The organism is Bradyrhizobium shewense (genome assembly GCF_900094605.1).
Lineage (GTDB): Bacteria > Pseudomonadota > Alphaproteobacteria > Rhizobiales > Xanthobacteraceae > Bradyrhizobium > Bradyrhizobium shewense.
In genome coordinates this window covers 57,672-114,623 of record NZ_FMAI01000009.1, presented here as the reverse complement: position 1 = coordinate 114,623, position 56,952 = coordinate 57,672, and the positions used below count along the sequence as shown (strand labels likewise).

The 56,952-nt window shown below is 64.8% G+C and carries 49 protein-coding genes and 2 pseudogenes (2 of these 51 running past the window's edge); 32 read left to right on the top strand and 19 right to left on the bottom strand.

Features of this window, described 5'->3' with window-relative positions:
• A protein-coding gene (locus GA0061098_RS18810; protein ID WP_091959086.1) for a cobalamin-independent methionine synthase II family protein crosses the window boundary here: on the top strand, positions 1-246 show its final stretch. The gene continues 873 nt to the left of window position 1, outside the view; 246 of the gene's 1,119 nt are visible here — the last part of the coding sequence; the start codon falls outside the window, past its left edge; it ends in the stop codon at positions 244-246.
• Positions 247-401: 155 nt separating this feature from the next.
• Here the strand turns inward: GA0061098_RS18810 and GA0061098_RS18805 are convergent.
• Positions 402-2,010, bottom strand: a pseudogene (locus GA0061098_RS18805) (caspase family protein).
• Between the two features lie 171 nt (positions 2,011-2,181).
• On the opposite strand from GA0061098_RS18805, the gene GA0061098_RS18800 reads away from it, so the two are divergent.
• From GA0061098_RS18800 to GA0061098_RS18785, 4 genes are all read left to right on the top strand, one after another.
• On the top strand, positions 2,182-3,537 hold the full coding sequence (locus GA0061098_RS18800) for a hypothetical protein (RefSeq protein ID WP_018317408.1): 1,356 nt from the start codon (positions 2,182-2,184) through the stop codon (positions 3,535-3,537).
• Positions 3,538-3,599: 62 nt separating this feature from the next.
• A complete protein-coding gene (metK, locus tag GA0061098_RS18795) occupies positions 3,600-4,796 on the top strand; it encodes a methionine adenosyltransferase (protein WP_018317407.1) in 1,197 nt (398 codons plus the stop codon).
• A 124-nt stretch (positions 4,797-4,920) separates the two neighbouring features.
• Complete coding sequence (gene ahcY / locus GA0061098_RS18790) at positions 4,921-6,342, top strand: adenosylhomocysteinase (RefSeq protein WP_091959083.1); 1,422 nt, start codon at positions 4,921-4,923, stop codon at positions 6,340-6,342.
• 152 nt (positions 6,343-6,494) lie between these two features.
• A complete protein-coding gene (locus GA0061098_RS18785; protein ID WP_091959527.1) occupies positions 6,495-7,955 on the top strand; it encodes a flavin-containing monooxygenase in 1,461 nt (486 codons plus the stop codon).
• Between the two features lie 18 nt (positions 7,956-7,973).
• Here the strand turns inward: GA0061098_RS18785 and GA0061098_RS18780 are convergent, their stop codons facing one another.
• Genes GA0061098_RS18780 through GA0061098_RS18770 form a run of 3 tightly spaced genes read right to left on the bottom strand, consistent with a single transcriptional unit; the run spans position 7,974 to position 10,227 of the window.
• On the bottom strand, positions 7,974-9,230 hold the full coding sequence (locus tag GA0061098_RS18780) for a YbfB/YjiJ family MFS transporter (RefSeq protein WP_091959080.1): 1,257 nt from the start codon (positions 9,228-9,230) through the stop codon (positions 7,974-7,976).
• A gap of 30 nt (positions 9,231-9,260) precedes the next feature.
• Complete coding sequence (locus GA0061098_RS18775; protein WP_165637460.1) at positions 9,261-9,497, bottom strand: tautomerase family protein; 237 nt, start codon at positions 9,495-9,497, stop codon at positions 9,261-9,263.
• A gap of 19 nt (positions 9,498-9,516) precedes the next feature.
• A complete protein-coding gene (locus GA0061098_RS18770) occupies positions 9,517-10,227 on the bottom strand; it encodes an SDR family NAD(P)-dependent oxidoreductase (protein ID WP_091959074.1) in 711 nt (236 codons plus the stop codon).
• 215 nt (positions 10,228-10,442) lie between these two features.
• On the opposite strand from GA0061098_RS18770, the gene GA0061098_RS18765 reads away from it, so the two are divergent.
• Positions 10,443-11,366 carry a LysR family transcriptional regulator gene (locus tag GA0061098_RS18765; protein ID WP_091959071.1) on the top strand — a complete coding sequence of 308 codons (924 nt, stop codon included), beginning with the start codon at positions 10,443-10,445 and terminating at the stop codon, positions 11,364-11,366.
• Positions 11,367-11,508: 142 nt separating this feature from the next.
• On the top strand, positions 11,509-11,664 hold the full coding sequence (locus GA0061098_RS45070; protein ID WP_018317399.1) for a hypothetical protein: 156 nt from the start codon (positions 11,509-11,511) through the stop codon (positions 11,662-11,664).
• 136 nt (positions 11,665-11,800) lie between these two features.
• Here the strand turns inward: GA0061098_RS45070 and GA0061098_RS18760 are convergent, their stop codons facing one another.
• Positions 11,801-12,343 carry a Spy/CpxP family protein refolding chaperone gene (locus GA0061098_RS18760; RefSeq protein WP_091959067.1) on the bottom strand — a complete coding sequence of 181 codons (543 nt, stop codon included), beginning with the start codon at positions 12,341-12,343 and terminating at the stop codon, positions 11,801-11,803.
• A gap of 133 nt (positions 12,344-12,476) precedes the next feature.
• Here GA0061098_RS18760 and GA0061098_RS18755 point away from each other — a divergent pair, with 133 nt between their 5' ends.
• On the top strand, positions 12,477-12,935 hold the full coding sequence (locus GA0061098_RS18755) for a YybH family protein (protein WP_091959524.1): 459 nt from the start codon (positions 12,477-12,479) through the stop codon (positions 12,933-12,935).
• Between the two features lie 163 nt (positions 12,936-13,098).
• Here GA0061098_RS18755 and GA0061098_RS18750 read toward each other — a convergent pair whose 3' ends face one another.
• From GA0061098_RS18750 to galE, 3 genes are all read right to left on the bottom strand, one after another.
• Positions 13,099-13,800 (bottom strand): fumarylacetoacetate hydrolase family protein, encoded by a 702-nt coding sequence (locus tag GA0061098_RS18750; RefSeq protein ID WP_091959064.1) that lies wholly within the window; start codon positions 13,798-13,800, stop codon positions 13,099-13,101.
• Between the two features lie 34 nt (positions 13,801-13,834).
• Positions 13,835-15,637, bottom strand: coding sequence for an ABC transporter ATP-binding protein (locus tag GA0061098_RS18745; RefSeq protein ID WP_091959061.1), 1,803 nt, complete (start codon positions 15,635-15,637; stop codon positions 13,835-13,837).
• A 116-nt stretch (positions 15,638-15,753) separates the two neighbouring features.
• Entirely contained in the window at positions 15,754-16,767 is a 1,014-nt protein-coding gene (gene galE, locus GA0061098_RS18740; protein WP_091959059.1) for a UDP-glucose 4-epimerase GalE, read from the bottom strand.
• Positions 16,768-16,893: 126 nt separating this feature from the next.
• Between galE and GA0061098_RS18735 the strand changes: the two genes are divergently transcribed.
• The gene (locus GA0061098_RS18735) at positions 16,894-17,931 is read left to right on the top strand and encodes a glycosyltransferase family 4 protein (protein WP_091959056.1); all 1,038 of its coding nucleotides are present in this window, start codon (positions 16,894-16,896) and stop codon (positions 17,929-17,931) included.
• Positions 17,932-18,110: 179 nt separating this feature from the next.
• Here GA0061098_RS18735 and waaF read toward each other — a convergent pair whose 3' ends face one another.
• Positions 18,111-19,181, bottom strand: coding sequence for a lipopolysaccharide heptosyltransferase II (waaF, locus tag GA0061098_RS18730; RefSeq protein ID WP_091959053.1), 1,071 nt, complete (start codon positions 19,179-19,181; stop codon positions 18,111-18,113).
• A 159-nt stretch (positions 19,182-19,340) separates the two neighbouring features.
• Here waaF and rfaD point away from each other — a divergent pair, with 159 nt between their 5' ends.
• From rfaD to GA0061098_RS18700, 6 genes are all read left to right on the top strand, one after another.
• On the top strand, positions 19,341-20,321 hold the full coding sequence (gene rfaD / locus GA0061098_RS18725) for an ADP-glyceromanno-heptose 6-epimerase (protein WP_091959050.1): 981 nt from the start codon (positions 19,341-19,343) through the stop codon (positions 20,319-20,321).
• A 12-nt stretch (positions 20,322-20,333) separates the two neighbouring features.
• A complete protein-coding gene (gene rfaE1 / locus GA0061098_RS18720) occupies positions 20,334-21,818 on the top strand; it encodes a D-glycero-beta-D-manno-heptose-7-phosphate kinase (RefSeq protein ID WP_091959047.1) in 1,485 nt (494 codons plus the stop codon).
• Positions 21,815-23,101: an O-antigen ligase family protein gene (locus GA0061098_RS18715; protein ID WP_091959044.1), complete on the top strand. Its 1,287-nt coding sequence runs from the start codon at positions 21,815-21,817 to the stop codon at positions 23,099-23,101. The genes rfaE1 and GA0061098_RS18715 overlap by 4 nt, the downstream gene beginning before the upstream one ends.
• A gap of 84 nt (positions 23,102-23,185) precedes the next feature.
• Positions 23,186-25,099: an SDR family NAD(P)-dependent oxidoreductase gene (locus GA0061098_RS18710; RefSeq protein ID WP_165637459.1), complete on the top strand. Its 1,914-nt coding sequence runs from the start codon at positions 23,186-23,188 to the stop codon at positions 25,097-25,099.
• Between the two features lie 2 nt (positions 25,100-25,101).
• Entirely contained in the window at positions 25,102-26,322 is a 1,221-nt protein-coding gene (locus GA0061098_RS18705; RefSeq protein ID WP_091959038.1) for a glycosyltransferase family 4 protein, read from the top strand.
• Positions 26,319-27,266, top strand: coding sequence for an NAD-dependent epimerase/dehydratase family protein (locus GA0061098_RS18700; RefSeq protein WP_091959035.1), 948 nt, complete (start codon positions 26,319-26,321; stop codon positions 27,264-27,266). The genes GA0061098_RS18705 and GA0061098_RS18700 overlap by 4 nt, the downstream gene beginning before the upstream one ends.
• Here the strand turns inward: GA0061098_RS18700 and GA0061098_RS18695 are convergent.
• Positions 27,254-28,288: an MraY family glycosyltransferase gene (locus tag GA0061098_RS18695; protein ID WP_430649267.1), complete on the bottom strand. Its 1,035-nt coding sequence runs from the start codon at positions 28,286-28,288 to the stop codon at positions 27,254-27,256. The genes GA0061098_RS18700 and GA0061098_RS18695 overlap by 13 nt on opposite strands.
• On the bottom strand, positions 28,285-29,244 hold the full coding sequence (locus tag GA0061098_RS18690; protein WP_091959032.1) for a lysylphosphatidylglycerol synthase transmembrane domain-containing protein: 960 nt from the start codon (positions 29,242-29,244) through the stop codon (positions 28,285-28,287). Before GA0061098_RS18690 ends, GA0061098_RS18695 begins: the two co-directional genes overlap by 4 nt.
• 226 nt (positions 29,245-29,470) lie before the next feature.
• On the opposite strand from GA0061098_RS18690, the gene GA0061098_RS18685 reads away from it, so the two are divergent.
• The 6 genes from GA0061098_RS18685 to GA0061098_RS18660 all read left to right on the top strand — a co-directional run bounded on the left by GA0061098_RS18685 (position 29,471) and on the right by GA0061098_RS18660 (position 36,698).
• Complete coding sequence (locus GA0061098_RS18685; protein WP_091959029.1) at positions 29,471-30,460, top strand: NAD-dependent epimerase; 990 nt, start codon at positions 29,471-29,473, stop codon at positions 30,458-30,460.
• A gap of 7 nt (positions 30,461-30,467) precedes the next feature.
• Entirely contained in the window at positions 30,468-31,880 is a 1,413-nt protein-coding gene (locus GA0061098_RS18680) for a mannose-1-phosphate guanylyltransferase/mannose-6-phosphate isomerase (RefSeq protein ID WP_165637458.1), read from the top strand.
• Between the two features lie 181 nt (positions 31,881-32,061).
• On the top strand, positions 32,062-33,066 hold the full coding sequence (locus GA0061098_RS18675; RefSeq protein ID WP_038949052.1) for a Gfo/Idh/MocA family protein: 1,005 nt from the start codon (positions 32,062-32,064) through the stop codon (positions 33,064-33,066).
• A gap of 11 nt (positions 33,067-33,077) precedes the next feature.
• Positions 33,078-34,265 (top strand): DegT/DnrJ/EryC1/StrS family aminotransferase, encoded by a 1,188-nt coding sequence (locus GA0061098_RS18670; protein WP_283807996.1) that lies wholly within the window; start codon positions 33,078-33,080, stop codon positions 34,263-34,265.
• A 226-nt stretch (positions 34,266-34,491) separates the two neighbouring features.
• Positions 34,492-36,018: a murein biosynthesis integral membrane protein MurJ gene (gene murJ / locus GA0061098_RS18665; RefSeq protein WP_091959024.1), complete on the top strand. Its 1,527-nt coding sequence runs from the start codon at positions 34,492-34,494 to the stop codon at positions 36,016-36,018.
• A gap of 224 nt (positions 36,019-36,242) precedes the next feature.
• The gene (locus GA0061098_RS18660; protein WP_091959021.1) at positions 36,243-36,698 is read left to right on the top strand and encodes a DoxX family protein; all 456 of its coding nucleotides are present in this window, start codon (positions 36,243-36,245) and stop codon (positions 36,696-36,698) included.
• Positions 36,699-36,899: 201 nt separating this feature from the next.
• Here GA0061098_RS18660 and GA0061098_RS45065 read toward each other — a convergent pair whose 3' ends face one another.
• Positions 36,900-37,049 (bottom strand): hypothetical protein, encoded by a 150-nt coding sequence (locus GA0061098_RS45065; protein ID WP_165637449.1) that lies wholly within the window; start codon positions 37,047-37,049, stop codon positions 36,900-36,902.
• A 640-nt stretch (positions 37,050-37,689) separates the two neighbouring features.
• Between GA0061098_RS45065 and GA0061098_RS18655 the strand changes: the two genes are divergently transcribed.
• The 5 genes from GA0061098_RS18655 (at position 37,690) to GA0061098_RS18635 (ending at position 43,135) form a co-directional block, all read left to right on the top strand.
• Entirely contained in the window at positions 37,690-37,965 is a 276-nt protein-coding gene (locus GA0061098_RS18655; RefSeq protein WP_091959018.1) for a DUF1127 domain-containing protein, read from the top strand.
• 50 nt (positions 37,966-38,015) lie between these two features.
• The gene (locus GA0061098_RS18650) at positions 38,016-38,540 is read left to right on the top strand and encodes a GNAT family N-acetyltransferase (RefSeq protein WP_129590884.1); all 525 of its coding nucleotides are present in this window, start codon (positions 38,016-38,018) and stop codon (positions 38,538-38,540) included.
• 162 nt (positions 38,541-38,702) lie between these two features.
• On the top strand, positions 38,703-41,012 hold the full coding sequence (locus GA0061098_RS18645; protein ID WP_091959013.1) for a xanthine dehydrogenase family protein molybdopterin-binding subunit: 2,310 nt from the start codon (positions 38,703-38,705) through the stop codon (positions 41,010-41,012).
• Positions 41,013-41,136: 124 nt separating this feature from the next.
• A complete protein-coding gene (locus tag GA0061098_RS18640) occupies positions 41,137-41,586 on the top strand; it encodes a cytochrome c (RefSeq protein WP_091959010.1) in 450 nt (149 codons plus the stop codon).
• A 265-nt stretch (positions 41,587-41,851) separates the two neighbouring features.
• A complete protein-coding gene (locus GA0061098_RS18635) occupies positions 41,852-43,135 on the top strand; it encodes a cystathionine gamma-synthase family protein (protein ID WP_091959007.1) in 1,284 nt (427 codons plus the stop codon).
• Between the two features lie 71 nt (positions 43,136-43,206).
• Here GA0061098_RS18635 and GA0061098_RS18630 read toward each other — a convergent pair whose 3' ends face one another.
• Positions 43,207-43,623 carry a CHRD domain-containing protein gene (locus tag GA0061098_RS18630; RefSeq protein ID WP_091959004.1) on the bottom strand — a complete coding sequence of 139 codons (417 nt, stop codon included), beginning with the start codon at positions 43,621-43,623 and terminating at the stop codon, positions 43,207-43,209.
• 157 nt (positions 43,624-43,780) lie between these two features.
• On the opposite strand from GA0061098_RS18630, the gene GA0061098_RS18625 reads away from it, so the two are divergent.
• On the top strand, positions 43,781-44,707 hold the full coding sequence (locus GA0061098_RS18625; protein ID WP_091959001.1) for a c-type cytochrome: 927 nt from the start codon (positions 43,781-43,783) through the stop codon (positions 44,705-44,707).
• A gap of 1 nt (position 44,708) precedes the next feature.
• Here the strand turns inward: GA0061098_RS18625 and GA0061098_RS18620 are convergent, their stop codons facing one another.
• The gene (locus GA0061098_RS18620; RefSeq protein WP_018317369.1) at positions 44,709-44,954 is read right to left on the bottom strand and encodes an Lrp/AsnC ligand binding domain-containing protein; all 246 of its coding nucleotides are present in this window, start codon (positions 44,952-44,954) and stop codon (positions 44,709-44,711) included.
• A gap of 95 nt (positions 44,955-45,049) precedes the next feature.
• Complete coding sequence (locus GA0061098_RS18615; protein WP_091958998.1) at positions 45,050-47,032, bottom strand: hybrid sensor histidine kinase/response regulator; 1,983 nt, start codon at positions 47,030-47,032, stop codon at positions 45,050-45,052.
• Between the two features lie 313 nt (positions 47,033-47,345).
• On the opposite strand from GA0061098_RS18615, the gene thiD reads away from it, so the two are divergent.
• The 4 genes from thiD (at position 47,346) to GA0061098_RS18595 (ending at position 51,500) form a co-directional block, all read left to right on the top strand.
• The gene (thiD, locus tag GA0061098_RS18610; RefSeq protein WP_091958995.1) at positions 47,346-48,146 is read left to right on the top strand and encodes a bifunctional hydroxymethylpyrimidine kinase/phosphomethylpyrimidine kinase; all 801 of its coding nucleotides are present in this window, start codon (positions 47,346-47,348) and stop codon (positions 48,144-48,146) included.
• 342 nt (positions 48,147-48,488) lie between these two features.
• A complete protein-coding gene (locus GA0061098_RS18605; RefSeq protein ID WP_091958992.1) occupies positions 48,489-49,301 on the top strand; it encodes a UDP-2,3-diacylglucosamine diphosphatase in 813 nt (270 codons plus the stop codon).
• A 14-nt stretch (positions 49,302-49,315) separates the two neighbouring features.
• Complete coding sequence (locus GA0061098_RS18600) at positions 49,316-50,359, top strand: glycosyltransferase family 4 protein (protein ID WP_091958989.1); 1,044 nt, start codon at positions 49,316-49,318, stop codon at positions 50,357-50,359.
• A 157-nt stretch (positions 50,360-50,516) separates the two neighbouring features.
• Positions 50,517-51,500 carry a threonine/serine dehydratase family protein gene (locus GA0061098_RS18595; protein WP_091958986.1) on the top strand — a complete coding sequence of 328 codons (984 nt, stop codon included), beginning with the start codon at positions 50,517-50,519 and terminating at the stop codon, positions 51,498-51,500.
• A gap of 331 nt (positions 51,501-51,831) precedes the next feature.
• Here the strand turns inward: GA0061098_RS18595 and GA0061098_RS18590 are convergent, their stop codons facing one another.
• Positions 51,832-53,613, bottom strand: coding sequence for a caspase family protein (locus GA0061098_RS18590; protein ID WP_165637457.1), 1,782 nt, complete (start codon positions 53,611-53,613; stop codon positions 51,832-51,834).
• A 276-nt stretch (positions 53,614-53,889) separates the two neighbouring features.
• A complete protein-coding gene (locus GA0061098_RS18585) occupies positions 53,890-54,273 on the bottom strand; it encodes a VOC family protein (protein ID WP_091958981.1) in 384 nt (127 codons plus the stop codon).
• 149 nt (positions 54,274-54,422) lie between these two features.
• Between GA0061098_RS18585 and GA0061098_RS18580 the strand changes: the two genes are divergently transcribed.
• Entirely contained in the window at positions 54,423-54,782 is a 360-nt protein-coding gene (locus GA0061098_RS18580) for a hypothetical protein (RefSeq protein WP_165637456.1), read from the top strand.
• Positions 54,783-54,797: 15 nt separating this feature from the next.
• On the opposite strand, the pseudogene GA0061098_RS18575 reads toward GA0061098_RS18580, so the two are convergent.
• Together GA0061098_RS18575 and GA0061098_RS18570 are read right to left on the bottom strand one after the other, a co-directional pair.
• Positions 54,798-55,146 (bottom strand): annotated as a pseudogene (locus tag GA0061098_RS18575) (ADP-ribosylation/crystallin J1).
• Positions 55,147-55,613: 467 nt separating this feature from the next.
• Positions 55,614-56,952: the 3' portion of a hypothetical protein gene (locus GA0061098_RS18570; protein WP_165637455.1), read on the bottom strand. It continues 89 nt past the right edge of the window; the window shows 1,339 of its 1,428 coding nt (coding positions 90-1,428); its start codon lies beyond the right edge, outside the window — the gene reads right to left on this strand; its stop codon occupies positions 55,614-55,616.

The following is a 56,952-nucleotide window of genomic DNA, read 5'->3' as shown; positions in this document are numbered from 1 at the left end:
CTGCCCAAGGGCAACAAGGTCGTCGTGGTCGGTGTCATCACCTCCAAGTTCGGCGAGCTCGAGAAGAAGGACGACATCAAGCGTCGTCTGGACGAAGCCGCCAAGTTCGCCCCGCTGGAGCAGCTCGCGCTGTCACCGCAATGTGGCTTTGCCTCGACGGAAGAGGGCAACGTCCTCTCCGAGGAAGAGCAGTGGGCGAAGCTGAGCCTTGCGGTCGAGATCGCGAAGGAAGTGTGGGGTAATTGAGCCCTTTGTTTGTGTCCCGGACGCGCTGCAACGCCCTTGCGTTGCTGCGCAGAGCCGGGCCCATGCTGCTTGACTCGCTCTCAGGAGATATGGGCCCCGGCTCTGCAGCGCATCGCTGAAGAAGCGCTGCGCTGCGTCCGGGGCACGATAGCGTCTCACCTCTCCGCCAGGTAAACCTCACCCAGCAGCGACGAGTTCGACCACGGCACCTGCTTGTGCTTGGTGCTCGACACCACCTCCGCCCGCACCCGTGTCAGCATCTGCTGTACTTCCAGTCCCGGCGTGCCGAGATGGCGGGACAACGCGGCGGAGAACGGTGAGTTGGCGCCTTCGCCGTCGAGCGCGACCTGGCCCGGCGCGGTCGCGAATGCGATCAGCGTGCCGGCCCCCAATGTAGCTCCGGTGCCGAGACTCGTTGGCGCTGCGAGGCCCGAGGCGCCCTCGATGCCGCGATTGACGCCTGCGGATGCGACCTGCTGCGCCATAGGATTGTTGCGGCAGGCATCGAAGATCAAAATGTTGGTGCGAACCTGGTCGTCGAGGCCGGCCATGATCGTGTCCATGTCGATCATCGCCTCGGTCATGCCCGTGCCGGGCTTGAGCTCGACGTCGACGGGAATGAGATAATTGCGGCCGTCGACTTGCACGCCATGGCCGGCATAATAGACCACCGCGACCTGCGCCCGCGCGGCCTCGCGCAGAAAGTCGCGCGTCATCTTCTGCATCGCGGCGCGGTCGAGATCGATGCCTTCCGATACGGTGAAGCCGATCTCGCGCAGGCTCTTTGCGACCGCACGGGCATCGCTGGACGGATTGGGTAGCGCCTTGACGTGTTGATAGGCGCCGTTGCCGATAATCAGCGCCATGCGCTTGCCGCGGCCACTCGCGAGCGGAGACGGCAAGGGCGCCGGCGTTGCGGTCGCCTGCTGCTGTGACGGCGTGCTGGGCTGCTGCGCGATCGATATCGGCGCGTCGCGCGGGACCGGTGCGGGCGCTTCGGTGACGAGCGAGAGCCGCACCTTTGCGGTGGCCTGATTGGCCTTGCTGCCGGCGTCGGATGCAGTGATACCGAGCGTTGCCTTGTAGTCCTCGCGCGCGTGCGCGTAGTCGCCCTTGGCCTCATAGGCCAGCGCGCGATGGATGTAGCCCGAGATCAGGACGCTGTTCGGCGGCGTCATGATATTGACCGGCGGCTTGTCCTTGGCGAGCCGGATCGCCTCGCTGCCGTCGGCGATGGCGCGATCGAGATCGCCCTTGGCGCGCCAGATCGCGGTGCGGTTGATCAGCGGCTGCGGCAGCGAGGGGTCGAGCCGGATCGCCTGGTTGATATCGGCGAGCGCATTCTTGCCGCGCCAGGCATTGCCGCGATTGTGGAAGATGATGCCGCTGGGCGGTCCGAGCTTCAGCGCGTCGTCGAAGTCCGCGATCGCGATGTCGTAGTCGCCCTTGTCGTAATAGGCCGATCCCCGCAGGTTGTAGACCGCCTGGCTCGGCTGGAGCCGGATCGCTTCGGTGGCATCAGTGATGACATTCGAATAGTCGCCCTTCTTGTTCCAGCCTACCGCGCGCCAGAAATGGATCGTCGCAAGCTGCTCGCCCCGAAACACCTTCAACGCGATGATCTTGGTGCAGGCGTCGATCATCTTGTCCGCCGGCGTCGTGTCGGTGGTGCAGAGCGGCCCGAGCTGATTGCGCGCCTGTGCGACAGCGGGCGAACCACAGGGTTGCAGTGAGCAGGCTGAGCGCGACGAGCAGGCGGCGCATGGCGATGGCCCCACCGGAGGAGAAGCGCCCTGTTTGTTGCCCGGCAGGGCGCAGGGGTTCACGGCTTGCGGCGCCGCGAACGGTGGGGAGACGCCTCCATCCGCTATTCCCTTAGTGGGCAGATTTTGCTACGAGGCGAAGCCCAACTTTTCTGCCCACTGCGTCCCACCCATGAAAAACGACGAAATCCTGAGCCAGATCACGGAGTTCTGCCGCAAGGCGGACATGGCGGAATCGACGTTCGGCCGGCGCGCGGTGAACGATGGGAAGCTGGTGCATCGCCTGCGCGAGGGCAAGCGCATCACCATCGATACGCTGGACCGGATCCAGGCCTATATGGCGGCATCGATGGCCGGCGGCGTGCCGCCGCCGCGGGGGCTTCAGGTGCCGCCCGAAAAGCGCGATCCACGCGGCAATTTCCGTTTCTTCGAGAACCGCCAGAAATACCTGCTGTTCGTCCACACCTGCAGCGAAAAGCGGGTGATCGCCGACAGGGTCGCGCTGGAGCTTTCCTCCATCCATCCGCGCCCACCGGCCCTGCGTGTGTTCGACGCTGGCGTCGGCGACGGTACGGTGCTGGCGCGGGTGCTGCGCGCGACGCACCAGCGCTACCCGCACATGCCGTTCTATGTCGCCGGCAAGGAGCTCAGTCTGGAAGACCTGCGTCTGACGCTGGAGAAGGTGCCGGACCGCATTTTTGAGCATCCGGCGTCGGTGTTCGTCTTCACCAACATGTTCTATTCGGAGGCGCCCTGGCTGACGCCGGCATCGCCGGCGGCCGCGGCTGCGACTGTCTGGCACGAGGTGCCGCTACGGGGCGCCTCGTCAGGCGAGTTCGAGCAGCAGATCGCGGAGCTGAGGCCGTTTTTGGAGCAGAACTGGCGCGCCGCGATCAGCCCACGCACCGCCATGCCGCTGTACGAGCGGCCGGTCGTCCTGGTGCTGTATCGCGAGGACCACAGGTTCTTGCTGGATTCGACCATTCCGCGACCGGGCCAGACCGAGGCCAATTTCGACCTCGTCATCGCGTCCCAGCCCTACCGCGCCCTGTCCTCGGTCAATTTCCGGGCCAAGCGGATCATCGCGCCCCTGGCGCGGGCGCTTCGGCCGGGAGGGCGGCTGATCGGAATCCACTCCCACGGCCAGGATCCCGGCATGGAAATGATCCAGGCGATCTGGCCCGGAGAAAATCCTTTCGCTGTGAGCCGTCATGAGCTATTGCGCGCGGTTAAGTATGAACTTGGTTCGTTGGGCCGCGACTTAAACTTTAATGCATATGCGGATAACCGCTCGATCTTCAGGTATGATATGGAAGCGCTGCCCAACGAGGTGACCGGGACGATCGGAACCTCGACAGCCTTTGCAGCGTGGAATGCGGCGGTGTATGTCGCTCAGATTGAGGACGACCGGTTGACAGAAATGACTCAAAACGGCCGCACTCTGGATGCCGCCAGGGACGTGCTGCGGAAGTACAATGGGCTCTGGTTTCTCGACGAATCCTACGTCATCTCGCGCCGGCGTGATTGACATCATCCACAGGTAAACATCGCAAACGCCCGCCGGTTTAGCGGCGGAACAAGGGGTTACTGATGCGCGCGTCCTATCTCTTCACCAGCGAGTCCGTGTCCGAGGGCCATCCGGACAAGGTGTGCGACCGGATCTCCGACGAGATCGTCGATCTGTTCTACCGCGAAGGGCCGAAGGCCGGCATCGACCCCTGGCAGATCCGCGCCGCCTGCGAGACGCTGGCGACCACCAACAAGGTGGTGATCGCCGGTGAGACCCGCGGTCCGAAGTCGGTGACCAACGAGCAGATCGAGGGCGTCGTCCGCGGTGCGATCAAGGACATTGGCTACGAGCAGGAAGGCTTCCACTGGAAGACCTGCGACATCGAGATCCTCCTGCATCCGCAGTCGGCCGACATCGCCCAGGGCGTCGATGCGCTTCAGCCGGGCGAGGTCAAGGAAGAGGGCGCGGGCGACCAGGGCATCATGTTCGGTTACGCCACCAACGAGACGCCCGATCTGATGCCGGCGCCGATCTTCTACGCCCACAAGATCCTGCGCCTGATCTCCGAAGCCCGTCACTCCGGCAAGGAGAAGGTGCTCGGTCCGGACTCCAAGAGCCAGGTCACCGTGCAGTACGAGAACGGCAAGCCCGTCGGCGTGCGCGAGATCGTGGTCTCGCATCAGCACCTGGTCGAGGACATCTCGTCCAAGCAGATCCGCGACATCGTCGAGCCCTATGTGCGCGAGGCGCTGCCGAAGGATTGGATCACGCCGAAGACGATCTGGCACATCAACCCGACCGGCAAATTCTACATCGGCGGTCCCGACGGCGACTCCGGCCTGACCGGCCGCAAGATCATCGTCGACACCTATGGCGGTGCGGCCCCGCATGGCGGCGGCGCGTTCTCCGGCAAGGATCCGACCAAGGTCGACCGCTCGGCGGCTTACGCTGCGCGCTACGTCGCCAAGAACATCGTTGCCGCCGGCCTTGCCGACCGCTGCACGCTCCAGCTCGCCTACGCCATCGGCGTGGCGCGTCCGCTGTCGATCTACATCGACACCCACGGCACCGGTAAGGTGCCGGAGGAGCAGCTCGAGAAGGCGGCGGCGCAGGCGATGGATCTGACGCCCCGCGGCATCCGCAGCCATCTCGACCTCAACCGCCCGATCTACGCGCGCACCTCGGCCTACGGCCATTTCGGCCGCACGCCCGACAACGAGGGCGGCTTCTCCTGGGAGAAGACCGACCTCGTCGAGCAGCTCAAGCGCGCGCTCTGATTCACTTGCGTCATTCCGGGGCGCCGCAACAGCGGCGAACCCGGAATCTCGAACTGCTTGATTCCGGGTTCGCTCGTCTCGCGAGCGGGTCCGGAATGACGAGCCAAACAAACAGGAACCTCCAATGAACGCGAAGCCCGGCTTCACCGATTACATCGTCAAGGACATTTCGCTCGCCGATTTCGGCCGCAAGGAGCTCTCGCTCGCCGAAACCGAGATGCCCGGCCTGATGGCCACCCGCGAAGAATATGGCCCGAAGCAGCCGCTGAAGGGCGCGCGCATCGCCGGCTCCTTGCACATGACGATCCAGACCGGCGTGCTGATCGAGACGCTGGCCGCCCTCGGCGCCGACATTCGCTGGGTCTCCTGCAACATCTATTCGACCCAGGATCACGCCGCCGCCGCGATCGCAGCCGCCGGCATCCCGGTGTTCGCGGTCAAGGGCGAGAGCCTGACCGAATATTGGGACTACACCGCAAAGCTGTTCGACTGGCACGGCGGCGGTCACCCGAATATGATCCTCGACGACGGTGGTGATGCCACCATGTATGTCCATCTCGGCCTGCGCGCCGAGAACGGCGACGCTGCGTTCCTGGACAAGCCGGGTTCGGAAGAAGAGGAAGTCTTCTTCGCGCTGCTGAAGAAGCAGCTCAAGGAAAAGCCCAAGGGCTACTTCGCCGAGATCGCCAAGAGCATCAAGGGCGTGTCCGAAGAGACCACCACGGGCGTGCATCGTCTCTACGACATGCAGAAGGCCGGCACGCTGCTGTGGCCCGCCATCAACGTCAACGACAGCGTCACCAAGTCGAAGTTCGACAATCTCTATGGCTGCCGTGAATCGCTGGTCGACGGCATCCGCCGCGGCACCGACGTGATGATGTCGGGCAAGGTCGCGATGGTCGCCGGCTTTGGCGACGTCGGCAAGGGTTCGGCCGCCTCGCTGCGCCAGGCCGGTTGCCGCGTGATGGTGTCGGAAGTCGATCCGATCTGCGCGCTGCAGGCCGCGATGGAAGGCTACGAAGTCGTAACCATGGAAGACGCAGCTCCCCGCGCCGACATCTTTGTCACCGCGACCGGCAACAAGGACATCATCACCATCGAACACATGCGCGCGATGAAGGATCGCGCCATCGTCTGCAACATCGGCCACTTCGACAACGAGATCCAGATCGCGGGTCTGCGTAACCTGAAGTGGACCAACATCAAGCCGCAGGTCGACGAGATCGAATTCCCGGACAAGCACCGCATCATCATGCTGTCGGAAGGCCGCCTCGTGAACCTCGGCAACGCGATGGGCCATCCGTCCTTCGTGATGTCGGCGTCCTTCACCAACCAGACGCTGGCGCAGATCGAGCTGTTCGCCAACAACAAGGATGGCAAGTACAAGAAGGAAGTCTACGTGCTGCCGAAGTCGCTCGACGAGAAGGTCGCGCGCCTGCATCTCGCCAAGATCGGCGTCAAGCTCACCGAGCTGCGCAAGGACCAGGCCGATTACATCGGCGTCAAGCAGGAAGGTCCGTACAAATCGAATCATTATCGGTACTGATCCGATCGCCTCGAAACACCAAAAGCCCCGGAGCGATCCGGGGCTTTTTTGTATGGGGACAGGAAACGGAGCGTTCTCCTTGGTTGTAGCGGGCCGATTGATGATTGACGGGCGCCGTCGCCGGCCTGACAATCCTCGTGGCGGAGGAAACCATGCAACAAGAGCATTTCAACGTTCTCATCGTCGGTGCCGGCCTGTCAGGCATCGGCGCGGGCTATCACTTGCAGACCAAGTGCCCGACCAAGAGCTACGTCATCCTGGAGGGGCGCGACTGCATCGGCGGCACGTGGGACCTGTTCCGCTATCCCGGCATCCGCTCCGACAGCGACATGTTCACGCTCGGCTATTCGTTCAAACCGTGGACCGATCCGAAGGCGATCGCCGACGGGCCGCAGATCCTGAACTATGTGCGCGAGACCGCGACCGAGAACGGCATCGAGAAGCACATCCGCTTCCGCCATCGCGTCAAGCGTGCTTCGTGGTCGACGCCGGACGCACGTTGGACCATCGAGGCCGAGCGCATCAAGGGCGAGGGCGCGACCGAGTTGGTGCGCTTCACCTGCAATTTCCTGTTCATGTGCTCGGGCTATTACAAATACGAGGCGGGCTACACGCCGGAGTTCAAGGGCACCGCTGATTTCGCCGGCCGCATCGTCCATCCGCAGAAATGGACCGAGGACATCGACTACGCGGGCAAGCGCGTCGTGGTGATCGGCTCGGGCGCGACCGCGGTGACGCTGGTTCCGGAGCTCGCCAGGAAGGCGGCGCAGGTCACCATGCTGCAGCGCTCGCCGACCTATGTGGTGTCGCGCCCGGCGCAGGATCCCGTCGCCAACAAGATCCGCCGTAATCTGCCGACGCGGCTTGCCTATCATGTCATCCGCTGGCGCAACGTGATGTGGGGGATGTTCTTCTTCCAGCTCAGCCGGCGGCGGCCTGCGAAGGTCAAGGAGCTCGTCCTCAAGGGCGTGCAGATGGCGCTTGGCCCCGACTACGACGTCGCCACCCATTTCACGCCGCGCTACAATCCCTGGGACCAGCGGCTGTGCCTCGTGCCTGATGGCGATCTGTTCAAGGCGATCCGCGAGCAGCGCGCCTCCGTCGTCACGAGCGAGATCGACACGTTCACGCGCGCTGGCATTCAACTGAAGGATGGCAGCGAACTTGCGGCCGACATCATCGTGACGGCGACCGGGCTGGTGCTCCAGGTCGTCGGCGGTCTCGACGTCAGTGTCGACGGCCGTGCCGTGGATTTCGCGAATACGCTGACCTACAAGGGCATGATGTATGCCGACGTGCCGAACATGGCCTCGGCCTTCGGCTACACCAATGCGTCCTGGACGCTGAAATGCGACCTCACCTGCGAATATGTCTGCCGGCTCATCAACTACATGGACCGGCACAATTTCCGCCAGTGCGTACCGCATAATGACGACCCCGAGATCACCGCGCAGGCGTCGCTGGACTTCACCTCGGGCTATGTGCAGCGCTCGGTGGCCAAGATGCCGAAGCAGGGCTCGAAGCAGCCGTGGCGGCTGTACCAGAACTACGCGCTCGACATCGTCTCCCTGCGCTTCGGCCGGATCGACGACGGCGTGATGCGATATTCCTGAACGCGCCGCCGCCTGTGGTTATGCCTTGCGTGTGGCAAGTGCCAGTGCAAGGTCGATCGCGAGCGCCAGTACCACCGCGCCGCCGCCGAGTCCGAACAGCACCAGATAATCGCCGCCGGTCTGCGCGTAGATCCAGGAGAAGCCGTAAGCGGCCGCGGCCTGGAACAGTGCAAAGCTGGTGGTGGCATGGCTCCAGGTCGCGCGCTGCTGCTCGGCAGAGTGCGGAACGAGTTCATGGATACGTCCGAGCACCAGTGGCACGATGCCGGGTGTGAAGCCGCCGACCACGAAGCTCGATACGATCAGCGAAAGAGGTGTGGTGCTGACGGTCGGCAGCAGCACGGCGGCCGCCTCGATCAGAAAGGCCGCGCGCAACGCCGGACCGAACCCGGCGCGGTCACCGAGATGGCCGGTGACGAGCGGACCGACGATGGCGCCGAGACCGTACAGCACCCAATAGCGCGATCCCGCGGCAATGCCCTGGCCGAGGCCGCGCGCCACGAAATCGACGATGAAGACCATGTGCGGCACCAATGCCACCGCGTTGAGGCCGTACTGGATCAGCAGCGCGCGGGCGGTGGCCGAGGTTTGACGGGGCTTGGTTTGAGAAAGCGGAGTGTCGCTGTTCGCTTCGGCGGGCCAGTTCCACCAGCTCGCGAGCGTGAGCAGGGCGGAGAGCACGCCGAGACCATGCCAGCTCTGCTGCAATCCCTGTTGCAGCAGCAGCGGCACCAGCGTGCCCGATGCGGCGACGCCGAGGCCGACGCCGGCGAAGATCACGCCGCCGACGATGCCACGCCTTACGGCTGAGGTGTGCGGCAGAATGACGGAGGCCGCCAGCACCATGATGATTCCGCCGCTGAGGCCGGAGAGGAAGCGCCAGGCGAAGAACCACGTGAACGACACCGGCGATGAGCTGGCGAAGAAGGAGAGGGTGGCAAGCAGCATCATCGCCCGCAACGTGCAAACCGCGCCGATGCGGCTGGCGACACTCTGTGCCGCGAGCGCGCCGGCGAGATAACCGGCGAGGTTCGCGGCACCGAGATAGACGACGTCCGATGCGCTGAACCATTTTGCCGCGATCAGGGCCGGGATCAGCGGCGTGTAGGAAAAGCGGGCGAGGCCGAGTCCGACCAGCGAAGCGGACAATCCCGCCGCCGCATATTGCCAGGTCCGCTGCGAGGAATGTTGCTTTGACGAGGTCTCTTGTGAGGCCGATGCCGCCTTCGGATGCCGCCGAGCCCCGGCGTGTGGTTTCAGATCTGCGTTGGTCATGTCACCCTCGTGCGCGCGCTCGCGCGCGGATCATTTTGTCTGGGCGGGTCGGCGGCGCCGGAACTCCGGCACGGGCAGGCCGCCCCAGCCCCAATTATCGGTGTCGACTTCCTCGATCACGACGAAGGTCGAATCGAGCGGCTTGCCGAGCACGTCGAGCAGCAGCTGGCTCGATCCCTTGATCAGCGCGGCTTTCTCCGCCGCGGTGAGCGACGCCGCTCCCGGCGTCGTTCCTTCGCGGGTCACTTGAATGGTTACGATGGGCATTGTGACTCTCCTCTCACGCTCAGTGGCCGGCGCTCTGGCCGCCGTCGACATGCAGGATCTCGCCGGTGACGAAGGAGGCGCCCTCGAGATAAAGGACGGCACCGACGATGTCGGACATCTCGCCCATGTGACCGACCGGGTGCAGCGCGCTGAGCTGGGCATGGGTCGCGGCCGGGTGCATCGGCGACTTGATGATCCCTGGCGAGACCGCGTTCACGCGAATGCCGCGCCTGGCATATTCGATCGCGAGCGACTTGGTCGCGGCGTTGAGGCCGCCCTTGCTCAGCGAGGCCAGCACTGAGGGGACGTTCGAATTGGCATGATCGGTCAGCGTGGTCGTGATCTGGACGACGTGGCCCGAACCCTGCTTCTCCATCTCGGCGATGGCGAGCTGCGTGATGTGGAAGAAGCCCGCGACGTTGGTGCCCATCACCGCCGCGTAATCCTCGGTCGTGTATTGCGTGAACGGCTTTGCGACGAAGATGCCGGCATTGTTGACCAGCGTGTCGACGCGCCCGAAGCGGGCGACGGCCTGCGAAACCACACGCTCGGCGGTGCTCCGCTCAGTGATGTCGCCCGCCACGGCGAGGACGTCGTCGTCACCCGACGGCTTGATGGAGCGTGCGGTTGCGACGACGCGGTAGTTCCGATCGCGAAAACCCTGGACCAGGGCGGCGCCGATGCCCTGCGAAGCACCGGTGATGATGGCGACTTTCTGCTCGATACCCATAACGGGCTCCTGTTGTTGGCCTTGAGAACCTGCGCCAGCACTCGGCTGGCTTGGGTGCTGAGGTACGCCGGGGCAGGCCGGCTGCGAATACCCGCCGTCCGGCAGACACTCTTTCGCGGCGCGTACGAATGCCGGGTCGGCGCCCGGCGACGGTTGTCGCCGCGGAGGGGAGCGCCTAGCCTGCGGCTGGAATCTGAGAGGGGCGGCGGGAAGGCATGGATCGTCTGGATGCGATGAAAGTGTTCGTCCTTGCGGTGGACGACGGCAGCCTGGCTGCCGCCGGCCGCAAGCTCGGCCGCTCGCCGGCGGCGGTGAGCCGCGCCATCGCTTTTCTAGAGGAGCGGGTTGGCGCCGAGCTGCTGCACCGGACGACACGCTCGATCAAGCTCAGCGAGGAGGGCGAACGCTATGTCGCGATCTGCCGCCGCGTGCTCACCGAGCTGGAGGAGGCCGACGACATCGCGGCCGGACCGCGCTCGGCGCCGCGCGGCCTGCTCACGATTACCGCTCCGGTGGTGTCGGGCGAGATGGTGCTGCGGCCGATTCTGGATGCGTTTCTCGATGCCTGTCCGACGGTGTCGGCCAGGCTGTTGCTGTTCGATCGCGCGGTCAATCTGATCGAGGAGGGTATCGATATCGCACTTCGCATTGGCCCCCTCGCGGATTCGGCGATGGTGGCAATGCGGGTCGGCGAGATCAGCCGCGTGGTCGTGGCAGCCCCACGCTATCTGAAGCAGCATCCCCGCATCACCGAGCCCGGCGATCTCGTCAAGCATCAGATCGTGGCGATGGCGCATCTGCCCAATTCCTGGACCTTCGCGCCGCAGGCCGGTGGGTCGGTGCCGCGTACGGTCCAGTTCACGCCGCGTCTCATCGTCAACAGCACCTACGCGGCCGTAGCCTCCGCCGTTGCCGGCCGCGGCGTCGCGCGGATGTATTCGTACCAGGTGGCCGAGCAGGTTGCGCGCGGCGAGCTCGAGATCGTGCTGGCCGCCGAGAAGGATCCGGAGATGCCGGCGCACCTGATCTGCCCGCAGGGCCGGCTCTCAGTGCCGAAGGTGCGGGCCTTCACCGACTTTGCCGTGCCGCGGCTGAAAAAGCACTTTGCGCAGCTCAAGAAGAGCGTCGCTGCATGCTGAGCATCGCTGCCGCCAATGCGTTGTTTTGCGTATTCGGTCGTCGGGGTGAATCGGCCACTCTGTCCAAACGGTTAACGCCGGATTAACCGCGGACTCCTAGCCTGTCTCGGCCGGGGTTACTCGCAAGGCCGAGGTGAGCCTAATGGAAGCCCAGAAGATCGCGGTCGACGCCGTCGTCGCGCTGACCGATTGCGACCGCAGCGCTGTCGTTGCCTTTATCCGCCAGCTCTATCTTGCCGGGGTGACCGACCCCAAACGCTTGACCTTCAAGGGTCTGCAGGCGTTGTCGCGGGCGTAGCCGGCTGGTTTCGGCGTAGCGGCGCTGATCCTCGGCCTCATCGTGTTTTCGGTACTACGTCAAGCGTGGCACGATGCGTTGGCGGATTACGCTACGCCAATCCGACCTACGATTTCTGCGGTGATCCCGCGCGTGTCTAGTGATGGTGTCTGTGCCCTGCGGAGCTGTCAGGATGCTGATAGCCTCGCAGCTCTGCGTATCTTTGCAATTGGCTCTGATTGAGCAAGGCCGCGGTCGACAGGTGATATTTGAGGTGGCTCTCGCGGAGCCGTCCCTGGATTTCCGAAATGGCAACGACGGTCGCCTTGAGCGACTCCGGCGTCACGGCACGGGCAGAGAACAGATTGTCCAACTCCCTCTCTTGCTCGACGAGCTTGTTGCCCAGCGGCACCGTCTCTTGCTTCATCGAATCGAAGAGGTGCTGAATCTCGGCGCGCTGGTTCGCGGTCAGCTCGAGGCGATCACCGAGCTCGAGAACGTGACTGGGACCGGGATATCCATTCAGTTCAGCGGCAAGCGCCAGGCCCATACCGCGTCCGCTCTGGAGATCGTCGACCTGCTGGTGGGACAGCGCCTTGATGGGACGCTGCTCGAGGCCGGCATAGGGCTTGCTGGACTGCGCGCCGGCAGCGTTGCAGATAACGACAAGCGTGGCCGCAAGCAGGAGAAGGTGTCTCATGAGTCTGGCTCCATGAAATCAGGCCGGCCGGTCGATCTCCGCCGGGATGCTCTCGAAGTCCATATCTTGCTGGAAGGTCTCTCCCATGGCAACAAAGCTTGCCGTGATCGCGTAGCCGAAGATGGAGCAGGTGATGGCCCTCTTGCCGACCGCCGACAGCGAGACGAAGCAGTTCTTCCTGGCGTGGCTGGACACCTTCGCGGGCTACGTCCGCGAGGTCGACTATGCCTCGGCACGGCCGCTCTTCCATCCGGATGTGCTTGCCTTCGGCACGCATAGCGACGTCATCCCCGGCCTCGATCAGTGGGTCTCGACGCAATGGGACAACGTCTGGCCGAAGACGACGGACTTCCGTTTCGTGCTCGAGCAGACCTCGGTCCTGGCATCCCGCGACGGTACGATAGCGACGGTGATCGCGCCGTGGACGAGTACGGGATATCATCCCGACGGAAGCGCCTTTCCGCGCCCGGGCCGTGCGACCATGATCTTTGCGAAGAATGCCGATGGCTGGCTGTGCGTGCATTCGCACATGTCGCTCAATCGCGGTGTGCCGCAGGTGAGCCACGCCAATCGGCCGGTGAAGGCCTGGTAGAAAACGCGAAAGGCCCCGGATGCCACCCGGGCCTTGATTTTGATACGAACGGCGGATGAGCGAAGCGTAATCCGCCGTTCGGCAATAACGGCAATCGACAGTGGTGATGGCCGCGCGAAGGTGGCGGATTACGCTTTCGCTAATCCGCCCTGCGCTTCGAACTTTATTCAGGCTGGCCGATGCTCACCTTCAGCGTGCCGACGCCGTCGACGCCGCATTCGAGCTTGTCGCAGGGTTGGAGCTGCGAGACGCCGGCGGGAGTGCCCGTCATGATGATATCGCCGGCGGCGAGCTTCACCTGCTGCGAGAGCTGCCAGATGATCTCGGGCACGTTCCAGATCAGCTCGGTGAGATCACCCTTCTGGGCCTCCTTGCCGTTGACCGTGAGCCAGATCTTGCCCTTGGCGGGATGGCCGATCTTGGAGGCCGGCTGAATCGCGGAGCACGGCGCGGAGCCGTCGAACGACTTGCCGATCTCCCAGGGACGCTCCTTCTTGCGCGAGGCGATCTGGAGGTCGCGGCGGGTGAGATCGATGCCGACGGCGTAGCCATAGACGTGATCCAGCGCCTTGGCGGCGGGAATGTTCAGGCCGCCGCTCTTCATCGCGACGATCAGCTCGACCTCGTGATGCAGATCCTTGGTCAGCGGCGGATAGGGAATGGTGGCGCCATCAGGCACCAGCATGTCGGCGTGCTTGGCGAAGAAGAACGGCGGGGCGCGCTCGTCATTGCCCATCTCGCGGATGTGCTCGAGATAGTTGCGGCCGACGCACCAGATGCGACGCACCGGATAGCGGCCGCTTTCGCCGACGACGGGAAGCGAAGCCTGCGGCGGAAGCGGGATGACGTAGGAGGCGGCGTTCATGCGGGTCTCGCTGCTCTTGAGGTGAAGTGGAACTCTATGCGGTTGCGCTGATCGGCGCCAGAGCGCCGGCATCGTAGTGTTGCAGGCGGAAGAACGAGGCATAGCGGCCGCCGCGGCGGAGCAACTCGTCATGCCGCCCCTGCTCGACGATCTCGCCGCCCTCGATCACCAGGATCGCATCGGCATGCATGATGGTGTGCAGGCGATGCGCGATCACGATGGTGGTGCGGTTCTGGCAGAGATGCTCGATCGCCTCCTGCACCTGCCGCTCGGATTCGGAATCGAGCGCGGCGGTGGCTTCGTCCAGCAGGATGATCGGTGCGTTCTTGATCAGCGCGCGCGCCACGGCGATGCGCTGGCGCTGGCCGCCTGAAAGCTGCGTGCCGTGCTCGCCGACCGGTGTGTCGTAGCCAAGCGGGAAGCCCATGATGAAATCATGCGCGCAAGCCGCTTTCGCCGCCTCGGTGATCTCCTCCTCGCTCGCGCCGGGCCGGCCGAAAGCGATGTTGTTGCGGATGGTGTCGCGGAACAGATAGACGTCCTGCCCGACATAGGCGGTCTGCGCCCGCAGCGATTTGCGAGAGATTGCGCCGATCGACTGGCCGTCGATCACGATGTCGCCTTGCGTCACCTCATAGAAGCGCAGCAGCAGCGCCAGCACGGTCGACTTGCCGCCGCCGGAGGGCCCGACCAGCGCGGTGACCTTGCCGGGCTCCGCCACGAAGCTCATCCGGTTGAGCACGGTCTCATTGGCGCGATAGGAGAAGCTGACATCGCGCAGCTCGATCCGGGCGTCGGACAGCTTCAGCGTCGGCTTGTCGTCGTCGGAGTGCTCGCTCGCCGGGCTGTCGACCACTTCGAGCAGCATGCGCGCGCCGACGAGCTGGCTGTTCAAATCGATGTTGAGCCGCGCCAGCCGCTTGGCCGGCTCGGTCGCCATCAGGAACGCGGTCATGAAGGAGAAGAACGCGCCCGGCGTGGCGTTGAGGGCGACCACGCTGTAGCCGCCATAGAGCAGGCAGCCGGCGACCGCGAAGCCGCCGAGCATCTCCATCAGCGGGTTGGAGCGGTTGGCGACGCGTGCCATCTTGTTGGCGTTGCGCTCGACGATGGCGATGTTCTCGTCGATGCGGCTCTGCATCGTGTCTTCGAGCGTGAACGCCTTCACCGTGCGGATGCCTTGCAGCGATTCCTGCATGGTCTCCATGATGTCGGCGGTGCCGGTGAACTGGTTGTAGGCGAGGCCCTTGATGCGCTTGACCAGCTTGCGCAGCACCAGCATCGCCGGCGGCACCACGACGAGGCCGATGAACGACATCACCGGGTCCTGCCACACCATCACGCCGATCATGGCGAGCAGCATCATGAGGTCGCGCCCGACGGCGTTGACCAGCATGTTGAGCACGTCGGTGATCGATTTTGCGCCGGCCGTCAGCCGCGCCAGGAATTCAGACGAATGCCGCTCGGAGAAGAAGCCGACGCTCTCGCGCATCAGTTTTGCAAACAGCTGGCGCTGGTTGGTAGCGAGGATGGCGTTGCTGATCTTGGTCAGGATCACCATGTGGCCGTAGGTCGCGACGCCCTTGATGAAGAGCAGGATCACTGTGATCCCGGAAAACATCGCGATGCCCGGGATGTTCTTGTCGACATAGGCCTGGTTGATGACCTGGCCGAGCACATAGGTCGCGCCTGCCGTTGCACCCGCGGCGACCGCCATCAGCGCGAAGGCGACGAGGTAGCGCCGCCAATAGACGACCCCCTGTTCCGTGACCAGGCGGCGAATCAGGACCGCTGCCGCATAGGGATCGTCGGTGATTTTCTTTGGAAACTGAGCCATCCGGTGTCCATTGACGGCGCAGGAAAGCCTGCCCGCACGTCAGGGATCGAATGGCCTCTGTGCCCGCTCAAGCGGGGTTTTTCAAGCCCAATTAAGGGCTTGCACTCAGATGGAATCTAGGCGGAGGCGGCGTGGCGAAGCTCGCCATGGCGCTCATGGAACAGCTTGTCCTCCCACGCCAAGGCGTGGGCCGCGATGGTCTCGAGGTCCTCGTATTGCGGCTTCCAGTCGAGCAGGCCGCGGATCCGGCTGGTGTCGGCGACCATGGTCATGATGTCGCCCGGCCGGCGCGGGGCGTATTGCACGGCGAAGCTGCGGCCCGACACCCGGCGCACGGCGTCGATGGTCTCCAGCACCGAATAGCCGCGTCCATAGCCGCAATTGAGCGTCGTCGAGGCGCCGCCGTTGCGCAAATAGGCGAGGGCCGAGCGATGCGCCTGCGAGAGGTCCGTGACGTGGATGAAATCGCGGATGCAGCTGCCGTCGGGGGTCGGATAGTCGGTGCCGAACACGTCGATCTTGGCGCGCTGGCCGGTCGCGGCCTCGACAGCGATCTTGAGCAGATGTGTGGCGCCGACGGTGGCAAGCCCGATGCGCGCCTGCGGATCGGCGCCGGCGACGTTGAAATAGCGCAAGGTGACGTATTGCATGCCGTAGGCGGCGGCGACGTCGTGCAGCATGATCTCGGTCATCAGCTTCGACGAGCCGTAAGGCGACAGCGGCCGCGTCGGCGCGTGCTCGGGCACCGGCACCTGGTCTGGATTGCCGTAGACGGCGGCGGTCGAGGAGAAGATGAAACGGCCGATGCCGCGCTTGACGGCGACATTGAGCAGGTTGCGCGCGGTCGTGAAATTATTGCGGTAGTAGCCGAGCGGATCGCGCATCGAATCCGGCACGACGACGGAGCCCGCGAAATGGATGATGCTCTCGATGTTGTGCTGCGCGATCACGCCTTCGAGCAGGTTCTCGTCGCCGGCATCGCCGATGAACAGCGGCACGCCCTCAGGCAGATAGGCGGAGAAACCGGTCGAGAGATCGTCGATCACGACGACGTCCTCGCCGGCTTCCGCCAGCGCGAGGACCGTGTGACTTCCGATATAGCCGGCGCCGCCGGTGACTAGCACAGTCATGATCTCACCCGTCTTCGATCAACGCGCAAAGCTAGCGCTTGCGTGGTGAAGAGGGGGTATCGGCACGGCTGAACTGGTCACTATGCTTAATGTTGCGTATAGGGACTTTGCGAAACGGAGCATGACGTGGCCAGTTCCCCCGGCGATCTCGAAGTGATCGTGCCAAATCTGCACAGGCGCTATTCCGGGGTCACCGCGACCAACCGGATGGTGGCGCCGCGGCTGGCGAAACTGTACCGCGCCGCCTGGTTCGGCTCGCACGCGCCGGCGGGGATTGCGCGGCTGAGCGTTGCCGATTTCCTGAAGCTATGGCGCCGCAAGCAGCCATTGATCTGGCACGCGCGGCGCAACAACGAGATGATCGCGGGCGTCGCGCTGCGCGCGTTCGGCTGGCCGTTGAAACTCGTGTTCACCTCGGCGGCGCAGCGGCACCATAGCTGGATCACGCGCTGGCTGATCCGGCGCATGGACGCGATCATCGCGACGTCAGATCTCTCAGCCTCGTTCCTGAAGGTGCAGGCGACGGTGATCCCGCATGGCGTCGATACCGACATCTATGCGCCGCCGACCGACCGCGCTGCTGCGTTCACGGAGGCCGCGCTGCCGGGCCGTTACGCCATCGGCTGCTTCGGACGCGTGCGCGCGCAGAAGGGCACCGACGTGTTCGTCGACGCGATGTGCCGCCTGTTGCCGCGCTATCCAGATTTCACCGCCGTCATTGTCGGTCAGGTCACGGCCGAGCAGACGCCCTTTGCGAACGAGCTGAAAAAGCAGATCGAAGCAGCCGGCCTGCCATCGCGCATCGTCATCACCGGCGAGCTGCCGATCGAAGCGGTGCAGCGCTGGTACCAGCGGCTGACGATCTACGCTTTCACCTCGCGCAACGAGGGTTTTGGACTGACGCTGATCGAGGCGATGGCGGCCGGCAGCGCGCTCGTCGCCGCACGCGCCGGCGCGGCCGAGCTGGTGGTCGAGGATGGCGTGAGCGGCGTGCTGATCCCAACCGGCGATGCCGATGCGTTGGCTGCGGCACTGGAGCCGCTGATGCGCGATGCGGACGCCGCGACCGCGATGGGCGAGAGGGGCCGAGCGCGGGTGCTCGAAAAATTCAGCCTCGATGCGGAAGCGGCGCGGATCGGCGAGGTCTATCGGCCGCTGCTCTGAGCGGTCAGTGTCGCACCGGCAAACAAAAACCGCGAAAACAACCCCATGCACAGTAGCCGCGGCCAGCAAAATCAACGGCTTGGCGGACGGCGCGAGCTGTTACGGATTTCGCAAAATCAATTTGACGCATCCGGGCAAAACACCGGCGCTGATTGTCAGCGGGGCAGCGTCGCTGACGCTCACGTCTGCGCTCTTGCCCCAGCCTCGCCCAACACCCGCTGCGCGATCGTGACCACCTCGCTCGCTGCGATATCGCGCATGCAGCGGTGGTCGTTCATCTTGCAGACCGTGCTCTGGCAGGGCTGGCAGGACAGCACGCTCTTGTCCTGCACGACCGTCGCGGCGAGGCCGTTGAGGGGGGCCCAGAGATAGGGGCTGGTCGGGCCGAAGATGCCCATGGTGGGCGTGCCGAGCGCGGCTGCGATGTGCATCAGGCCGGAATCGTTGGAGATGGCGACCCCAGTTGCCGCCATGGCCAGCACGCCGTTGCGCAGATCGTTGCCGGTGAGGTCCCTGACGGCCGGGCCGCCGGCCGCGACGATCTCCTGAGCCAGCCCCTTTTCCGCGGGGCCGCCGACCACCCAGACCTCGAGGCCGCGCTCGACCAGCAGCCGGGCGGCCTCCGGATAGTAGGTCCAGCGCTTTGAGACGCCGACCGAGCCGGGGGCGAGCGCCACCGCGGCGCCGGCGCCGATTCCGTTGGCCTGCCGCCAGCGGAGGATATCGTCGGCCGGAACCCGCAATTGCGGCACCGGCCATTCCGCCGGCAGCGGGGCGCCGTCGGGCTGGGCCAGGGCGGCATTCTTGTCGATGAAGCGGGGCAGCTTCTTCTCGCCCCAGCGCCAGCGGTTGAGCAGGCCGAACCGGAATTCGCCGACGAAACCGACCCGTTCAGGAATACCGGCGAGGGCGGGCGCGATGGCCGCCTTCCAGGTCCGGGGCAGCACCAGGGCCGTGCCGTAGTTCCGCTCGCGCAGGAGCTTCCCCAGGGCGAGCTGGCGGGCGACGGCGAGGCGGCCGCGCGGCAGGTCCCAGACAATGCCCTCGCGCACGCCGGGCATGTAATCGACCAGCGGGGCGCACAGGGAGGTAGTCAGAAGATCGACCGGCCGGTTGGGCCAGCGTTCCTTTAGAACCCGGACGACGGTGTGATTCCGGACGAAATCGCCGATCCACATGTAGGGAATGATCAGAATCGGGCGGGTGTCGCTCCGATCTGCATCTCCGCTAAGTGTCGAATCTTGGTTCATTCGTTAATGGGGCTGAGACGATCTGATTGTGGCGGTTCGGTAGCCGCTCCGGGCCGGCAGGTAAAGCCGGCAGACCCCTCAATCCCAAAACCGCTTACACTTTGGCGGCTCATGCGCTACGGCAGGACCGGGCCGTAAAGATCGGGCAGGGATTTCGGAATGTTGCTGGTGACCGGCGGGGCCGGTTTTATCGGGTCGAATGTCGTGGCCGCGCTCAATGACGCGGGCCGCAGCGACGTCGTGGTCTGCGATTTCCTGGGCAACGATGGCAAATGGCGTAACCTCGCCAAGCGGCAGCTTGTGGATATTGTCCCGCCGGCCGAGCTGATGGACTGGCTGAAGGGCCGCAAGCTCGAGGCCGTAATCCACCTCGGGGCGATCTCCGCGACCACCGCGACCGACGGCGACCTCGTGTTCGAAACCAATTTCCGCCTGTCGATGCGCCTTTTGGACTGGTGCACGGCGGCCGCGGTGCCCTTCATCTACGCCTCCTCGGCGGCGACCTATGGCGACGGTGAGACGGGATTTGACGACGACGCCTCGCTGCCGGCGCTGAAGAAACTGCGGCCGATGAATCTCTACGGCTGGAGCAAGCACATGTTCGATCTCGCGGTCGCCGGGCGCGTAGCGAACGGCGATCCGCTCCCGCCGCAATGGGCGGGCCTGAAATTCTTCAACGTGTTCGGCCCTAACGAATATCACAAGGGCTCGATGATGAGCGTGCTGGCGCGCCGCTTCGACGACGTCAAGGCCGGCCGCATCGTGCAATTGTTCAAGTCGCATCGCGAGGGCATCGCCGACGGCGATCAGCGCCGCGATTTCATCTATGTGGACGACGTCGTGCGCGTCGTGATGTGGCTGCTGGCGACGCCGTCGGTGTCCGGCCTCTTCAACGTCGGAACCGGCAAGGCGCGCAGCTTCAGGGATCTGATGTTGGCGGCCTATGCGGCGCACGGCACCAGGCCCAACATCGAATATATCGACATGCCCGAGCAGATCCGCGGGGCCTACCAGTACTTCACCCAGAGCGAGGTCGATCGCCTGCACCGCGCCGGCTATAACGGCGGCTTCACGACGCTCGAGGATGCGGTGAAGGCCTATGTCGGGGATTACCTCGACCGGCCCGACCGCTTCCGCTGAGGCCATTTGAACATGCCGACGCCCATTCTCGATTTCGACGCCCTCGCAAAGGCCATCTCAGGCCGCACGGTGCTGTGCATCGGCGACATCATGCTGGACGAGTTCGTCTATGGCGAGGTGTCGCGGATCTCGCCGGAAGCGCCGGCACCCGTCATCGCGGCCCAGCGCAGCGAGATCCATATCGGCGGTGCCGGCAATGTCGCGCGCAATGTCGCCTCGCTGGGCGCGCGCTGCATCTTCGTCGGCCTCGTCGGCGAGGACGATGCCGGTGCACGGCTCAAGGCGGCACTGGACGAGCAGGCCGGCATCGAAAGCGTGCTGGTGGGCGATCCCTCGCGCCCGACCACGCGAAAAGTCCGCTTCGTCTCCGAGCATTTTTCCACGCACATGCTGCGCGCGGATTGGGAGCAGGCGGCGGCTGCTTCCGATGACATCGAGACGAAGCTGATCGAGGCGATCCTGCCGCAGATCGCGCGCGCCGACATCGTGCTGCTCTCGGACTACGCCAAGGGCGTGCTGACGGCGCGCGTCATCCGCCACACCATCGACGCCGCGCGAAAGCTCGGCAAGCCCGTGATCGTCGATCCCAAGAGCCTGAACTGGGCGATCTATCGCGGCGCCACGCTGCTGACGCCGAATCGCAAGGAGTTCGCTGAAGCGACCCGCAGCCGCGCCGAGACGGTGCAGAGCATCGTCGAGGCCAGCGAGGATGTGATGCGGCTCGCCCATTGCGAGGCGATCCTGGTCACCCAGGGCGAGCACGGCATGACGCTGGTGCCGCGCAATGGCGCGGCGGTTCACGTTCCGGCTTTCCCGGTGAAAGTGCGCGACGTCTCCGGCGCCGGTGACACCGTCGCCGCCGCGCTCGCGGTGTCGCTTGCTACAGGCGCGGATTGGGACACGGCGCTGCGCATGGCCAATGCCGCTGCCGCCGTCGCCGTCGGCAAGCAAGGCACCGCCAGTGTGAGCGCGGCCGAGCTGCGCCGAAAGATCCTGCCGCATGCCACTCTGGCGGCCGAGGAGAAGATCGTGCTCGAGCCGGCCGCACTCGATGCGCAGCTCGCCGAATGGAAAACACAAGGCCAGCGCGTCGGCTTCACCAATGGCTGCTTCGACATCCTGCATCCCGGCCACGTCAAGGTGCTGACCGCCGCGCGCGCCGCCTGCGACCGCCTGATCGTGGGGCTCAACAGCGACGCCTCGGTGCGGCGGCTCAAGGGCGCCGAGCGGCCGGTCCAGGACGAGCGCGCGCGTGCCGAGGTGCTCGCCGCGCTCGAGGCCGTCGATCTCGTCGTCATCTTCGAGGAGGACACGCCGATCGACCTGATCACCCGGATCAAGCCTGGCGTGCTGGTGAAAGGCGGCGATTATACCCGTGAGCAGGTGGTCGGCCACGAGGTCGTCGAGGCCGCTGGCGGCACCGTCGTCCTGGTCGACATCCTGCAGGGCTTCAGCACGACGGCGCTGGTCCATCGCGCCCGGGGAGGAGGCAAGTGACGGCACTGGCACGCGAGACGACCGGCGGGATGTTGCTTCGCCGCCTGCGCAGCCCGGCGGCCTGGCGCGAGACCGTCGATATATTTGCGGTCCTGACCGCGGCCTCGCTGCCGTGGTCGACCTCGCTGGCGGGGATCTTCAACGCGCTGATGTTGATTTGCATGGTGCCGTTTCTCGACGTCCGCGCGTTCCTGCAATCCTTGACGCGTCCGATCTGCGCGGCCCCGATCGCGCTGGTCCTGCTCGCGCTGGTGGGGACGCTGTGGTCGGATGCGAGTTGGGGCGCCCGCTTCTATGCGGTCAATCCGACCATCAAGCTGCTGGTGCTGCCGGTGCTGCTCTATCATTTCGAGCGCTCGCCGCGCGGGCGTTGGATCTTCATCGCCTTCCTGGTGTCCTGCGCCCTATTGTCGGTGATGTCCTGGCTGGTCGCCTTCTACCCGAACCTTGCGCTCAAGACCGATTCGGCCGAGCGCGGCATCTTCGTCAAGAATTACATCGACCAGAGCCAGGAATTCGCGCTTTGCGCGGTCGCGCTCGCCTATCCGATCGTGATGCTCCTGCGTGAGAAGCGATACTGGCTCGCCGGGCTGCTGACGGCGCTGGCACTGAGCTTCTTTGTCAACATGACCTTCGTCGTGGTGTCGCGCACCGCGCTCGTCACCGTTCCGATCATGTTCGGCGTGTTCGCGCTGCTTCACCTCAAATGGCGCAGCATCGTGCTCATCTCCGCCACACTGCTCGTCGCCGCTATTCTCGCCTGGCAGGCCTCGCCCTATTTGCGCCATACCGCCGAGAGGTTTTCCGACGACTACACGCGTTACATGGAAAAGGGCGAGCCGACCTCGCTCGGCCTGCGTCTCGAATTCTGGCGCAAGTCGCTCGGCTTCTTCGCGGAGGCGCCGATCATGGGACACGGCACCGGCTCGACGCGCGGATTGTTCGAACGCGTCGCGACGCCCGGCGGTCTGTACCAGGCCTCCGCCGAGGTGATCGGCAACCCGCATAACCAGACGCTGAACGTTGCCGTGCAATGGGGCGTGATCGGCATCGCCGTTCTCTACGCGATCTGGATATTGCATCTGCGCTTGTTTCGCGGCGACGGGCTGGCCAACTGGATCGGGCTCCTGGTGGTGGTGCAGAACGTCTTCACCTCGCTGTTCAACTCCCATCTGTTCGACTTCCACGAGGGCTGGATGTACGTCATCGGCGTCGGCGTTGCCGGCGGCATGGTGATCCGGGCGCAACAGGCGGAGGCGAAGACGGGGGAAGCCGGTTCCTGAAAGCCCGCGCGGCTGGCAAGTCCTGTCCAGATGGGCTATCAGCGCGGTCAGGTTGCATCTAACTGGGTTTTCATCGGTCGGCGGATGACGCGTCTTTCGCATCTCACCTTGCGCAATTTCCTGATCGCGCTCCACGACCTGCTGGCGACCGCGGCGGCGCTTTTTGCCGCCTTCTATCTGCGATTCGAGGGTGGCGACGGCTTCTTCGACCGCCTGCCGCTGCTGTTCCAGATCCTGCCCTACTTCCTCGCCTTCAGCGTGGTCGTGTTCTTCATCTTCAACCTGACCACGACGAAGTGGCACTTCATCTCGCTGCCTGACGCGCTGAACATTATCCGCGTCGCGACCGTGCTGACGGTCGCCCTGCTGGTGCTCGACTACATCTTCGTCGCCCCCAACGTGCGCGGCGCCTTCTTCCTCGGCAAGGTGACGATCGTCCTCTACTGGTTCCTCGAGATCTCGTTCCTCAGCGCGCTGCGCATGACCTACCGTTACTTCCGCTATACGCGGGTGCGGCGTCACGCCAGGGGCGAGGAGGCCGCGCCGACGCTGCTGATCGGCCGCGCCGCGGATGCCGAGGTGCTCCTGCGCGGGATCGAGAGCGGAGCGATCAAGCGCATCTGGCCGGTCGGCGTGCTGTCGCCGTCGAGCTCGGATTGGGGCCAGTTCATCCGCAACGTGCCGGTGCTGGGCGGCATCGACGACGTCGAGGACGTCGTCGCCGATTTCGCCAAGCGCAACAAGCCGATCGCGCGCCTCGTCATGACGCCGTCGGCATTCGAGCCGGAAGCGCGTCCGGAATCGATCCTGATGCGGGCGCGCAAGCTGGGTGTGATCGTCAACCGGATGCCCTCGCTCGAGAGCGGCGATACGCCGCGGCTCACGGCCGTCGCGGTCGAGGACCTCCTGCTGCGGCCGAGCGAGACGATCGACTATGCGCGCCTGGAAGCGCTGATCAACGGCAAGGCGGTGATCGTCACCGGCGGCGGCGGCTCGATCGGGTCGGAGATCTGCGAGCGTGTCGTGGCCTTCGGCGCCGCGCGGCTCCTGATCGTGGAAAACTCCGAGCCCGCGCTCTATGCCATCACTGAAGCGCTCGCCGCGCGAGGGGCGGCCGCAGAAGTCGAGGGGCGGATCGCCGATATCCGCGACCGCGAGCGCATCATGCACCTGATGGCCGGGTTCAAGCCGGACATCGTGTTCCACGCCGCCGCGCTCAAGCACGTGCCGATCCTCGAACGCGACTGGAGCGAGGGCGTCAAGACCAACATCTTCGGCTCGATCAACGTTGCGGATGCCGCCGTTGCCGCCGGCGCCGAAGCCATGGTGATGATTTCGACCGACAAGGCGATCGAGCCGGTGTCGATGCTCGGCCTGACCAAGCGCTTTGCGGAGATGTACTGCCAGGCGCTGGATCACGACCTCGCAGCCGGGGCGCTCGGCGCCAAGCCGCCGATGCGGCTGATCTCGGTCCGGTTCGGCAACGTGCTGGCCTCGAACGGCTCGGTGGTGCCGAAATTCAAGGCCCAGATCGAGGCGGGCGGCCCGGTGACCGTGACGCATCCCGACATGGTCCGCTACTTCATGACCATCCGCGAGGCTTGCGATCTCGTCATCACCGCGGCCACCCATGCGCTCGGAACGCACCGTCCCGACGTCTCGGTCTACGTGCTCAACATGGGCCAGCCGGTTAAGATCGTCGATCTCGCCGAGCGCATGATCCGCCTTTCCGGGCTGCAGCCGGGCTACGATATCGAGATCGTGTTCACGGGCATGCGGCCGGGCGAGCGCCTGCACGAGATCCTGTTCGCCACCGAGGAGCCGACCCGCGAGATCGGCGTTGCCGGCATCATGGCCGCGCAGCCGAACGAGCCGCCGATGCAGACGCTGCGCAAATGGATCGCGGCGCTGGAGCAGGCGATCGCGCGCGACGATCGCGCCACCATCAGGACCATCCTGAAGGATGCGGTGCCTGAATTCGGGTCGACCGCGGCCTGACCATGCAGCCTCGGGGCAAGATCGTCGTCGCGAGCCAGCATTATCCGCCGGATACGAGTACGACGACGGCGATCATGGCCGACATCGCCTGCCGTCTCGCCGTCGAGCGCGAGGTCGTCGTGCTCTATGGCTGGCCGGGCACATTGCCGGGCTTGCAGACCGGCCCGGGCAAGCCGCGTGTCATCGCAATCAAGAACCGCATGGCGGGCAAGGCGGCGCTGGTGCGGCGCGGGGTGTCCGAGCTGCTGTTCGCGGCGCGCACATTCCTTGCCTTGCTGCGCGAGCTTAGGGCAGGCGACGTTGTGCTCACGGTCACCGCCCCGTTCATTCTGCCTTACGCGGTGGCGGCAGCAGCCAGGTTCAAGGGCGCGCGCTCGGCGCTGATCATGCACGACCTCTTTCCCGATGTGCTGGTGATGGCGGGATTGCTGAAGCCGGGCTCGTTCGTGACGCAGACGATGCGCGCCGCCAACAGCCTGATGTTCCGCGCGCTCAATGCCGTCATCACCATCGGCCGCGACGCGGAGCGGCCGCTGCTGAGCTATGCCGGGATGACGCGGAACAAGATCCGCTTCATCCCCAACTGGGCGACGCTCGTGCCCGCGCCGCGGCCGGTTAATTCGGACAACCCGTTCCGCAAGGCGCTTTCGACGCGCTTCATTGTCGGCCTGTCGGGCAATCTCGGTTTCACCCATGATCCAGAGATCGTGTTCGAGGCGGCGCGGCTTCTGAAGGACGAGACCGACATTCACTTTCTGCTGTCCGGCTGGGGCATCGGCTTCGAACGGCTGAGGCAGTTGCAGGCGGCGGCGAACCTGCCCAATGTCTCCTTTGTCGAGCGGGTCGAGGATGCCGAGCTCGAGGCATTGCTGGCGTCCGCCGATCTCTGGATCATTCCGTACCGGAAGGACGTGGCGGGCGTCTCGGTGCCGAGCCGGTTCTACAATCTGCTGGCGGTTGGCCGTCCCGTGGTGCTGGTGTCCGAGCCGGAGGCCGAGGCTGCCTTGACGGTGGTGGAGAACGGGCTCGGCTGGGTCGTGACGCCGGGCCGCCCGGACCAGCTCGCCGCGGCGATCCGCGCGGCCTCCCGCTCCACCGACGACGCGATGACGGAGCGCGCGGTGAGGACGGCACTGCGATTCGACCGGACGACGGCGATGAACGCCTATGCCGGTGTGATCGACGAATTGTTGCACACCCCGAACCTTTCGGAGCAACGATGAGCGAGAAGAAACCGGTCGTGCTGGTGACGGGAGCGAGCGGCTTCGTCGGCCGTCATGTCGTGCCGGCGCTCCAGCGCGAGGGATGGTCGGTCCGCCGCGCGGTTCGCCGCGCCGAAGGTGCCGAGGACGAGGTCGTGATCGAAACGATCGGTCCCGAGACCGATTGGCAGGCCGCGCTGGAAGGCGTCGACGCCGTCGTTCATCTCGCCGCGCGCGTGCACCACAAGCACGAGGAGCATGCGGTCAAGCTCTACCGCAACGTCAACATCGCCGGCACGCTGCATCTGGCGCGCTGTGCGGCGATAGCCGGCGTGCGCCAGTTTGTCTTCATCAGCACCGTGCTCGTGCACGGCCGTGGCAGCGAGGGCCGCGCCCCGTTCAGCGAGAGCGATGTCCTGACGCCGCGCGGCCTCTACGGCATGTCCAAGGCTGCGGCCGAAGCGGGCTTGAGGACGCTGGCGCGCGACAACGACATGAAGATCTCGGTGATCCGGCCGCCGCTGGTCTATGGCGCCGGCGCCAAGGGCAATTTCGCGCTGCTGACGCGCGCGGTCCATCTCGGGCTGCCGCTGCCCTTTGCCGCGATCCGCAACCAGCGCGCCTTCCTTGCCGTGCAGAACCTGGCGTCGTTCATCCTGCGCCGGCTCGGCCATCCCGATCCCACCAGCAACTTCGAGATCTTCCTCGTCGCCGACAGGGAGCAGGTCTCGACGCCCGAATTCATTACGCGGCTGGCCGAAGCGTCCGGCAAGAGCCTGCGGCTGTTCGGGGTGCCGCCGGGCCTGCTCAGCACGCTGCTCAGCGTCACGGGCCGGCAGGATACGCATGACAGCCTGATCGGCTCGCTCGAGCTCAACATCTCCAAGGCGCTCGCGACCGGTTGGCAGCCGCAGGTCACCCTCGACGAGGGGTTGCGGCTGGCGCTGTCGGCTCAGGACGCCTGAGGGCGGGAGAAGCGCCGCAGCACGAAGGCGACCGCGACCGCGCCCGCGAACAGGGTGACGATCGCGACCGGCATCGAGCCGGCGCGAACGCTGACGATGGCAAGCAATGCCAGCACGAGATTGAGTGCGAACACCTCGCCGATCACCTGCTTGACCTTAAAGCCATTGTCGGTGGCGCGCTGATAAAAGTGCGTGCGGTGTGCTGACCAGAATGGTTCGCGCCTGATGATGCGGCGAAGCAGCGTGATGGTGGAATCCGCAAGATAATAAGCCGGCAGCAGCAGCGCCGCGGCGGGCTGTCCGTGCCAGGCGAGCTCCAGCAGACACCAGCCGAGCAAGAGGCCGATCGGCAGGCTGCCGACATCGCCCAGGAAGACCTTTGCGGCGGGACGGTTGAACGGCGCAAAGCCGAGCATGGCCCCGCACAGCGCCGTGGCGAGCAGCGCCGCGGATGGCGAGAGGTCGCCATACCATCCGAGCAATCCGAGCGCGGCCGTGAGAGGCACCACCTCCGCCACGGTCATCAGGTCGAGCCCGTCCATGAAATTGACGAGGTTCACGAACCAGATGCCGGCGAGCAGGATGAGGCCGCGCTCCAGCGCCAGCGGCAGCGCCGGCACCATGCGCGCGGTCTCCGGTGTCGTGAATACGACGGCGGCCACGGCTCCCGCCTGCAGCACGAGGCGGAGCAGCACGGGCAGGGGCCTGATGTCATCGACAAGTCCGACCATCGCGATCACGACGGCGGAGCCGATCAGAGGCAAGGGAATCGCGCCGTACGTCCAGGCCGCCCAGGACGCAGCCACCAGCAGCGTGGCCGCGACAACCGCGATGCCCGCACCTTGCGGGGTCGGTATCTTGTGCGACGAGCGTGCGTTTGGACGCGCCAGTGCATAACGCTGCAGCAGCGGCATGCTGTACCAGGTAATGCAGGCCGAGATTAGTGCGGCCAGCACGGCCGGCGCAAGCGTGAACAGCAACAACCCGGCCGCAAGGTCCGGACCCGCGACGAGGGTCGTCACTCCGGCACTCCGATCGGTGCCGACCCCTGTGCGGCTTTCTCCGCGCTGAGGATCCAGACCAGGCCGCCGAACGCGCCGACGATGAAGGACACGGCGCCGAACAGCAGCGAGACGTTGACGCCCTCGTTGGCGGCCAGGCCGGCGAAGCCGAACGCCAGGCTCATCGTGGCTTCACGCACGCCCCAACCGGCGATCGAGATCGGCATCATCGTGATCAGCATCACGGGCGGCACCAGCAGGAAGACGTCGCTGAAGCGAACCGGGGCCGCAATCGACTGCACGACGCACCAGGCGATGACGACGGCGAGCACGTGAACGAGCACCGACAGGATTGCGATGATCGGTCCGCGGCTGCGGCTGAAGATCACGCGGTTCGCGATCACGGCACAGGCGTGAATGTGATGCGTGGCCCACCAGGTCTTCAGCCAGCGCCATTTCAGCGCGCCGAAAACCAGGAAGCCGATGCCGCCGGCGAGCGCCAGGAAATCGATGAGCAGGAGCGCCGAGCGCCCGTGCGGATCGGTGATGAGGGTGTAGCTCCAGGGCAGGCTCGCGACGATGAGAATCGCGAGCGCGATCAAGCCGATCGCGCGGTCGACGAAGATCGAGTAGGTCGCCGCACGCCAGCCGGCGCCGGCGCGCGCGACCAGCCACAGCCGGACCGCGTCGCCGCCGATCGCCGACGGCAGGGTCTGGTTGAAGAAGGAGCCGATCACGTTGTAGCGCATGGCGCGGCCGAGCTCGAGCGGCGCGCCGCAGACGGCGCTGATCTCGCGCCAGCGCAGCACGCCGACGAAGATCTGCAGGAAGGTGACCGCGATCGCGGCGCCGATCCAGAACAGGCTGGTCACGGTGAAGCGCGAAAACAATTCGGACAGATCGACCTTGCGCAGCGCCAGATAGAGCAGCGCCGCGGAAATCAGGATTTTGGCCGTCGACAGCAGGATTCGGCGCATCTCGCCCGCATGAACAGGGTTTGCGAAGATTTGAGGCAACCCGACGCGAGCGCCGAATTCGGCCGCTTTGGTATGGTTTTGGCGCCGATCTTGCAATAGCCCTCGTGAGGCTCTCGTGGGCTCTCGTGGAGGGGCATTATGGAGCGGATGAGCCGCGGCGGGCCTATTGCGATCACCTTGAGGTGACGGCTAAACAGGATCGGGCTAGGGATCCCCAGGGAACAGGATGACGGATCAGGCGATTTTGGTCACCGGGGCCGCCGGCTTCATCGGCTTTCACGTCGCCCGGCAGCTCCTGGGTGAAGGCCGCACCGTCGTCGGGCTCGACAATCTCAACAGCTATTACGATCCGGCACTGAAGCGGGCGCGCCTCGCGCTGTTGCAGAACGACGCCCGCTTCTCCTTCGTCGAGGCCGATCTTGCCGACCGCGAGACGATGGCGGCGCTGTTTGCGCAACATCGTTTTACGGAGGTCGTGCATCTCGCGGCGCAGGCCGGCGTGCGCTACTCGATCGAGCAGCCGCATGCCTACGCCGATTCCAATCTGGTGGGCTTTCTCAACGTGCTCGAAGGCTGCCGCAACAGCGGCTGTCGTCATCTCGTTTACGCCTCGTCATCCTCCGTTTATGGCGCCAACACAAAATTGCCATTTGCGGTTGCGGACCGGACCGACCATCCCGTGAGCTTCTACGCCGCGACCAAGAAGGCGAACGAGGTGATGGCGCAGTCCTACAGCCATCTCTATCGCCTGCCGGTCACGGGCCTTCGCTTCTTTACCATTTACGGGCCATGGGGACGGCCTGACATGGCCATGTTTCTGTTCGTAAACGCCATTATGGCGGGCAAGCCGATCCGGCTGTTTAACCATGGCCGAATGCGTCGCGACTTCACCTATGTTGATGATGTCACACGTGTAGTATTTAAGCTGATCGATCTTGTGCCTGCGGACGATCCGGCTGCCGCAAATGCGCCGTTTAAGCTCTACAATGTCGGCAATCACCATCCGGAGGAACTGATGCACGTCGTCGGGCTTCTGGAGCGGGAGCTGGGCCGGACGGCGATCAAAGAATTGCTGCCGATGCAGCCGGGAGATGTGCTGGAAACGTTCGCGGATGTCGAGGACCTGATGCGCGACACCGGCTTTGCACCGTCAACGCCGATCGAGCATGGGGTCCATAATTTTGTCACCTGGTATCGGGACTACTTCAAGGTTTGAGATGACGATGGACAAACGCATTATCCCCCTGATCATGTGCGGCGGTGCCGGCACGCGGCTATGGCCGGCTTCGCGCGAGGTGCGGCCAAAACAGTTCCTGCCGCTGTTCGGCACCCGCTCCACCTTCCAGGATACGCTGCTGCGCGTTTCCGATCCCTCCCTGTTCGACCGGCCGATCGTCATCACCAATGCGTCCTATCGCTTCATGGTGCTGGAGCAGCTCGCCGAGATCGGCATCGAGGCCGACGTGATCCTCGAGCCGATGCGTCGCGATTCCGGTCCCGCGATCGCGGCCGGCGCCGTGTTCGCGCAGAACCGCGCCAGTGAAGCGATCGTGCTTGCGCTCGCCGCCGACCACGTCGTGCAGGACAATGCCGCTTTCGTCGCCGCCTGCCGCGAGGGCCGTAACGCCGCGAGCACCGGGCGCATCGTCACCTTCGGCGTCAAGCCGGAGCGGCCGGCGACCGAATACGGCTACATCAATCCGGGCGAGGTGATCTCCGGCGAGGTGCATGCGGTCGCGCGCTTCGTCGAGAAACCGGACGCGGTGAAGGCCTCCGACTACGTCAATTCGGGCTATCTCTGGAACAGCGGCAATTTCATGTTCCCGGCGAGCGTGCTGCTCGACGAATATCGCAGGGTCGATGCAGGAAGCGTCGAGGCCGTCAGCAACGCGGTCAACAATGCCGGCCGCGATCTCGGCTTCGTCACGCTGGAGCCCGAGGCGTTCGGCGCGGCCAAGGCGATCTCGATCGACTATGCCGTGATGGAGAAGACTTCGCGCGCCGCGGTGGTGCCGGTGTCCTGCGGCTGGTCCGATGTCGGCTCCTGGCACGCGGTGTGGGAGCTCTCCGACAAGGACGCGCAAGGCAATGCGTCGCACGGCGCCGCCGTGTTCGAGGATTCCCGCAACTGCAACGTCACGACCGATTCCGCGCTGGTCGCGCTCGAAGGCGTCGACGATCTCGTCGTGGTCGCGACCGCGGATGCGGTGCTGGTCTCGCGCCAGAAGGATGCCAACGGCCTGAAGCGTCTCGTCACGAAGCTGAAGGCGGTCGCGCCGAAGGTCACCGAAGAGCATCTCAAGGTGCACCGGCCCTGGGGCAGCTATCAGTCCGTCGACAATGGCGAGCGCCACCAGGTCAAGCGCATCGTGGTGAAGCCGGGCGGGCGGCTGTCGCTGCAGAAGCACCATCATCGTGCCGAGCACTGGATCGTGGTCCGCGGCGCCGCCCGCGTCACCGTCAACGAGGCCGTGAAGACGGTGCACGAGAACGAGTCGATCTACATCCCAATGGGCGCCGTCCACCGGATGGAGAACCCCGGTAAAATCATGCTGGAACTGATCGAGGTCCAGACTGGAAGCTATCTCGGGGAAGACGACATCATCCGGATTGAAGACGACTATCAAAGGTCGTAACCAGCAAACTCCGAATCACGCGACCCGGGCCAAAGAGGCGATATTTTTCGGCTTAAGGCCCGGGGAACGTGTAACTTTTTGAATCAAATCGTGTCCGGGCCGCTAGGGCGGCATTCGCCACAAATGTGGCGTCCGTGCTAGAAGCGCGGCGGGGATTTGCGTTGAATCGGGGTTTACTCAGATGAGTTCCAAAGGGTCTGCACCGGCAAAGGCCGGCTTGCGCGTTGGCGTCATTGGCGCTGGCGTGATGGGGAGCAACCACGCGCGCGTGCTTGCGGGTCTTCCCGGCGTCAGCCTCGTCGGCGTCGTCGATCCTTCGCCGGCACATCGTACACGCGCGACGGAACTTGCCAATTGCGCAAGCTTCGAGACGCTCGACCAGCTCTTCGCCGAGGGCATCGACGCCGTCACCATCGCAGCTCCCACCCATCTGCATCACGAGGTCGCGCTCGCCTGCATCGCCAAGAACATTCATGTTCTGGTCGAGAAGCCGATCGCATCCACGGTGGAGGAGGGCCGCGAGATCGTCGCTGCCGCGCAAAAGGCCGGCGTCACGCTGATGGTCGGCCATGTCGAGCGCTTCAATCCGGCGGTTGCCGCCGTCAAGCAGGCGATCGCTGGCGAAGACATTCTTTCCATCGCGATCACGCGCGTCGGCCCGTTCCCGCCGCGCATGTCCAATGTCGGCGTCGTCATCGACCTCGCCGTGCACGACATCGATCTGATCCGCTGGTTCACCGAATCCGACATCGTCGAGGTGCAGCCGCAATTGTCGAGCGCGGTCGCTGAGCGCGAGGACATCGCGCTGCTGCAGTTCCGCACCGAGAGCGGCGTGCTCGCGCACATCAACACCAACTGGCTGACGCCGTTCAAGGCGCGCAGCGTCACGGTCGCGACCCGCGGCAAATATGTGATGGGCGATCTGCTCACGCGCCAGGTCACCGAGTGCTTCGGCTTCAAGCCCGACGGCAGCTATTCGATGCGGCATCTGCCGGTCGGACATGACGAGCCGCTCCGCGCCGAGCTGATCGCGTTCCTCAAGGCGGTGCGCAACGGCGAGACGCCGGCGGTCACCGGCGACGAAGGCGTCGCCAGCCTCGAGATCGCCACGCAATGCCTGGAGACGCCGTCACGGCCCGCGGCCAAATCGCCCGCCCTCAAGGGCCCGCGCCGCGTCGCCGGCTGAACCCTTCATCCATGTCGACCATTCAAGAAGGCGCCAAGAGCCAGGTCATGAACCAGCATCTGCGTTCCGAACCCATTCCCTTCATCGACGTCGCCTCGCAGCGCCGCCGGCTCGGCGCCTCGCTCGATGCCGCGGTCAAGCGCGTTCTCGACCACTGCCAGTTCGTCAATGGCCCTGAAGTCGCCGGGCTTGAGAAACAGCTTGCGGCCTACAGCGGTGCCAAGCACGTCATCGGCTGCGCCAGCGGCACCGACGCGCTTCTCATGGTGCTGATGGCGAAGAACGTCGGTCCCGGCGATGCCGTGCTGTGTCCGTCCTTCACCTTCATCGCGACCGCGTCGCCGGCGGCACGGATGGGCGCGACCCCTGTCTACGTCGATGTCGACGAGACGACCTTCAACATGAGCCCTGAGTCCCTGAAGCGTGGCATCGCGACCGCCCGCAAGGCGGGCCTGAGGCCGGTTGCGGTCATTCCGGTCGATCTGTTCGGCCAGCCCGCCGACCACGATGCCATCGCCGAGATCGCCAGGGCCGAAGGCCTGTTCGTGATCGACGACGCCGCGCAAGGTTTTGGCGCGAGCTACAAGGGCCGCAAGCTCGGCACCTTCGGGCTCGCCACCACGACCAGCTTCTTCCCCGCAAAGCCGCTCGGCTGCTTCGGCGACGGCGGCGCGATCTTCACCGATGACGACGAGCTCGCGGCCACCTTGCGCAGCATCCGCGTTCACGGGCAGGGCGTCGACAAATACGACAACGTCCGCCTCGGCCTCACCGGCCGGCTCGACACCATGCAGGCCGCGATCCTGATCGAGAAGCTGAAGATCTTCGACGACGAGATCGCAGCCCGCAACAAGGTCGCGGAGCGCTACGCGCGCGGCCTGTCCAACGTGGTCACCGTGCCGCGCCTCAGCCCCGGCAATACCTCGGTCTGGGCGCAGTACACCATCCGTCTCCCAGAGGGCACCGACCGCGACGGCTTCGCTGCCGCGCTGAAAGCCCAGGGCGTGCCGACCGCGATCTATTACGGCAAGTCGATGCATCAGCAGACCGCCTACAAGCAATATCCGGTCGCCGAAGGCGGCCTGCCCGGTTGCGAGAGCCTGTCGCAGGATGTCATCAGCCTGCCGATGCACGCCTATCTGACCGAAGCCGACCAGGAGCGAATCATCGCCGCCGTCCGCGGCGCGATTGCGGGGTGATTTCGCTTCTTCCCTCTCCCCCTGTGGGAGAGGGTGGCTCGCCGCGTCCAGCGGCGAGACGGGTGAGGGGTCTCTCTCGCGCTTTCGATGTGGAGAGAGAGACCCCTCACCCGATTGAGTTTGTATCTTCCTGCGGCGCTGCCCTCTCCCACAAGGGTAGAGGGCGCAACAATGCGCATCGCAAGATGCAATCGACCTCTGTCCGATAAGTCTCTAGAAGGGACGCATGCTCGGACGCATCTTCACGGTCGGCGGATACACGCTGCTCTCGCGGCTGACGGGGTTTGCCCGCGACATCATGCTCGCGGCGATCCTCGGCGCCGGCCCCGTGGCCGACGCCTTTTTCGTGGCGCTGCGGCTGCCCAATCATTTCCGCGCGATCTTCGCCGAGGGCGCCTTCAACGCCGCCTGGGTCCCGGCCTATGCCCATGTCCATGGCGAGAAGGGGGAGGGGGCGGCAAAGCTTTTCGCCGACCGCATCTTCACGCTGCTGCTGGCCTCGCAGGTGGTGCTGCTTATCGTCGCCTGGCTGTTCATGCCGCAGGCCATGCGCATCCTGGCGCCGGGCTTCAGTGACGATGCCGAGCAGCGCAAGCTCGCGATCGAGCTGACCCGGATCACCTTTCCCTATCTTCTGCTGATCACGCTGGTGACGCTCTATGGCGGCATGCTCAACGTGATGCAGCGCTTTGCCAGCGCCGCGGCCGCATCGATCTTCCTCAACGTTTCGATGATGATGACGCTGGCGGTCGCCGTCTGGTTTCCGAGCGCGGGCCATGCAGCTGCCTGGGGCGTCCTGATCTCCGGTTTCCTGCAATATTTCCTGCTCGCCGGCGATCTCGCCCGCCATGGCGGCCTGCCGCGCTTTGCGCCGCTGAAGCTCGACGAGGACGTCCGCGGTTTCTTCAAGGCACTCGGGCCTGCGACGCTGGGATCGATGGGCACGCAGGTGGCGCTGTTCGCCGATACCATCATCGCGACCTTCCTGCCTGCCGGCGCGCTGTCGGCGCTTTATTATGCCGACCGGCTCAACCAGCTCCCGATCGGCGTGATCGGCATCGCCATCGGCACCGTGCTGCTGCCGGAGATGTCGCGCCGGATCACGGCCAACGATCATGACGGCGCGATGAAGGCGCAGCGCCGCGCTTTCGATTTCACGCTGCTGTTCTCGATCCCGTTCGTTGCGGCCTTCCTCACCGTGCCGGACGAGATCATGCGCGCGCTGTTCGCCCGCGGCGCCTTCTCCAAGGCCGACGCGGTCGCCGCCGGCGGCACGCTCGCGGCCTACGCCATCGGCCTGATCCCGTTCGTGCTGATCCGCAGCGCGGTTGCGACCTTCTATGCGCGCAAGGACACCGCAACGCCGGTTCGGGCGTCGCTGACCGGCATTGCGGTCAATGTCGCGCTGAAGGTCGCCTTGATGGGATCGCTCGCCCAGATCGGCCTTGCGCTCGCAACCGCCGTTGGCGTCTGGACCAATCTGTTGCTGGTGCTGTTCTTCGCCGTGCGGCGCGGCTTTCTCGTGCTGGACCGCGCCTGGCTGACCTCGCTGGCCAAATTCCTGCTGATCGGGATCATCCTCGCCGCAGCGTTCTGGCTGATCGCGCACTTCAGCGCTTCAGCTCTCGCCTCGATGCGCTTCCACGACGAGTTGACGCTCGTCCTGCTCGCGGTCGGGGGCACGATCGTCTATGCGCTCACGGTCCTCGTCCTGTTCGGCCGCAGCTGGCTGGTTTCGCTGGTGCGCGGCTAGGCGTGTGCCGAAAGCCAACACTCCTACCCCGCCGTCACCGCGCCGAAGAATCGCTTTGAACGCGGCCAACGCCGTGAGCGGATGGACCGTTTGTTGGGCCTCGGAGGCTCCAGGGGTCTCCAGCGCGTCATGCCCGCCGGGCGCCTTCATGCGGTTCGCCAATCGTGATACGATCTCGATATTCAGGTGCCGTCCTCAGGTAGCAACGCGATGAGGCAGTGACCATGTCATTTCGCTCTTCCTGGTCCACATCTCGGATCGACCAGTTCGCCACCAGCAATGCCGACCTGCTGATCCTGATCGGCCGCATCCTGCTTGCATGGGTGTTTGTTGGAAGCGTGTATGGAGCACTTGGCAACTTCAGTGGCTCAGTGGGCTATTTTCGGTCGCTCAACCTTCCAGTGCCGCAGCTGTTCACAACGACCACCGTCATCCTGGAAATACTGATATCGGTTGGTTTGATACTCGGCGTTGGTACGCGCTACTGCGCAATTTTGATTTTTCTATTTGTATTGTCGGCTACTGCAATCGCACATCGTTACTGGGAATATCCCGCCGGTCCGCAACAGATCGGGCAGTACAATAATTTCCTGAAGAACATCTCGATATCAGGAGGCGCTCTGTTGATCCTGGTCACCGGAGGGGGCCGGTTCTCCCTCGATCGGAGGCTGGCAGGCTAGCAGCTTTGTTCGTTTCAGCCGCTTCCTCAGCCTGATAGCCAATAACTTGCTTAGAGTGAGCATCGTCGGCCCCAGCAGAGTTGCGAGAGGTTGCAGCCGCACGATGTGCCGCTCGGTCGGTTCGTCTTGACGCCATCAACGCGACGCGCAGCTCTGCCAGCTCGGCAGCTGCCAAGCCGTGCCATTGCGGCCGTTACTGCGTCACTTCGCCTTGTGCCTGAAAGCAACCTCGAGCAGATGGCTGACGAGATTCGAGAGCGGCTTCAGGTGCTCGCTTATAATCCTGAAGGAAAGCATCAGCCACGTCGCGAGCGCGGCACACCACAACAGGATTTCCAATGTTTCGGGCATGAGGACACCCATTAAAGCAATTACTGGAAATCCGAGCAGTGTCGCCGATCTGAACCCACGCGACAAGTCCTCCTAAAAGTGGCAACATGCTGAAACACTCGGAAGAACCGTTAGCTCGCCATGACAATCGCCCAAGCACGGCGTCTTACGCCGGGAAGCTAAACCATTCTGCTGCTGGTGCTCTTCCTTGCCGCGCGGCGCGGCTTTCTCGTGCTTGACCGTGCCTGGCTGATGTTGCTCGGCAAATTCCTGCTGACCGGGATCATCCTCGTCGCAGCGGTCTGACTAATTGCAAGCTTCAGCGCTTCATAGCTCGCCTCGATGCATTTCCACGACGAGTTGACGCTCGTCCTGCTCGTCGTCGGCGGTTCGCATAGTGCCGCCGCAGAGTGCTCGCCTCAAGGCTGTAGCCGACCTCCGCACATCTCTTGATTTCGCGCGGTTGCCATGGTATCAACGTCTCATGATTAAATGCTCGCGCACCGTCAACCGCAACCACATGACCCGCTTCGGCTGGGCCGTGGAACTAGTCGTGCGCTAGGAATTCGACGACGACATCTTTTCCACCAGGCCCCGCCGGCATCGGACGGGGCCTTTTGTTTGGCCACGCTCCCTGCCGGCTCAACAGCAGGAGCGTGCGATGCCACCCCAACAGACGAACATCTCACCCGAAATTGAGGTCGATGCCGCAAGGCGTGGCCTCGACCTTTCCATCGTCCTGAGCCTGCTCAGGCGATATTGGCGTGCGTTTCAGGAGTGGCGGCCGCGCGCAGGGGTCACCTTGCAGGACCTCAGTGACAGGGAGCTGATGGACATCGGTCTGACGCGCGGCGATATCGATTGCATCGCGCCTGAACGCGCCATCGAGAGATTGAGAGACAGCACGAGGACTCTGTGGGGCCGTGGCGGGATGTGAAGGACCACAATTCCTGCCGTTCTTCACTGCAACAAGGAGAGGAGGCGATCATGATATCGCATGCTGCCGGTGCTCAGACGGACGAGGAAATCCGACGATTGAATGTCGATGATCTCGATCTTTTTCGCGACATTCGCGCGGAGGCGCTTCAGATGCACCCTCAAACGTTTGGTTCTCCTGAAGAGGACGAGGGCGGGGAGCCGATGATGGCGGCTTATCGCCGTTGGCTGGATGGAATGATCCTCGGCGCATTTCGATGCGGGAGCTTGATGGGCGTCGCGGGCTTCTATGTATCGCCAGATCGGCGATCGCAGCACAGGGGCAACATCTTCACGGTTTACGTGAGGGAGGAGGGCCGAGGTAAAGGGGTCGGAGATCGGCTCATCAAGGAGCTTCTTGCCCATGCCGAGGCACGCGTCGAGCAGGTGCATCTCGCCGTCTTGCTCGAATCGACCGCTGCAATCAACACCTACAAGCGTAACGGCTTTGAAATCTTCGGTACCGATCCCGCTGCCGTCCGCATAGGAGAGGCCACCTACGACAAGTACTTTATGGTCAGGAAATTCAGCCGCTAACGCCGTTTCCCACGGCTGTCCGACATGGTCGCGCCAGAACTGTCGGGGGTGACTTCGAATCATCGGCCCCTATGGGGAACGGCAACGCCCTAAAGCCGTTTGCCTTGCCAGTTTTTCCACGGCAATATGCCGGCAAAACAACCATGAGAACGGGAAGATAAAATGGCGGCTCCCATCAAGTTCGGCGTTGGCCAAAGCGTGCTGCGCAAGGAGGATGACGCGCTCATCCGCGGCAAGGGCCGCTATACCGACGATTATGCGCCGCAGGCTGCGCTGCGCTGCCTGATGCTGCGCTCGCCGCACGCGCATGCCAAATACACCATCGATGTGAGCCGCGCCCGCGGGCTGCCCGGCGTCGCGCTGATCCTGACCGCCGACGACGTTGGGGATCTCGGCAATCTGCCTTGCCTGTTCAATCTCGAGACCGATCCGTTCACCGGCCCGCCATACCCGATCCTGGCCAAGGACGAGGTGCGCCATGTCGGCGATTCCATCGCCTTCGTCGTCGCCGAGACCATCGACCAGGCCCGCGACGCGATCGAGGCGATCGACGTCAAATGGTCGCCGCTCCCGGCGGTGACCGGCGTCGTCAATGCCGTGAAGAAGGGCGCGCCGCAGGTCTGGCCCGACAAGGCCGGCAATGTGCTGTTCGACGTCTCGATCGGCGACAAGGCCGCGACCGAAGCTGCCTTCGCCAAGGCGCATGCGGTGGCGGAAATCTCGATCGTCAATCCGCGCGTGGTCGCGAGCTTCCTGGAGACGCGTGCGGCCGTTTGCGAGTACGATTCCAAGCGCGACCATCTGACGCTGACGGTCGGCAGCCAGGGCAGCCACCGCCTGCGCGACATCCTGTGCCAGAACGTGCTCAACATCCCGACCGACAAGATGCGGGTGATCTGCCCCGATGTCGGCGGCGGGTTCGGCACGAAGCTGTTTCCGTATCGGGAATACGCCTTGATGGCGGTCGCCGCGCGAAAATTGAAGAAGGCGGTGAAATGGGCGGCCGACCGCTCCGAACATTTCCTGGGCGATGCGCAGGGCCGCGACAACGTCACCACTGCGAAGATGGCGCTGGCCGAGGACGGCAAGTTCCTCGCGATGGACTGCGACCTGATGGGCGACATGGGCGCCTATCTGTCGACGTTCGGCCCCTACATCCCGCATGGCGGCGCCGGCATGCTGCCGGGCCTCTACGACATCCAGGCCTTCCACTGCCGGGTGCGCACCATCTTCACGCACAGCGTGCCAGTCGATGCCTATCGCGGCGCCGGGCGGCCCGAGGCGGCCTACGTCATCGAACGTCTCGTGGACGCCTGCGCGCGAAAGCTCGACATGACGCCGGATGCCATCCGTCGCAAGAACTTCATCCCGCCGAAGGCGCTGCCGTACAAGACGGCCACGGGCAAGGTCTACGATTCCGGCGATTTCGCCGCGCATCTCAAGCGCGCGATGGAGATCGCCGAGTGGAAGGAGTTTGGAAAGCGCGCCAAGGCGGCCAAGAAGGAGGGCCTGATCCGCGGCATTGGGCTAGCGAGCTATGTCGAGATTTGCGGCGTGATGGGTGAGGAGACGGCCAATGTCCGCCTCGATCCGAGTGGCGACGTCACCGTGCTGATCGGCACGCAATCGAGCGGGCAGGGCCATCAGACCGCTTATGCGCAGATCGTCGCCGAGCAATTCGGCCTGCCACCGGAGCGCGTGCATATCCGCCAGGGCGACACCGAGGAGATCGCGACCGGCCTCGGCACCGGCGGCTCGGCCTCGATTCCCACCGGCGGCGTTTGCGTGGAGCGTGCTGCGGGCGATCTCGGCAAGAAGCTGAAGGAGTTTGCAGCTCAGGCGCTGGAAGCGAGCGCGGGCGACCTCGAGATCACCGACGGCATGATCCGGATCGCCGGCACCGACCGCTCGATCTCCTTTGCTGACCTCGCCAAGCGCCCCGGCGCCGATCCCACGAAGCTGAACGGCAGCGCAACCTTCGCCAGTGCCGACGGCACCTATCCCAACGGCACACATCTCGCGGAGGTCGAGATCGATCCGGCCACCGGCATCATCAAGATCGTCAACTACGTGATCGTCGATGATTTCGGCAAGACGCTCAATCCGCTGCTTCTGGCCGGCCAGGTGCATGGCGGCGCCATGCAGGGCATCGGCCAGGCGCTGATGGAGCAGGTGGTCTATGGCGCGGGCGACGGCCAGCTCATTACCGCGACCTTCATGGACTACGCGCTGCCGCGCGCAGCGGACGGGCCAGCCTTCGTGTTCGAGACTGCCAACGTTCCCTGCAAGACCAATCCGCTGGGGGTGAAGGGGGCGGGCGAGGCCGGCGCGATCGGCTCCTGTCCGGCCGTCGTCAATGCCATCGTCGATGCGCTCTGGCGCGAGTACAAGATCGACCACATCGACATGCCGGCAACGCCTGAGCGGGTGTGGATCGCCATCAACGAGCACCATCGCCGCCACAATCTCTAAACCAGATCTCCGCGCGCACGGGAATAAACGCTTCGCGCGGGGTTCTACCCATGATGGGCCCGGCTTCCCCCCGAAGCCGGCGAAGTCTCATTCCCTGAATCTCGCAAGCCGGAGAAACGGACCAATGAAACGGACGATGATTGTCGCGGGCGCCCTCGTGATGGGCGCGGGCGCGGTGATGGCGCAACAGGAGATTGCGGTCCAACAGGACAATCTGATGCGCGCGATCGCCAAGAACCAGTATGGCGTGATCCAGAAGATGACCAAGGGCGACATCCCCTTCGACAAGAAAGCTGCCGATCAGGCCATCGCCAGCATCGAGGCCGATGTTGCCAAGATCGCCAAGACTTTCGAGGTCAATCCCAAGCAGGATGTCGTCGACGCGACCTATGGCGCCTCGCAAAAGGTCTGGCAGAACAAGGCCGATTTCGACTCCAAGATCCCGCCGGTGCAGAAGGCGATCGCCGACGCCAAGGGCAAGATCAAGGATGTCGCCAGCCTGAAGGCGGCGTATACCGCAATCAATGACCGCTGCAGCGATTGCCACGAGACGTATCGGGTCAAGCTGAAATAGCGAGGCACAGTTCTCGCTCCATCCGGGCTACGGCGCTGATAAGGAATCGAAAAAGGCGGTTGCGAAAGCAGCCGCTTTTTTGCGTCGGCGCGAAGCGCGGCAGGAATTTATGTCCGCAAGGCCTGACGGATCGCTGTGAGAGCAGCTATCTTGGCTGCAGTCGCCGCGGCATTGACGTGAGCTGTTGGAAATTGGCGCATCTCGCTCCCGACGGTCTCATCAGGAGTTCCATGGCGCGGCTTCAAGCAGAACAGCGAGACAGGCCATGGCAAAACCGTTTCCGTCGAAGACCCACATCGGCAACCATATGCTGCATCCCGAAACCTTGATGCTGACCTATGGCTATGATCCGCAGCTGTCGGAAGGCGCCATCAAGCCGCCGGTCTTCCTGACCTCCACCTTCGTGTTCAAGACCGCCGACGACGGGCAGGACTTTTTCGATTTCGTCGCCGGCCGGCGCGAGCCGCCGGAAGGCATGGGCGCGGGCCTGGTCTATTCGCGCTTCAATCATCCCAACAGCGAGATCGTCGAGGACAGGCTCTCGATCTACGAACGCACCGAGAGCTGCGCGCTGTTCTCGTCCGGCATGGCGGCGATCGCGACCACGATCCTGGCTTTCGTCCGACCCGGCGACGTCATCCTGCACTCCCAGCCGCTCTATGGCGGGACGGAAACGCTGCTGACGAACACGCTGGCCCGCCTGTCGATCGGCGCCGTCGGCTTCGCCGATGGGATCGACGAAGCCGCCGTCAAGCAGGCCTCGGAGGAGGCCATGGGCAAGGGCCGCGTTTCGATGATCCTGATCGAAACCCCGGCCAACCCGACCAACGGCCTGGTCGATGTCGCCATGATCCGCCGCATTGCCAATTCCATCGGAAAGGCCCAGGGACACACGCCGATCATTGCCTGCGACAACACGCTGCTCGGGCCGGTATTTCAGCGGCCGATCGAGCACGGCGCCGACATTTCCCTCTACTCGCTCACGAAATATGTCGGTGGTCATTCGGATCTGATCGCGGGCGCCGCGCTCGGCTCGAAGACGCTGATGAAAGGCATCAAGTCGCTCCGCGGCGCCATCGGCACCCAGCTCGATCCGCATTCCTGCTGGATGATCAACCGCTCGCTCGAGACGCTGAGCCTGCGCATGGAAAAAGCCGATGCGAATGCGCGCCTCGTGGCGGATTATTTGCGCGATCACCCCAAGGTGGCCAAGGTCCACTACCTCGGTCATCACGAGGAGGCCTCGCCGGCCGGGCGTGTGTTCGCGCGGCAATGCCTGGGGGCGGGATCCACCTTCTCGTTCGACATCGTCGGCGGCAAGGACGCTGCGGTCAAATTCCTCAACGCGCTGCAAATCCTCAAGCTGGCGGTGAGTCTCGGCGGCACGGAATCGCTTGCGAGCCTGCCCGCGACCATGACCCATTCCGGCGTTCCCGCCGACATCCGCCAGAAAATCGGCGTGCTCGATTCCACGATCCGGCTCTCGATCGGCATCGAGAACCCCTCCGACCTGATCGCCGACCTCACGCAGGCGCTGAACGCGGCTTAGGCGCGGCCGGATCGAAAAGGCCGGACGCCCCTCCTGCGCCCGGCCTTCACGCAACGAAGCAGCGTCGCGGCTTACTTCGTCACCTGACCGCGGATCTCGCCGCCCGGATTGGCCGCGGTGTGGATGTTGACGTAGAGCTTGCCGCCGAGCAGATCGGCAGCCTGCGCGTCGGTCAGCGTCGCTTCGCCCTTCACGGGGCTGGCGGTCGCATTCGGGATCGCGAGCGCGACGCCGGCGTTCTTGCCGGCCTCCGCGGGGCCGTGGAAATGGGCGGCGGTAGCAGGGCCGGAGAGCCCGGAGTAGGTGACCGTCCACGACAGCTTCTTGCTGGCGGCATCATAGTCCAGATCGGCGGTTCCGGTGCCGCTGGTGGTCGTTGCCGGCACCTCGGACTTGCCGTCGAGCGTTGCTTTCAGCTTTTCGGCGCTGGCCGGACCTGCAAAGGCAACGACACCAAGCGCTACGGCGGCAATGACGGTCTTGTTCATGACTTTCTCCCTGCTGAAACCCGTTCGGGCTGCCAAACTTTCCAACAGCCGGCATTTCAGTTTATTCCCGTTTCCGGCCAGGGCGGGCTAAATTCTTCGTGGCTGGAGCCGCGGCGACATCGGTCTTAGGTTCGCCGTGTCGAGTGAATGGATACCCATGTTGCAACGAACAATTCTCGCAGGGCTGCTCGCCGGCTTCATTGCTGTCGGCGTCTATTGGTGGCTCAGCGCGCCGGTGGTGGCGGCCGTGGGCAACGCGCCGGCCCATGTGGCGAATCTTGCCAATGGCGAGGCCATGTTCAACGCCGGGGGCTGCGCGTCGTGCCATGCCACGCCCAACCAGCCCGACCGTGTCAGGCTCGGCGGCGGCGTCGCGATCAAGTCGCCATTCGGAACGTTCTACGCGCCGAATATCTCTCCCGATCCGAACGACGGCATCGGCAAATGGACCGACGCCGATTTCGTCAACGCGGTGATGCACGGGGTTTCGCCAGGCGGGCAGCATTATTTTCCCGCCTTCCCCTATACGTCCTATCAGCACGCAAGGCGCGAGGACGTGCTCGATCTCTTCGCCTATCTGAAGACGCTGCCGCCTGTTGCCGGCAAGGTGCGTGACCACGATGTCGGCTTTCCGTTCAACATCCGCCGCAACGTGGGCATCTGGAAATTCCTGTTTCTGGACGACAAGCCGCTCGTTGCCGACGCCACCAAGTCGCCGCAATGGAGTCGCGGCGCCTATCTCGTCAACAGTTTTGGCCATTGCGCCGAATGCCATAGTCCGCGCAACGCGCTCGGCGGCATCAGCCGGGGCCAGCGCTTTGCCGGCGGGCCCAATCCGGAAGGCGAGGGCTGGGTGCCCAACATCACCCAGAAGAGCCTCGGCGAATGGAGCGCGAAGGATCTTGCCTATTTCCTCAAAACCGGCGAATTGCCCGATGGCGACAGCGCCGGCGGCGCGATGAAGCGTGTGATCAAGAACACCTCGCAATTGTCCGAGGCGGATATTGCGGCGATGGCGGACTATCTCAAATCGCTGCCGCCGGTCGAAGGTCCGCCGCGGCCCAAGCGCAAGGAAGCTGGTTAGCTCAGCTGGCGCCGAACGCCTTGAAGGTGATGATGGTCAGGGTGTCCTGGATGCCCGGCAGCACCTGCACCTTCTCGTTGACGAAATGGCCGATGTCGGTGTCCTTGTCGACGTAGAACTTCACCAGGAGGTCGTATTGGCCGGCCGTGGAGTAGATCTCGGAAGCGATCTCGGCTTCGGCAAGCGCATTGGCGACCGTATAGGACTGGCCGAGCTTGCATTTGATCTGGACGAAAAAAGGAACCATCGCGGGCACTCCGAAAGCGTATCTGGCGGCTAATAGGCCAAACTCGGCACCATTTAGCAAGCGGACTTGCCGGCCACCAGATGCCGGCCCCACGCCTAGGAGGTCACCACCGCCGCGGCGAATGCGTCTCTGAGCCGCTGGGCGAGTTCGACCTTGCGATAGGGCTTGGTCAGCACGATCGCCTGCGCATGCGCGTGGCCCTGCTCGACCAGGGTCTCCAGCGCGTAGCCCGAGGTGAACAGGACCGGCAGACCGGGGCGAATCCGGCGCGCCTGGTCGGCGAGCTCCCAGCCGCTCATGCCGCCGGGCATCACGATGTCGGTGAACAGCATGTCGATACCGGGCTCGGTACGCAGCTGCTGCAAGGCCTCCTTGCCGTTGACCGCGGCAACGACGCGATATCCGAGAGCTTCCACCCTGCGAATGGCTGAGGAGCGAACGAACGGATCGTCCTCGGCGATCAGGATCGTCTCGTATCCTCGGGGCGCCGCGTCCTCGCCATCGGAAAGCTCGGCGTGCGATGATCCGATGTCCGCGCGCGGCAAATAGATCCGGACCGTCGTCCCAAGGCCCGGCTCGCTGTAGATCGAGACGTGGCCATTGGATTGCTTGGCGAAGCCATAGACCATGCTGAGCCCAAGGCCCGAGCCCTTGCCGACCTCCTTGGTGGTGAAGAACGGCTCGAAGGCGCGCCGGGTGACCTCGGGCATCATGCCTTCGCCGTCGTCGGTGATCGAGATCAACACGTAGCTGCCGGATGCGACTTCGGGGTGAAGGGCGCGATAGTCGTCGTCGAGTGTCGTCAACTCCGTGCTCAGGGTCAGGTGGCCACCGGCCGGCATGGCATCCTGCGCATTGAGCGCAAGGTTGAGCACGGCGGATTCGAGCTGGGCCCGATCCGCGAAGGCCACGATCGTGCCGGGCCTGGAGGCCGTCCTGATCTCGATGTCCTCGCGCAAGGTGCGCTTGAGCAGCTTGAACATGGACTCGAGCAGGCCGCGGCAATCGATCGTCTGGGGCTGCAGCAACTGGCGGCGACTGAATGCGAGCAGGCGCTGCGTCAGCTCGGCACCCCGTTCGCCCGACTGGCAGATGTCCTCGGAAAAGCGGCGCAGGTCGGGCCTCGCCTTGAGCTGCTCGCTCAGGTGCTCGGCGTTGCCGATGATGACGGTGAGCAGGTTGTTGAAGTCGTGGGCGATGCCGCCGGAGAGCTGGCCGACCGTCTCCATCTTCTGCGCCTGCTGGAGCTGCTGCTCGGTCAGCTTGCGCGCGGTCAGGTCGTGGACGATGCCGACGAAGATCAATTCGCCGTCCTGCCGGGTCCGGCCGACCGACACGTCCATCGGAAAGGTCGATCCGTCCTGGCGCAGGCCGATGGCCTCGCCGGCGGTCGCGAAATGCCTTGCGTGGCTGTCGGGCGCCGTTCCCGCCGCGGGCATCAGCATCCCGACGTTCCGGCCCATGACCTCGTCGGCAGAGTAGCCGAACAAGCGCTCGCAGGCCGGATTGAACAGCAGGATGCGGTCCTGCGCGTCTAACAGGATGACCCCGTCGACCGCGGTCTCGACGATCGCGGTGAGGCGCGCCACGCTCTCGCGCATCGCGCGCTGGGCGTCGCTGACCTGTTGGAGCAGCAGCGTCGCGTCCCGGCTCTTGATTTCCTCCTCCTCGAGCGCGGCCTGGACCTGCCGCAGCTCGAACGGCGAGGGGATCGTCAGGATCTTCGGCAGCAGCGGCCAGAGCGCGCCCGCCGTGACCACGGATGCCACCGCGGTCGCCGCCTTGACCATGCCCTCGATGCCATAGACCGGGACCCAGAGCGTGTAGATCGACAGCACATGGGTCAGGCCGCACGCCATGATGAAGATCGCGAAGGCCCAGTAGACCCAGCCAAACTTGAGGTCGCGCCGCTTGGTGACCAGAATCGCAAGGGCAAACGGAATCGAAAAATAGGCGGCCGCGATGCAGGCGTCCGAAACGACGTGAAGCCAGATCAGCTCAGGCTCCCACAACAGGCAGATGCCGTGCGGCGACAGCATGGACGAGTCGAGGAGACGTTCAAAAAAGGCCCACATCATTCCACCCCAAGATTCCGTTCCAGGCGGCTTGCGGGCCGGGAGCCCGCAACATGGGTGTCGCTGGACAGTTCCACTCTCACCTCGCGCTCTTCGGCGAAGCAGGTGAGGTTCGAGACTATACCAAGGGTCCAGCGCGGTTGCATTTTCAAGTCCGCACGATTGCGGGGCGAGTCGGCCCGCTGTTTGCCTGATTCGCAGGGAATACACGGCGTCGCGAATCACTGTCGGACACGGCTCGGCGCGCTTGCCGGTGTTCCACGGCCGCGCTAGGACAGGCCATGGCGGTGTCCGTATCCAGCAAAGGTGTCCGGCGATGACGACCCCGGTCGCACTCACCATCGCGGGCTCCGATTCGAGCGGCGGCGCCGGCATCCAGGCCGACCTGAAGACCTTTGCCGCGCTCGGCGTCTATGGTGCCTCCGCCATCACGGCGCTGACGGCGCAGAACACGCGCGGCGTCACCGGCATTCATGCGGTGCCGGCCGAGTTCGTCACCGCGCAGATCGATGCGGTGTTTTCCGATCTCGACATTGGCGCGGTGAAGATCGGCATGGTGGCCCAGGTCGCCAGCATCGATGCAATCGCGGCCGCGCTGTCGCGCTGGAGGCCGAAGCACGTCGTGCTCGATCCCGTGATGGTGGCGACCTCCGGCGACCGCTTGCTGGCATCCGAGGCCGTCGACGCCCTCCGCACAAAACTGATATCGCTGGCGTCGGTGATCACGCCCAATCTGCCGGAAGCCGCGGCTCTGCTCGACGAGCCGGTCGCGGCAAGCGAGGCCGAGATCGAAAGCCAGGGGCGTCGCCTGCTGGCGCTCGGCTGCCGTGCGGTCCTGATCAAGGGCGGACACGGCGAGGGCGCCGAGAGCACCGACTATCTCGTCACGTCCGAAAGCACGATCGCGCTTGCGGCGCCGCGCGTTGCCACACGCAACACCCACGGCACCGGCTGTTCATTGTCCTCGGCGGTCGCGGCGGGACTCGCCAAGGGCGAAGGTCTGGAGCTTGCCGTGCGCAACGCCAAGACCTGGATCAGCGCGGCCATCGGCGCCGCCGACCGCTTCACCGTCGGTCATGGCCACGGGCCGATCCATCATTTCCACAAGTTCTACTGAGGCGGGCACCATCTGAGCGCACGCCTCGTCCTTCGAGACGACCGCTGCGCGGTCTCCTCAGGATGAGGCTAAGCAGCACCGTGCCCATTGAAACTTCTGCCGCGCATTCGGTCCTCATCCTGAGGAGACCGCCTAAAGCGGGCGTCTCGAAGGATGGCCCCAGGAACCGTTCTCAAAGGGAAGCGCGGGTCCTTGCGGCCCCCTGCGGCGCCATGTCGCCTGATTGTCGCATGCGACTGATATTCGCGGGGAGGGCGAGGCAAAGCGTGATTCGTATCTGAAGGTGCCTCAAAAGTTCAATCGGTCATCCCCCTGTCACGGGACATTGTTACAGGCTGGCGCATGGGAAGTTACGATGTGAGTGACGAGAGCCCGGAGCGGCGCTTTCGCACGTTGTTCATCTCCGACGTTCATCTCGGAGCCCGCGGTTCTCAAGCCGATCTTCTGCTCGACTTCCTGCGCTACCATGATGCCGACACGATCTATCTGGTCGGCGACATCGTCGACGGCTGGGCGCTGAAATCGAGCTGGAACTGGCCGCAATCCCACAACGATCTCGTGCAGAAGCTGCTGCGCAAGGCGCGCAAGGGCGCCAAGGTCGTCTACATCCCCGGCAATCACGACGAGTTCCTGCGCAACTATTACGGCACGCATTTCGGCGGCATCGACGTCGTCGAGAACACCGTCCACACCGGCGTGGACGGCAAGCGTTATCTCGTCATCCATGGCGACATCTTCGACCTCGTGGTGCAGAACGCGCGCTGGCTCGCCCATCTCGGCGACAAGGCCTACGACTTCGCGATCCAGATGAATCGCTTCGTCAACTTCTTCCGCCGCCTGTTCAAGGTGCCCTATTGGTCGCTGTCGCAATGGGCCAAGCAGAAGGTCAAGAACGCCGTCAACTACATCGGCGCTTTCGAGCAGGCGCTCGCCGCCGAGGCGCGGCGCCACGACGCCGACGGCGTGATCTGCGGCCACATCCATTACGCCGTGATCCGTGACGAGGACGGCATCCGCTACATGAATTGCGGCGACTGGGTCGAGAGCTGCACGGCCCTGGTCGAGCACGACGACGGCCATTTCGAGATCATCACCTGGGCGGATCATTTGCAGAAGCCGGCACAAGTCCCGCAGGTTGCAGCCAGAGCTGCATAACAGAGGCCCGCCTGATGCGCATCCTGGTCGCGACCGACGCCTGGCACCCGCAAGTCAACGGTGTGGTTCGGACGCTGACCAAGCTCGCCGACGCCGGCAAAAGCCTCGGCGTCGAATTCACATTCCTGACACCGCAATCGTTCCGCACCTTTGCGATGCCGAGCTATCGCGACGTGCGTCTGGCGATGCCGCGTCCGGCGCGCATTGCGAAGCTGATCGCGGAGGCGCGCCCCGACAGCATCCACATTGCGACCGAAGGGCCGATCGGCCTGATGGTCCGCCGCTATTGCCGCCAGCGCAGGCTGCCGTTCACGACCAGCTTCCACACCCGCTTTCCCGAATATGTCCGCGCCCGCGTGCCGGTGCCGGGCTCGCTGATCTGGCGGGCGCTGCGCCGCTTCCACAGCGCCAGCCGCGCCGTGATGGCGGCAACGCCGGCGCTCGCCCGCGAGCTGACCGAGCGCGGCTTCGACAATGTCGTGCTGTGGCCGCGCGGCGTTGACACCCAGCTGTTTCATCCCCGCGCCATCGATCTCTGCCTGCCGGCGCCGGTGTTCCTGTCGGTCGGCCGCGTCGCGGTGGAGAAGAATCTCGAGGCCTTCCTCGATCTCGATCTGCCCGGGACCAAGGTGATCGTCGGCGACGGCCCCGCGCGCGCCTCGCTCGAAGAGGCCTATCCCGATGCGATCTTCCTCGGCGAGAAGCATGGCGAGGAACTGGCTGACATCTATGCGGCCGCCGACGTCTTCGTGTTTCCGAGCAAGACCGACACGTTCGGCCTGGTGCTGCTGGAGGCGCTCGCAAGCGGTCTGCCGGTGGCCGCTTTCCCGGTGAAGGGCCCCCGTGACGTCATCGGCGAGGCCCCGGTCGGGGCCCTCGATCACGACCTGCGCAGCGCCTGCTTCGCGGCGCTGGATATCTCCCGGCAGGACTGTGTCGAATTCGCCGCCAATTACACCTGGGAAGCCTCGGCGAGGGCCTTTGTGGCCAGCATCGAGGCGGTCAGCGCGGTGCTGCCTGGCCGGAACGGCGCGGAACAGCCGCGCTTCGTGGCCTAGAGCTATCTCGATCCGATGGATCGAAATAGCTCTAGATTCTTGTTTTGACGCGTTTTCTTCACGCGAACCGGCTTCCACTTCGCTCGAGAACGCTATGGGAAAATCCTCGCGCGGAGGTGTCTTGCCCGGGCCTCATCGGCCGCGATAACATTCGGCCATGACCGAAGAGCTCCTCCCGATCGGCCCCGCCGATATCGACGCCGCAGCGCGCGTGATCGCGCCCTACGCCATCCGCACCCCGCTGTTGTCCTTTCCCGTGCTCAACGAGCGCGTCGGCGCCAAGGTGTTCTTGAAACCGGAGATGCTCCAGCGCACCGGCTCGTTCAAGTTCCGCGGAGCCTTCAACAAGGTGTTCTCGATCCCGCAGGACAAGCGCGCCGGCGGCGTCGTCGCGTTCTCCTCCGGCAACCACGCCCAGGGCGTGGCGGCAGCGGCAAAAATCCTCGACATGCAGGCGACTATCGTGATGCCGGCGGATGCGCCGCTGTCGAAGCGCGAGCGCACCAAATCCTATGGCGCCGAGGTCGTGCTGTACGACCGCGACCGCGACGACCGCGAGGCGATCTCGCGCGGCATCGCCGAGAAGCGCGGCGCGACGCTGGTCAGGCCCTATGACGATCCCTTCGTGATCGCGGGGCAGGGCACTGCCGGCCGCGAGATCGCGGAAGACATGGCAACGCTCGGTCTCAGCCCCGACATCGTGGTGGCGCCGGCGTCCGGCGGCGGCTTGATCGCGGGCGTCGCGACCGCCGTGAAAGCGCGCTATCCGCAGGCCCAAATCGTGGTGGCCGAGCCCGAGGCGTTCGACGATCACGGCATCTCGCTGAGCGCAGGACATCGCGAGCCGCATCCGCCGGCAGGCCGCACCATCTGCGACGCGCTGATGGCCCTGATCCCGGGCGAGATGACCTTCGCGATCAACAGCAAGCTGCTCGCGCGGGGCGTCACCGCGTCGGACAAGGAAGTCGGCGCCGCCGTCGGCTTCGCCTATCGCGAGCTGAAGCTCGTGGTGGAGCCGGGCGGCGCGGTGGGGCTGGCCGCGCTGCTTGCGGGGCGTCTCGATGTTGCCGGCAAGAACGTCGTCATCGTGCTCTCCGGCGGCAACGTCGACGCGGATCTGTTCGCCGAGCTGGTGGCCTAGCCCGTCATTCCGGGCCCAGTGCGTTGCGGCTAGGGGACGCGCCCGACGACTAGGCGCGTCCCAAGTCTGCGCCCCACGGCGCATCCCGGAACGACCAAGAACTGACATGAAGAAGGGGCAGAGCGTCGCCGCTCTGCCCTTCTATGTGTTTGTCGATCTTGTGGATCGAACTAACCGCTTACTCGATGCAACCTCTCCCGCTTGCGGAGGAGGTCGGCGCGAAGCGCCGGGTGGGGGCTCTTTCCTTTTGGGGATTGTCCCGTTGTGGAGAGACCCTCCCCCCAACCCTCCCCCGCAAGCGGGGGAGGGAGCGCACCTTCTCCTTGCGCGATCAGTGCATGAAGCCGCCGCGACGGTTACCGCCATTGTTCATGCTCGGCGCCTGGTTCATCGACTGCCGGAAGTTGTTGTTGACCGTGCGGTTCGGCATTGCGTTGAGCTGCGGGCGGTTGTTCTGGACGTTGTTCTGGACCTGCACCTTGTTCACCGGGTTGTTGTTGATCTTCACGCCGTTGTTGACGCGGATCGGGTTGGTCTGCGTCTGGACGTTGACCGGTTTCGTCTCGACCTTCGTGCCGCCCTTGCCGACATTCACCGGCATGCTGACGATCTTGCCGGGGGTGCCGTTGCCGGCGTCCGGCTTGGTGTTGGTCGCCGGCAGGGTCACGATCTTGCCGATGCCGCCATTGTTGGTGGTCGTGTTGGTCGGCGCAGGCAGGGTGACGATCTTGCCCGGGGTCTGCGACGGCGTGCCGTTCGGCTGTTTGTTGCCCGAGGGCAGGTTGCCGATCTGGCCCCCATTGCCGAGCTTGCCGATGACATTGCCATCGACCGGCTTCTGCACGACCGGCAGATTACCGTTGATCTGTCCGCCATTACCCTGCTGCAGCGGCATGTACTTCGGTTGGCCGAGATTGCCGATCTTGAAGGTCGGGGTCACGTTCTGCGGCGCCAGGAACTTGGTCGCCTGCATCAAGGGGATCTGCTTCGGCTGCATCTGGAGCTTCAGCGCCATTTGCGCATAGGGGCTGGTGCCGTAGCTGTCATAGAAGGTCTTGTAGGCAACTGGCGAGTTCACGAGCACCGCCTTGTGCCAGGCCTGCGAGAGCAGGATGTTGTTGAGCAGCCAGCGGACGTGGTCGCACAGCGGGTCGTGCGGATACATCTGGATGAACTCCTGATAGTATTCCGGCCGGCCCTCGGACACGACATAGTCATAGGCCTGGCGGGTCGAGCGGCTCGGCAGGTTGGAGGCCATCTGCACGACCGGCGCTTTCACCGGGGCGCGGTTGGCGGCAACCGCGGTGTCGCCGAAGAAGGTGAAGTCCGAGGTCAGCGAGGAGCTCTCCCACGGGATCTGCGCACCGCTGGTGGACTGGTTCACCTGCAGGCGCACGCGCTTGAACAGCTGCTCGATCGGCACGTTGGGTTCGCGCGCGACGTTCAGGAACGCTTGCGTGTAGGGGCTGTGACCGCCGGTGCCGTCGAGCGCTTCGGCGCCCGGTGCGGTCGAGTAACCGACAATCGAGCCGTTCGGCGCATCGACGATGGCAAGGCCGCGGCCGGCGTCATTGACATCAGGGAAGGGGTTGTTGCGGCAGGCATCGAGGATGACGATGCGCATGCGGCTCGGGATCGTCTCCAGCGTCGACATCACGTCGACCAGCCGCACCGAATTATTGACGAGCTCGGTCTGGCTCGACACCTTGGCGTCGACGGGAACGAGATAGTTCTCGCCGGCGAGCTGCACGCCGTGACCGGCGTAATAGACCATCGCCACCGTGTTCGGACCGCGCGCGGATACCTTGGCGGAGAAGTCCTGCACCACGCGGAGCATGTCGTTCTGGGTCAGGTCGGTCGCGGCAACCACCTCGAACCCGGCGGAGTTCAGGAACTTCGCCATCGACTCGGCGTCATTGTCGGGATTGGCGAGCTGCGGCGCGTTCTTGTAGTTCGAATTGCCGATCACCAGCGCCACCCGCTGTTCCGGGCCCTGCAGCGCGGTGGGGGCCGGCTCGACCGGGGCAACTTGCGCGGAAACAGGGCCGCAGGCGAAGCCGAACAGGCTTCCCACAAGGCTGGCTGTCATCAGGAAAGGCTTTAGGCGGAACATGGCGTGCTCCTTTGGCACTGATCTCGATGCGAGATTGGTTGCCGGGGAGCCTCGCCGCGTTCGAGCTTGAGGTCCGTGATCCCCCTCACCATGGTGGCCTTGCGTGATCTGAATCACGCTCGGAACCTGCTATGGTGAACGATCGATAACGGGAACTGCCGTCACATGCTGAAGTCGATCGATCCGAGCCTGACGCCCGACCTGCCTGCTGGCCTCCATGGGCCACGGCGACGATCTCGGCTATGGCTGCTTCCTGATCAGGAAGGGCGTGATCAGCTAGCGGGATTGGCGCATCAGCTGCGAGGGCCAGCCAACCCGGACGAGAAGGCCCTCGGGGCCGTTGATGCCGACTTCATACATGCCCCATTCGCGGTGACGCAGCACGCCGCCGGGCCGGATGATGAGATCGTCCACGCGCGCGGCAATGGCCTCGACCTCGGGCGTGCGAATGAAAATGCCAAAGGGATTGTGCTCCGGCACGCGCCACGGGCCATCGCCGGCTTGCGTGAGATGCACCTCGCATCCCCAACCGCTCATGATGACATAGCCGGCATCGCCACCGATGCGCGCAAAGCCGAGCCGCTCCCAGAACGGAATTGCGGCGGGAAGATCGTTGCTGGGAACGATCGCAAAGGCGCCGACGCGCGGGCTCTCAGGCATTCGGTCACTCCGGCACATGCAAGCGGTCCGCGCCGCGTTCACGCTGCGCGTTGCGAGCTTATCAAGAGCGACCGCTCGGCAGAACCAGCGAAACGTCCCGCACTCGAATTTGAATGGTCATCCCTCGATCCACTGTCTATGGTCGATCCATGTCTCGCCTTGTGTGTCTATTCGTTGCTGTCATCCTGTCGCTGCTGCCGGCTGTCGCGTCCGCTGAGCCAGCTCAAAAGCGTCCCAAGCCCGTCTGGAAAGGCTACGGCTTCCTGCCGGGCTATCGTCAGCCGCTAAGCAACAGCATTCCGCTCTACAAGCAGAAGGACGCGATGCGTCGCCTCGCGCGCAACGACCGCCGCCACTGGTACATCGATCCGGTTCCGCAATATTATCGCTGGGACGGCGAGTGGCACTATTTCGGCCGCCCCGGCTTCAACGGCGGCCGCTACAACGGCGGCAGTTTTGGCCCGTGCTGGACGCGCACGCCGATCGGCGCGGTGTGGAATTGCGGATGACCGGGCGCGCGGCGGCTAGGGAAAGCTGCGGACGATCTCGATCGGCCCGACGATCGCTGCATTGAAGGCATCGAGGTCTTCAGCCGGAATCCAGTACTCCAGATGCGACCGTCCGCCGGCCTCCTGTGTCATACTTCGCGATGAAGTCGCGCTTGACGGCAAAGCGCGTCACGAAGCCCGAACCGCTCGCCGGGACATTCCAGTCACGCGCGATCTTGATGGCGTAGTCTTCCGTCAGCACCGGATAGAAGATCGGCTGGTCCGGCAGGCGCGGCGGGAACGCGCGCATGCCGGATTGCTCGATCAGCTCGAGCTCTTTCGGGCCTACGGGGCGCCAGAGGGTGAGGGTTTCTTCGGGGGACATGGTGTGATGACCGGGTTCTAGTGCTCTACATACACTGACGTGTTTCTCCGCTCTACCACCGTCACCCCCGCGCAATGGCAAAGCCATTGTCGCTGGAGGTGCGCGCTCTGCGGCGCATCGCGCCGCTGAGCAAGCCTCGAAGGGCGACGCCCGGCTGCATCGGGGCCGTGCATCTTTCGAGGCTCCGTGCACGTTGCCGCGCATCGTGCGGGTCGCGCCTCCAGCGACAATGGCTTTGCCATTGCGCGGGGATGACGGCGATAGAGCGACGCCTCGCTGCGCTCGCAATGACGACGTGGCGCGAGCGCGCGCCTCTTCCTCGCTCTCGTGCCCCGGACGCAGCGCAGCGTCTCTTCGACGGTGCGCTGCTGAGCCGGGGCCCATTTCGCAGCGGAGAGCGTGACCTCTGGGTCCCGGCTCTGCGCTGCACCGCTAGCGCGTTGCAGCTTGTCCGGGACACGCAGGCCTTACGAGAAGAACGCGATCTTCTCGGCCTGGGTCATGCGGCGGATCGGGGCGAGGGGATCGTTGGCCGGCGTGCGGGGCTTTTGCAGGATGCCGCTGGCGAGGATGGTGGCGCCGAGCGAGGTCTCGGGCAGGGAAGCAGACAAGGGCGAGGGCATAGGCAGCGACGTGGCCGGCGCCGCAGCGAATGTTGCGGTGACCGCCATGGCCTGAGCCGGCTGCTCCATCACTTCGGCGGCGGCCTCCGCGATGGCGTCGGTGAGGCGCGCGAGCGAGTCCATTGCGATGGGCGCGTGGGCGGCGGGCTCCTCCGCCACCGCTGCGACGACCGGCTCTGCCGCGATCGGTTCGGAAAGCTCTGCAGCAACGGGCGCTGCGGCCTCCGCCACCATCGGCTCCGCAATGGCCGCTTCCATCTCGACCGGCGCGATGATCTCGTCGAAATCAGGATCGGGCGCGGCCATCTCGAGCGCGATGGCCTCGAGCACGGCGTCGTCCTCGGCTTGCGCGGCCGCGTCGAGCGCGAACGCGTCAGCGGCTTCCGCGGAGGCGGTGGGGTCCGTGGTCGGGTGCTCAAACGAGGCGGCTTCGGGCACGACGTCTTCCGGCGCGACTTGGTCGTGCGCTGTGCTCTCGACCGCGGTCTGGCTCTCGGCCGCGATCTCCGGCGCGACGGTCGTGCCCATTGCCTGTTCGGCCTCGGCGAACGCTTCGCTGGCGACGGTCGCTTCGGGCTCAGCAGCCGCGGCGACGTCCCGCGGCGGCTCCGTAAAAGCCACGGGTGCTTCGCTCGCCATCGCCGCGGGCGCGGTCTCGACGGGCGGAGCTTCGGCGACGGATGACGGGGCCTGCTGCACCGGAGCGGACGCGGGCGGCGCCGCCTGCGGCGTTGCGCCGCCGTCGGTCTGCTCCACCCGATCCCTCAGTAGATCGAATGCGGTTTTGAGCTCGACTCGGGGGTCGATGGTCGAAATCTGTCCGCAGGCGGCCTCGATCGAGGCGAGCTGCGAATCAATGAGGTCGCAGATTCGTCCGTCGGCGCCGATCTCGCGCCAGCGCCAGGAGATCTCCTTGATGATGCGCACGCCGCGCGGGATCGCGGCGAGGCTCGCCTCGATCGCGGCGGGGTCGACGGCGGCGATGGCGATCGTCTCGGCCTCGCGGATCGCGCGGCGGATCTCGACCAGCGCTTCGGGCAGGCGGTCTTCGACGACGGGTTGTCGCTGCGCTGCAAGGGTTTCTTCGATTTTCGCGACCGCGTCGAGCACCATGCTCGTGTCGGCATTGCGGTTGCGCTTGGCGTATTCGCCGAGGAACCAGCGGCCGCGCGCCGTCTCCATG

Excerpts from the sequence above, each read along its gene's own strand:
- GA0061098_RS18800 (WP_018317408.1), top strand. The coding sequence starts at position 2,182 with ATGAAAAACGACGAAATCCTGAGCCAGATCACGGAGTTCTGCCGCAAG.
- metK (WP_018317407.1), top strand. The coding sequence starts at position 3,600 with ATGCGCGCGTCCTATCTCTTCACCAGCGAGTCCGTGTCCGAGGGCCAT.
- ahcY (WP_091959083.1), top strand. The coding sequence starts at position 4,921 with ATGAACGCGAAGCCCGGCTTCACCGATTACATCGTCAAGGACATTTCG.
- GA0061098_RS18785 (WP_091959527.1), top strand. The coding sequence starts at position 6,495 with ATGCAACAAGAGCATTTCAACGTTCTCATCGTCGGTGCCGGCCTGTCA.
- GA0061098_RS18780 (WP_091959080.1), bottom strand. The coding sequence starts at position 9,230 with ATGACCAACGCAGATCTGAAACCACACGCCGGGGCTCGGCGGCATCCG.
- GA0061098_RS18775 (WP_165637460.1), bottom strand. The coding sequence starts at position 9,497 with ATGCCCATCGTAACCATTCAAGTGACCCGCGAAGGAACGACGCCGGGA.
- GA0061098_RS18770 (WP_091959074.1), bottom strand. The coding sequence starts at position 10,227 with ATGGGTATCGAGCAGAAAGTCGCCATCATCACCGGTGCTTCGCAGGGC.
- GA0061098_RS18765 (WP_091959071.1), top strand. The coding sequence starts at position 10,443 with ATGGATCGTCTGGATGCGATGAAAGTGTTCGTCCTTGCGGTGGACGAC.
- GA0061098_RS45070 (WP_018317399.1), top strand. The coding sequence starts at position 11,509 with ATGGAAGCCCAGAAGATCGCGGTCGACGCCGTCGTCGCGCTGACCGAT.
- GA0061098_RS18760 (WP_091959067.1), bottom strand. The coding sequence starts at position 12,343 with ATGAGACACCTTCTCCTGCTTGCGGCCACGCTTGTCGTTATCTGCAAC.
- GA0061098_RS18755 (WP_091959524.1), top strand. The coding sequence starts at position 12,477 with ATGGCCCTCTTGCCGACCGCCGACAGCGAGACGAAGCAGTTCTTCCTG.
- GA0061098_RS18750 (WP_091959064.1), bottom strand. The coding sequence starts at position 13,800 with ATGAACGCCGCCTCCTACGTCATCCCGCTTCCGCCGCAGGCTTCGCTT.
- GA0061098_RS18745 (WP_091959061.1), bottom strand. The coding sequence starts at position 15,637 with ATGGCTCAGTTTCCAAAGAAAATCACCGACGATCCCTATGCGGCAGCG.
- galE (WP_091959059.1), bottom strand. The coding sequence starts at position 16,767 with ATGACTGTGCTAGTCACCGGCGGCGCCGGCTATATCGGAAGTCACACG.
- waaF (WP_091959053.1), bottom strand. The coding sequence starts at position 19,181 with ATGAACCAAGATTCGACACTTAGCGGAGATGCAGATCGGAGCGACACC.
- rfaD (WP_091959050.1), top strand. The coding sequence starts at position 19,341 with ATGTTGCTGGTGACCGGCGGGGCCGGTTTTATCGGGTCGAATGTCGTG.
- rfaE1 (WP_091959047.1), top strand. The coding sequence starts at position 20,334 with ATGCCGACGCCCATTCTCGATTTCGACGCCCTCGCAAAGGCCATCTCA.
- GA0061098_RS18710 (WP_165637459.1), top strand. The coding sequence starts at position 23,186 with ATGACGCGTCTTTCGCATCTCACCTTGCGCAATTTCCTGATCGCGCTC.
- GA0061098_RS18705 (WP_091959038.1), top strand. The coding sequence starts at position 25,102 with ATGCAGCCTCGGGGCAAGATCGTCGTCGCGAGCCAGCATTATCCGCCG.
- GA0061098_RS18700 (WP_091959035.1), top strand. The coding sequence starts at position 26,319 with ATGAGCGAGAAGAAACCGGTCGTGCTGGTGACGGGAGCGAGCGGCTTC.
- GA0061098_RS18690 (WP_091959032.1), bottom strand. The coding sequence starts at position 29,244 with ATGCGCCGAATCCTGCTGTCGACGGCCAAAATCCTGATTTCCGCGGCG.
- GA0061098_RS18685 (WP_091959029.1), top strand. The coding sequence starts at position 29,471 with ATGACGGATCAGGCGATTTTGGTCACCGGGGCCGCCGGCTTCATCGGC.
- GA0061098_RS18680 (WP_165637458.1), top strand. The coding sequence starts at position 30,468 with ATGGACAAACGCATTATCCCCCTGATCATGTGCGGCGGTGCCGGCACG.
- GA0061098_RS18675 (WP_038949052.1), top strand. The coding sequence starts at position 32,062 with ATGAGTTCCAAAGGGTCTGCACCGGCAAAGGCCGGCTTGCGCGTTGGC.
- GA0061098_RS18670 (WP_283807996.1), top strand. The coding sequence starts at position 33,078 with ATGTCGACCATTCAAGAAGGCGCCAAGAGCCAGGTCATGAACCAGCAT.
- murJ (WP_091959024.1), top strand. The coding sequence starts at position 34,492 with ATGCTCGGACGCATCTTCACGGTCGGCGGATACACGCTGCTCTCGCGG.
- GA0061098_RS18660 (WP_091959021.1), top strand. The coding sequence starts at position 36,243 with ATGTCATTTCGCTCTTCCTGGTCCACATCTCGGATCGACCAGTTCGCC.
- GA0061098_RS45065 (WP_165637449.1), bottom strand. The coding sequence starts at position 37,049 with ATGCCCGAAACATTGGAAATCCTGTTGTGGTGTGCCGCGCTCGCGACG.
- GA0061098_RS18655 (WP_091959018.1), top strand. The coding sequence starts at position 37,690 with ATGCCACCCCAACAGACGAACATCTCACCCGAAATTGAGGTCGATGCC.
- GA0061098_RS18650 (WP_129590884.1), top strand. The coding sequence starts at position 38,016 with ATGATATCGCATGCTGCCGGTGCTCAGACGGACGAGGAAATCCGACGA.
- GA0061098_RS18645 (WP_091959013.1), top strand. The coding sequence starts at position 38,703 with ATGGCGGCTCCCATCAAGTTCGGCGTTGGCCAAAGCGTGCTGCGCAAG.
- GA0061098_RS18640 (WP_091959010.1), top strand. The coding sequence starts at position 41,137 with ATGAAACGGACGATGATTGTCGCGGGCGCCCTCGTGATGGGCGCGGGC.
- GA0061098_RS18635 (WP_091959007.1), top strand. The coding sequence starts at position 41,852 with ATGGCAAAACCGTTTCCGTCGAAGACCCACATCGGCAACCATATGCTG.
- GA0061098_RS18630 (WP_091959004.1), bottom strand. The coding sequence starts at position 43,623 with ATGAACAAGACCGTCATTGCCGCCGTAGCGCTTGGTGTCGTTGCCTTT.
- GA0061098_RS18625 (WP_091959001.1), top strand. The coding sequence starts at position 43,781 with ATGTTGCAACGAACAATTCTCGCAGGGCTGCTCGCCGGCTTCATTGCT.
- GA0061098_RS18620 (WP_018317369.1), bottom strand. The coding sequence starts at position 44,954 with ATGGTTCCTTTTTTCGTCCAGATCAAATGCAAGCTCGGCCAGTCCTAT.
- GA0061098_RS18615 (WP_091958998.1), bottom strand. The coding sequence starts at position 47,032 with ATGATGTGGGCCTTTTTTGAACGTCTCCTCGACTCGTCCATGCTGTCG.
- thiD (WP_091958995.1), top strand. The coding sequence starts at position 47,346 with ATGACGACCCCGGTCGCACTCACCATCGCGGGCTCCGATTCGAGCGGC.
- GA0061098_RS18605 (WP_091958992.1), top strand. The coding sequence starts at position 48,489 with ATGGGAAGTTACGATGTGAGTGACGAGAGCCCGGAGCGGCGCTTTCGC.
- GA0061098_RS18600 (WP_091958989.1), top strand. The coding sequence starts at position 49,316 with ATGCGCATCCTGGTCGCGACCGACGCCTGGCACCCGCAAGTCAACGGT.
- GA0061098_RS18595 (WP_091958986.1), top strand. The coding sequence starts at position 50,517 with ATGACCGAAGAGCTCCTCCCGATCGGCCCCGCCGATATCGACGCCGCA.
- GA0061098_RS18590 (WP_165637457.1), bottom strand. The coding sequence starts at position 53,613 with ATGTTCCGCCTAAAGCCTTTCCTGATGACAGCCAGCCTTGTGGGAAGC.
- GA0061098_RS18585 (WP_091958981.1), bottom strand. The coding sequence starts at position 54,273 with ATGCCTGAGAGCCCGCGCGTCGGCGCCTTTGCGATCGTTCCCAGCAAC.
- GA0061098_RS18580 (WP_165637456.1), top strand. The coding sequence starts at position 54,423 with ATGTCTCGCCTTGTGTGTCTATTCGTTGCTGTCATCCTGTCGCTGCTG.